The organism is Arthrobacter sp. 05T420, from assembly GCF_056396305.1.
In genome coordinates, this window is record NZ_JBFTLG010000004.1 from 1 (window position 1) to 56,958 (window position 56,958).

50 protein-coding genes and 2 pseudogenes are annotated in these 56,958 nt (G+C 64.3%); 25 read left to right on the plus strand and 27 right to left on the minus strand.

The features are described from left to right. Nucleotides 1–411: pseudogene (locus tag AC1DEM_RS05140) on the minus strand (hypothetical protein); the annotation flags it as partial. Nucleotides 412–777: 366 nt separating this feature from the next. Here AC1DEM_RS05140 and AC1DEM_RS05145 point away from each other — a divergent pair. Then, nucleotides 778–1,350, plus strand: a complete 573-nt coding sequence (locus AC1DEM_RS05145) for an acetate uptake transporter (protein WP_476883439.1) — start codon at nucleotides 778–780, stop codon at nucleotides 1,348–1,350. A 6-nt stretch (nucleotides 1,351–1,356) separates the two neighbouring features. After that, nucleotides 1,357–3,336 carry an acetate--CoA ligase gene (gene acs / locus AC1DEM_RS05150; RefSeq protein WP_476883440.1) on the plus strand — a complete coding sequence of 660 codons (1,980 nt, stop codon included), beginning with the start codon at nucleotides 1,357–1,359 and terminating at the stop codon, nucleotides 3,334–3,336. Nucleotides 3,337–3,644: 308 nt separating this feature from the next. Here the strand turns inward: acs and AC1DEM_RS05155 are convergent, their stop codons facing one another. The 5 genes from AC1DEM_RS05155 to AC1DEM_RS05175 all read right to left on the minus strand — a co-directional run bounded on the left by AC1DEM_RS05155 (nucleotide 3,645) and on the right by AC1DEM_RS05175 (nucleotide 7,895). After that, on the minus strand, nucleotides 3,645–4,508 hold the full coding sequence (locus AC1DEM_RS05155; protein WP_476883441.1) for an amino acid ABC transporter permease: 864 nt from the start codon (nucleotides 4,506–4,508) through the stop codon (nucleotides 3,645–3,647). Next, nucleotides 4,505–5,149, minus strand: coding sequence for an amino acid ABC transporter permease (locus AC1DEM_RS05160; protein ID WP_476883442.1), 645 nt, complete (start codon nucleotides 5,147–5,149; stop codon nucleotides 4,505–4,507). Before AC1DEM_RS05160 ends, AC1DEM_RS05155 begins: the two co-directional genes overlap by 4 nt. A 9-nt stretch (nucleotides 5,150–5,158) precedes the next feature. Then, nucleotides 5,159–6,022 (minus strand): glutamate ABC transporter substrate-binding protein, encoded by an 864-nt coding sequence (locus AC1DEM_RS05165; RefSeq protein WP_476883443.1) that lies wholly within the window; start codon nucleotides 6,020–6,022, stop codon nucleotides 5,159–5,161. 55 nt (nucleotides 6,023–6,077) lie between these two features. Continuing rightward, nucleotides 6,078–6,842, minus strand: a complete 765-nt coding sequence (locus AC1DEM_RS05170; protein WP_390205315.1) for an amino acid ABC transporter ATP-binding protein — start codon at nucleotides 6,840–6,842, stop codon at nucleotides 6,078–6,080. 78 nt (nucleotides 6,843–6,920) lie between these two features. Then, nucleotides 6,921–7,895, minus strand: a complete 975-nt coding sequence (locus AC1DEM_RS05175) for a Bug family tripartite tricarboxylate transporter substrate binding protein (protein ID WP_476883444.1) — start codon at nucleotides 7,893–7,895, stop codon at nucleotides 6,921–6,923. 151 nt (nucleotides 7,896–8,046) lie between these two features. On the opposite strand from AC1DEM_RS05175, the gene AC1DEM_RS05180 reads away from it, so the two are divergent. From AC1DEM_RS05180 to AC1DEM_RS05200, 5 genes are all read left to right on the plus strand, one after another. Then, nucleotides 8,047–9,612 carry a sensor histidine kinase gene (locus tag AC1DEM_RS05180; RefSeq protein WP_476883445.1) on the plus strand — a complete coding sequence of 522 codons (1,566 nt, stop codon included), beginning with the start codon at nucleotides 8,047–8,049 and terminating at the stop codon, nucleotides 9,610–9,612. Further along, a complete protein-coding gene (locus AC1DEM_RS05185; RefSeq protein WP_476883446.1) occupies nucleotides 9,605–10,279 on the plus strand; it encodes a response regulator in 675 nt (224 codons plus the stop codon). Before AC1DEM_RS05180 ends, AC1DEM_RS05185 begins: the two co-directional genes overlap by 8 nt. 589 nt (nucleotides 10,280–10,868) lie before the next feature. Beyond that, complete coding sequence (locus tag AC1DEM_RS05190) at nucleotides 10,869–11,267, plus strand: DUF1003 domain-containing protein (protein ID WP_476883447.1); 399 nt, start codon at nucleotides 10,869–10,871, stop codon at nucleotides 11,265–11,267. 341 nt (nucleotides 11,268–11,608) lie between these two features. After that, on the plus strand, nucleotides 11,609–12,577 hold the full coding sequence (locus AC1DEM_RS05195; RefSeq protein WP_476883448.1) for a diacylglycerol/lipid kinase family protein: 969 nt from the start codon (nucleotides 11,609–11,611) through the stop codon (nucleotides 12,575–12,577). A gap of 166 nt (nucleotides 12,578–12,743) precedes the next feature. Next, complete coding sequence (locus AC1DEM_RS05200; protein WP_476883449.1) at nucleotides 12,744–13,064, plus strand: hypothetical protein; 321 nt, start codon at nucleotides 12,744–12,746, stop codon at nucleotides 13,062–13,064. A 415-nt stretch (nucleotides 13,065–13,479) separates the two neighbouring features. Here the strand turns inward: AC1DEM_RS05200 and AC1DEM_RS05205 are convergent, their stop codons facing one another. Together AC1DEM_RS05205 and AC1DEM_RS05210 are read right to left on the minus strand one after the other, a co-directional pair. Next, on the minus strand, nucleotides 13,480–14,886 hold the full coding sequence (locus AC1DEM_RS05205) for an FAD-binding oxidoreductase (RefSeq protein WP_476883450.1): 1,407 nt from the start codon (nucleotides 14,884–14,886) through the stop codon (nucleotides 13,480–13,482). Nucleotides 14,887–14,961: 75 nt separating this feature from the next. Further along, nucleotides 14,962–18,228: an AfsR/SARP family transcriptional regulator gene (locus tag AC1DEM_RS05210; RefSeq protein ID WP_476883451.1), complete on the minus strand. Its 3,267-nt coding sequence runs from the start codon at nucleotides 18,226–18,228 to the stop codon at nucleotides 14,962–14,964. 490 nt (nucleotides 18,229–18,718) lie between these two features. Here AC1DEM_RS05210 and AC1DEM_RS05215 point away from each other — a divergent pair, with 490 nt between their 5' ends. After that, nucleotides 18,719–19,408 carry a nucleoside/nucleotide kinase family protein gene (locus tag AC1DEM_RS05215; RefSeq protein WP_476883452.1) on the plus strand — a complete coding sequence of 230 codons (690 nt, stop codon included), beginning with the start codon at nucleotides 18,719–18,721 and terminating at the stop codon, nucleotides 19,406–19,408. A 485-nt stretch (nucleotides 19,409–19,893) separates the two neighbouring features. Here AC1DEM_RS05215 and AC1DEM_RS05220 read toward each other — a convergent pair whose 3' ends face one another. The 3 genes from AC1DEM_RS05220 to AC1DEM_RS05230 all read right to left on the minus strand — a co-directional run bounded on the left by AC1DEM_RS05220 (nucleotide 19,894) and on the right by AC1DEM_RS05230 (nucleotide 22,552). Continuing rightward, a complete protein-coding gene (locus tag AC1DEM_RS05220; RefSeq protein ID WP_476883453.1) occupies nucleotides 19,894–21,180 on the minus strand; it encodes an ABC transporter permease in 1,287 nt (428 codons plus the stop codon). Further along, complete coding sequence (locus AC1DEM_RS05225; protein ID WP_476883454.1) at nucleotides 21,177–21,875, minus strand: ABC transporter ATP-binding protein; 699 nt, start codon at nucleotides 21,873–21,875, stop codon at nucleotides 21,177–21,179. The genes AC1DEM_RS05220 and AC1DEM_RS05225 overlap by 4 nt, the downstream gene beginning before the upstream one ends. An 86-nt stretch (nucleotides 21,876–21,961) precedes the next feature. After that, complete coding sequence (locus AC1DEM_RS05230; protein ID WP_476883455.1) at nucleotides 21,962–22,552, minus strand: TetR/AcrR family transcriptional regulator; 591 nt, start codon at nucleotides 22,550–22,552, stop codon at nucleotides 21,962–21,964. Nucleotides 22,553–22,680: 128 nt separating this feature from the next. On the opposite strand from AC1DEM_RS05230, the gene AC1DEM_RS05235 reads away from it, so the two are divergent. From AC1DEM_RS05235 to AC1DEM_RS05245, 3 genes are all read left to right on the plus strand, one after another. Then, entirely contained in the window at nucleotides 22,681–23,178 is a 498-nt protein-coding gene (locus tag AC1DEM_RS05235) for a hypothetical protein (protein ID WP_476883456.1), read from the plus strand. Nucleotides 23,179–23,414: 236 nt separating this feature from the next. Beyond that, on the plus strand, nucleotides 23,415–24,659 hold the full coding sequence (locus AC1DEM_RS05240; RefSeq protein ID WP_476883457.1) for a macrolide family glycosyltransferase: 1,245 nt from the start codon (nucleotides 23,415–23,417) through the stop codon (nucleotides 24,657–24,659). Nucleotides 24,660–24,917: 258 nt separating this feature from the next. After that, nucleotides 24,918–25,778: an SDR family oxidoreductase gene (locus AC1DEM_RS05245; RefSeq protein ID WP_476883458.1), complete on the plus strand. Its 861-nt coding sequence runs from the start codon at nucleotides 24,918–24,920 to the stop codon at nucleotides 25,776–25,778. A 609-nt stretch (nucleotides 25,779–26,387) separates the two neighbouring features. Here the strand turns inward: AC1DEM_RS05245 and AC1DEM_RS05250 are convergent. Further along, on the minus strand, nucleotides 26,388–26,651 hold the full coding sequence (locus AC1DEM_RS05250; RefSeq protein WP_476883459.1) for a hypothetical protein: 264 nt from the start codon (nucleotides 26,649–26,651) through the stop codon (nucleotides 26,388–26,390). An 89-nt stretch (nucleotides 26,652–26,740) separates the two neighbouring features. Between AC1DEM_RS05250 and AC1DEM_RS05255 the strand changes: the two genes are divergently transcribed. Beyond that, nucleotides 26,741–28,225, plus strand: a complete 1,485-nt coding sequence (locus AC1DEM_RS05255; RefSeq protein WP_476883460.1) for a HAMP domain-containing sensor histidine kinase — start codon at nucleotides 26,741–26,743, stop codon at nucleotides 28,223–28,225. A gap of 56 nt (nucleotides 28,226–28,281) precedes the next feature. Here the strand turns inward: AC1DEM_RS05255 and AC1DEM_RS05260 are convergent, their stop codons facing one another. Beyond that, nucleotides 28,282–28,680, minus strand: coding sequence for a hypothetical protein (locus AC1DEM_RS05260; RefSeq protein WP_476883461.1), 399 nt, complete (start codon nucleotides 28,678–28,680; stop codon nucleotides 28,282–28,284). Between the two features lie 288 nt (nucleotides 28,681–28,968). Continuing rightward, nucleotides 28,969–29,220 (minus strand): annotated as a pseudogene (locus AC1DEM_RS05265) (EAL domain-containing protein); the annotation flags it as partial. A 302-nt stretch (nucleotides 29,221–29,522) separates the two neighbouring features. Between AC1DEM_RS05265 and AC1DEM_RS05270 the strand changes: the two are divergent. Continuing rightward, the gene (locus tag AC1DEM_RS05270) at nucleotides 29,523–30,029 is read left to right on the plus strand and encodes an SRPBCC domain-containing protein (RefSeq protein WP_476883462.1); all 507 of its coding nucleotides are present in this window, start codon (nucleotides 29,523–29,525) and stop codon (nucleotides 30,027–30,029) included. A gap of 578 nt (nucleotides 30,030–30,607) precedes the next feature. Here the strand turns inward: AC1DEM_RS05270 and AC1DEM_RS05275 are convergent. Continuing rightward, complete coding sequence (locus AC1DEM_RS05275) at nucleotides 30,608–31,456, minus strand: oxygenase MpaB family protein (RefSeq protein WP_476883463.1); 849 nt, start codon at nucleotides 31,454–31,456, stop codon at nucleotides 30,608–30,610. 270 nt (nucleotides 31,457–31,726) lie between these two features. On the opposite strand from AC1DEM_RS05275, the gene AC1DEM_RS05280 reads away from it, so the two are divergent. Then, nucleotides 31,727–31,909, plus strand: coding sequence for a hypothetical protein (locus AC1DEM_RS05280; protein ID WP_476883464.1), 183 nt, complete (start codon nucleotides 31,727–31,729; stop codon nucleotides 31,907–31,909). Nucleotides 31,910–31,934: 25 nt separating this feature from the next. Here the strand turns inward: AC1DEM_RS05280 and AC1DEM_RS05285 are convergent, their stop codons facing one another. Beyond that, a complete protein-coding gene (locus AC1DEM_RS05285; protein ID WP_476883465.1) occupies nucleotides 31,935–32,627 on the minus strand; it encodes a DUF4386 family protein in 693 nt (230 codons plus the stop codon). Nucleotides 32,628–32,941: 314 nt separating this feature from the next. Here AC1DEM_RS05285 and AC1DEM_RS05290 point away from each other — a divergent pair, with 314 nt between their 5' ends. Beyond that, nucleotides 32,942–34,081 (plus strand): aminopeptidase P family protein, encoded by a 1,140-nt coding sequence (locus AC1DEM_RS05290; protein WP_476883466.1) that lies wholly within the window; start codon nucleotides 32,942–32,944, stop codon nucleotides 34,079–34,081. Between the two features lie 363 nt (nucleotides 34,082–34,444). Here the strand turns inward: AC1DEM_RS05290 and AC1DEM_RS05295 are convergent, their stop codons facing one another. Then, nucleotides 34,445–35,620 carry a glutamate--cysteine ligase gene (locus AC1DEM_RS05295; RefSeq protein WP_476883467.1) on the minus strand — a complete coding sequence of 392 codons (1,176 nt, stop codon included), beginning with the start codon at nucleotides 35,618–35,620 and terminating at the stop codon, nucleotides 34,445–34,447. Between the two features lie 233 nt (nucleotides 35,621–35,853). Here AC1DEM_RS05295 and AC1DEM_RS05300 point away from each other — a divergent pair, with 233 nt between their 5' ends. After that, nucleotides 35,854–36,348 (plus strand): DUF1801 domain-containing protein, encoded by a 495-nt coding sequence (locus AC1DEM_RS05300; RefSeq protein WP_476883468.1) that lies wholly within the window; start codon nucleotides 35,854–35,856, stop codon nucleotides 36,346–36,348. Nucleotides 36,349–36,586: 238 nt separating this feature from the next. Here the strand turns inward: AC1DEM_RS05300 and AC1DEM_RS05305 are convergent, their stop codons facing one another. From AC1DEM_RS05305 to AC1DEM_RS05325, 5 genes are all read right to left on the minus strand, one after another. Next, nucleotides 36,587–37,933: a M20/M25/M40 family metallo-hydrolase gene (locus tag AC1DEM_RS05305; protein ID WP_476883469.1), complete on the minus strand. Its 1,347-nt coding sequence runs from the start codon at nucleotides 37,931–37,933 to the stop codon at nucleotides 36,587–36,589. Nucleotides 37,934–37,936: 3 nt separating this feature from the next. Continuing rightward, the gene (locus tag AC1DEM_RS05310) at nucleotides 37,937–38,383 is read right to left on the minus strand and encodes a hypothetical protein (protein WP_476883470.1); all 447 of its coding nucleotides are present in this window, start codon (nucleotides 38,381–38,383) and stop codon (nucleotides 37,937–37,939) included. Continuing rightward, nucleotides 38,380–39,822, minus strand: coding sequence for a glutamate/gamma-aminobutyrate antiporter GadC (gene gadC, locus AC1DEM_RS05315; RefSeq protein WP_476883471.1), 1,443 nt, complete (start codon nucleotides 39,820–39,822; stop codon nucleotides 38,380–38,382). Before gadC ends, AC1DEM_RS05310 begins: the two co-directional genes overlap by 4 nt. A gap of 192 nt (nucleotides 39,823–40,014) precedes the next feature. Beyond that, the gene (locus AC1DEM_RS05320) at nucleotides 40,015–41,301 is read right to left on the minus strand and encodes an APC family permease (RefSeq protein ID WP_476883472.1); all 1,287 of its coding nucleotides are present in this window, start codon (nucleotides 41,299–41,301) and stop codon (nucleotides 40,015–40,017) included. A gap of 137 nt (nucleotides 41,302–41,438) precedes the next feature. Next, a complete protein-coding gene (locus AC1DEM_RS05325) occupies nucleotides 41,439–42,569 on the minus strand; it encodes an alkaline phosphatase family protein (RefSeq protein ID WP_476883473.1) in 1,131 nt (376 codons plus the stop codon). Between the two features lie 350 nt (nucleotides 42,570–42,919). On the opposite strand from AC1DEM_RS05325, the gene AC1DEM_RS05330 reads away from it, so the two are divergent. From AC1DEM_RS05330 to AC1DEM_RS05360, 7 genes are all read left to right on the plus strand, one after another. Beyond that, nucleotides 42,920–43,129 carry a hypothetical protein gene (locus tag AC1DEM_RS05330; RefSeq protein ID WP_476883474.1) on the plus strand — a complete coding sequence of 70 codons (210 nt, stop codon included), beginning with the start codon at nucleotides 42,920–42,922 and terminating at the stop codon, nucleotides 43,127–43,129. Nucleotides 43,130–43,428: 299 nt separating this feature from the next. Continuing rightward, nucleotides 43,429–44,115 carry a TM2 domain-containing protein gene (locus AC1DEM_RS05335; RefSeq protein ID WP_476883475.1) on the plus strand — a complete coding sequence of 229 codons (687 nt, stop codon included), beginning with the start codon at nucleotides 43,429–43,431 and terminating at the stop codon, nucleotides 44,113–44,115. An 859-nt stretch (nucleotides 44,116–44,974) separates the two neighbouring features. Further along, nucleotides 44,975–47,725, plus strand: a complete 2,751-nt coding sequence (locus tag AC1DEM_RS05340) for an MGH1-like glycoside hydrolase domain-containing protein (protein ID WP_476883476.1) — start codon at nucleotides 44,975–44,977, stop codon at nucleotides 47,723–47,725. A 4-nt stretch (nucleotides 47,726–47,729) separates the two neighbouring features. Continuing rightward, complete coding sequence (locus AC1DEM_RS05345) at nucleotides 47,730–49,322, plus strand: hypothetical protein (RefSeq protein WP_476883477.1); 1,593 nt, start codon at nucleotides 47,730–47,732, stop codon at nucleotides 49,320–49,322. 122 nt (nucleotides 49,323–49,444) lie between these two features. Continuing rightward, nucleotides 49,445–49,969 carry an MFS transporter gene (locus tag AC1DEM_RS05350; protein ID WP_476883478.1) on the plus strand — a complete coding sequence of 175 codons (525 nt, stop codon included), beginning with the start codon at nucleotides 49,445–49,447 and terminating at the stop codon, nucleotides 49,967–49,969. 285 nt (nucleotides 49,970–50,254) lie between these two features. Continuing rightward, nucleotides 50,255–51,925: an FAD-dependent oxidoreductase gene (locus tag AC1DEM_RS05355; RefSeq protein ID WP_476883479.1), complete on the plus strand. Its 1,671-nt coding sequence runs from the start codon at nucleotides 50,255–50,257 to the stop codon at nucleotides 51,923–51,925. Between the two features lie 220 nt (nucleotides 51,926–52,145). After that, the gene (locus AC1DEM_RS05360) at nucleotides 52,146–52,493 is read left to right on the plus strand and encodes a UBP-type zinc finger domain-containing protein (RefSeq protein ID WP_476883654.1); all 348 of its coding nucleotides are present in this window, start codon (nucleotides 52,146–52,148) and stop codon (nucleotides 52,491–52,493) included. Nucleotides 52,494–52,496: 3 nt separating this feature from the next. Here the strand turns inward: AC1DEM_RS05360 and AC1DEM_RS05365 are convergent, their stop codons facing one another. Then, complete coding sequence (locus AC1DEM_RS05365) at nucleotides 52,497–53,045, minus strand: putative immunity protein (RefSeq protein ID WP_476883480.1); 549 nt, start codon at nucleotides 53,043–53,045, stop codon at nucleotides 52,497–52,499. A gap of 190 nt (nucleotides 53,046–53,235) precedes the next feature. Continuing rightward, a complete protein-coding gene (locus tag AC1DEM_RS05370) occupies nucleotides 53,236–53,631 on the minus strand; it encodes a VOC family protein (RefSeq protein ID WP_476883655.1) in 396 nt (131 codons plus the stop codon). On the opposite strand from AC1DEM_RS05370, the gene AC1DEM_RS05375 reads away from it, so the two are divergent. Further along, entirely contained in the window at nucleotides 53,524–53,748 is a 225-nt protein-coding gene (locus tag AC1DEM_RS05375) for a hypothetical protein (RefSeq protein WP_476883662.1), read from the plus strand. The genes AC1DEM_RS05370 and AC1DEM_RS05375 overlap by 108 nt on opposite strands. A 78-nt stretch (nucleotides 53,749–53,826) precedes the next feature. Further along, entirely contained in the window at nucleotides 53,827–54,432 is a 606-nt protein-coding gene (locus AC1DEM_RS05380; protein WP_476883481.1) for a dihydrofolate reductase family protein, read from the plus strand. A 65-nt stretch (nucleotides 54,433–54,497) separates the two neighbouring features. Here AC1DEM_RS05380 and AC1DEM_RS05385 read toward each other — a convergent pair whose 3' ends face one another. From AC1DEM_RS05385 to AC1DEM_RS05395, 3 genes are all read right to left on the minus strand, one after another. Then, nucleotides 54,498–54,884, minus strand: a complete 387-nt coding sequence (locus AC1DEM_RS05385) for a VOC family protein (protein WP_476883482.1) — start codon at nucleotides 54,882–54,884, stop codon at nucleotides 54,498–54,500. A 101-nt stretch (nucleotides 54,885–54,985) separates the two neighbouring features. After that, nucleotides 54,986–55,798 carry an MBL fold metallo-hydrolase gene (locus tag AC1DEM_RS05390; RefSeq protein WP_476883483.1) on the minus strand — a complete coding sequence of 271 codons (813 nt, stop codon included), beginning with the start codon at nucleotides 55,796–55,798 and terminating at the stop codon, nucleotides 54,986–54,988. A 536-nt stretch (nucleotides 55,799–56,334) separates the two neighbouring features. Continuing rightward, nucleotides 56,335–56,487: a hypothetical protein gene (locus tag AC1DEM_RS05395; RefSeq protein ID WP_476883484.1), complete on the minus strand. Its 153-nt coding sequence runs from the start codon at nucleotides 56,485–56,487 to the stop codon at nucleotides 56,335–56,337. Between the last annotated feature and the right edge of the window lie 471 nt (nucleotides 56,488–56,958).

Genomic DNA, 56,958 nt, shown 5'->3' on the forward strand with positions numbered 1-56,958 from the left:
CCGCCGTGCGACCGGTCCGCCGCGGTCCAGTTCCCAGAAGACCAGGGCGAACGCGATGACGTTTGTTACCCAGATCTGCAGTGCTGCCAGAAGGAGCGTGCGCCCGTCGCCGCTGCCGGAGTCGGTCAGCAGAATGATGAGCTGCACCAAGGCGACGCCGTTGGCGGCGACGAGGAGGAGTGCCTGGCCCGTGGCTAATCGTTTGGACCAGCGCGTCTCTTTGCGCAAGCGGCGGGGGTTGAGGATCAGCAGGGGAATCAGCATCACGAGTCCGATTCCCACCACCGTGTAGCGGATGGCCGGCAGGAAGGCGCTGGGAAGAGCGGCATAGAGGCCCAGCGCGATGAGCAACCCGACTACGGCCGGCCAGCGGTGTTCGGCGCTATCCTTCAGGTTTGCGGTCTCAGACATCCACCGAGTCTAGGCAAAGCTGCCGTGCATCCCGGTCCGGGCGCGCACTGAGCCCAGAGCAGATATTCACAAGCCCGGGAAGTCCGTTCGAGGATACATCGCCAACGATGAAAAAACACCCCCGCGCCTGGCCTGGGGGAGGTCATCGGCGCGGGGGAGTTCCCGGTAAAACCGGATGCAGTCCCGATGCTGGCCTTGCACACTCAGGAGTAACCTGTTATTCGTCACCAGCAATGGTGCTGGTGCTGACCAAGGAGTCGTGCCATGAGTGTCGAATCAAGCTCCGCGGCGGGGACCGCCCCGGCGGGAAGTGGTCGCAGGGCTGAAAATCCCGTACCAGCCCAAGACGCTGTTGTGTCTCCACAGGTGAGCGCCAGCCCACCCTTTGCCGATCCGGCAGCTTTAGGTCTGGGCGCTTTCGCAATGACCACGTTTGTTCTCAGTGTCATCAATGCCGGCCTGATCCCCAAAGCGGTCGAACCCGTAGTCCTGGGACTTGCACTGTTCTACGGCGGCATGGCGCAGTTCGCCGCCGGAATCTGGGAATTTGCGAATCGCAACGTTTTCGGCGCGACGGCTTTCTGCTCTTACGGAGCCTTTTGGCTGTCCTTCTGGTTCTTGAGCCAGTTCAGCGCGGGCAGCCTTCCGGCGGCGGACGCCGGCAAAGCTGTCGGCCTGTACCTTCTGGGCTGGGCAATCTTTACCGCGTACATGACCATTTCTGCGTGGCGCGTCAGCATGGGCGTCTTTGCCGTTTTCGTCTTCTTGACCCTGACGTTCATTGCGCTGTTTCTTGGCGCTTTCTCCGGGGCAACCGGACTGACGGTGCTGGGCGGCTGGCTGGGCATCGTGACGGCGCTGATTGCCTGGTACTGTTCCCTCGCGGTGGTCGCGAACTCGACCTACAAACGGACTGTGCTTCCGGTGGGGCGACGGTGACAGGCCATGGCCGCAGACCCAACAGAATCGGATGAGGCCCTCGCAAACCTGTTGCACGAGCAGCGGCGCTTTCCTCCGGAAGCGGGCTTTTCCGCGCAGGCCAACGCCACGTCGTCGGACTATGACGAGGCCGCCGGCGACAGGCTGGCGTTTTGGGCGCGGCAGGCGGAGCGGCTGGACTGGTCCCAAAAATGGAGTGAGGTCTTGGACTGGTCAAATCCGCCATTCGCCAAATGGTTCGTTGGAGGCAGGCTCAATGCAGCCTACAACTGTCTTGACCGTCATGTAGCTGCCGGCCGCGGAGACAAGGTTGCCTATTACTTTGAAGGTGAAGCGGGGGACACTCGAGCGATTACCTATGCTCAGCTCACCCACATGGTCTGCCAGGCAGCGAACACGCTGAGCGAACTGGGCGTCATGCCCGGAGACCGGGTGGCCATTTATATGCCGATGATTCCGGAGACCGTCGTGGCGATGCTGGCCTGCGCCCGAATTGGGGCACCGCACACAGTCGTGTTCGGCGGGTTCTCTGCGGACGCGCTCCGGACGCGGATCCACGACTGCGACGCGCGGATCGTCGTCACCTCCGACGGCGCCTACCGCCGCGGCAACGCCAGCGGGTTGAAGTCCGCCGTCGACGAGGCCCTGCTGGACTGCCCGGACGTTCGCAACGTCCTGGTGGTCCGCCGTACAGGCCAGGAGGTCGATTGGACACCAGGCCGCGATATTTGGTGGCACGAATCGGTTGAGCTGGCTTCCGCCGATCATGAAGCCGAGACCTTCGACGCCGAACATCCCCTGTACGTGATGTACACGTCCGGCACCACGGGCAAGCCCAAGGGCATCCTGCACACCACTGGTGGCTACCTCACGGCATGCGCCTATACCCACTGGGCGGTGTTTGACCTAAAGCCTGAGACCGATATTTTCTGGACAGCCGCGGACATTGGCTGGGTTACCGGGCATAGCTACATCGTGTACGGTCCCTTGGCTAATGGTGCTACTTCCGTGTTGTACGAGGGCACGCCGGACACCCCGCACAGGGGCCGCTGGTGGGAAATCATCGACAAGTACAAAGTCTCGATCCTCTACTGTGCCCCGACCGCCATCCGTACGTTCATGAAATGGGGTGCCGAGATACCGGCAAAGTACAGGCTTAGGAGTTTGCGCTTGATCGGCACCGTAGGCGAACCGATCAACCCGGCCGCCTACATCTGGTACCGCGAGAACATCGGGCACAACCAAACGCCCGTTGTGGACACCTGGTGGCAGACCGAGACCGGGGCCATCATGATCAGTCCGCTCCCGGGCGTAACAGCAGGTAAACCGGGCGCGGCCATGAGGGCACTGCCAGGGGTCGTGGCCGACGTCGTAAATGACGCGGGCGCACCGGTTGCCAACGGCTCCGGCGGCTATCTGGTTCTGGGGGAACCTTGGCCATCCATGTTGCGCACCATCTGGGGAGACGCCGACCGGTACGTGGAGACGTATTGGTCACGGTTCCCGGGGCTCTACTTTGCAGGGGACGGCGCGAAGAAGGATGAGGATGGGGACATCTGGCTTCTGGGCCGGGTGGACGACGTGATGAATGTGGCGGGACACCGGCTTTCGACGACGGAGATCGAATCTGCGCTCGTCGCCCATCCGAAGGTGGCCGAAGCCGCCGTCGTGGGTGCCCTCGACGACACAACCGGGCAGGCCATCGTCGCCTTCGTCATCCTGCGCAGCGAGGCAGGTGACGGCGGACCGGAGGTTGTGCAGGAGCTGCGGGACCATGTGGCCAAGGAAATCGGCAAAATCGCCCGGCCCCGGCAGATCATGGTGGTAGCCGAGCTGCCTAAAACCCGGTCCGGCAAGATCATACGACGGCTCCTCAAAGACGTGGCGCAGGACAGGCCGATCGGGGATGTCACCACCTTGGCGGACGCGTCAGTCATGGAGTTAATCAAAGCGGGCATGCCGGGCGGCGCCGGGGGGCTGCACTAGTTGGGACGCACGTGTTGTTGAACGATGGACAGCGGGACGCGGCGGCGGAGTTGATCTGCAACCCTCCCTACGGCCCAGGGCCGCATGTCCTTCGTGGCCGGTCACGCGGCGGGAAGCACGTAGTCTGTATGCGGTCGCCGGTGTGGCGTTTTCTGACTGTGGCTTGGCCAAGGATGGACCGGAGTTCGTTGGTCCTTCGAGATCGTGGCTGCCGGATGTTCGGTTCGGGCTGGTGGAGGACCGTGTGCCCGGATGTGCCCGGGGACCGCAGAAAGGCGGTCCCCGGGCACATCTGACTTGCGGGTTGGCTACCGTGCTGCGAGTTCGGCTGGTGCCTCTTCGGCGCGAGGTGCGGCCGGGGCCGCGAGGTTTCGTCGCTGTTCGCGGCGTTCCATGGCTGTGGCCAGTAGTCCGAGTGCGATGTTGACGATCATGAAGCCCAGTGCCGCGACGATCTGTGCCTGAAGCAGGGAGCGGCTGTAGTACGTGCCGATCACGGTGGCGCTGCGCAGCAGTTCAAGGTAGCCGCCGAGCACGAAGGCCAGGGCGGTGCCCTTGAAGAGGATCACCATCTGGCTCACGAGGGCCGGGCTCATAGACCGCAGCGCTTGAGGCAGGAGCACCAGTTGCATGGTCCGGATCCCGGAGAACCCCAGGGCGTGAGCGGCCTCGGTCTGTCCGGAGGGAATGGCCTTTATTCCTGAGCGGAGGAGATCTCCCACGACGGCGCTACTGAAGAGCGTCAAGGCGATGACGAGGAACCAGAAGTCGGAGAGTTTCAGCCCGTAGGAAGGCAGCACCAGGGACGTGAAGTAGAGCAACAGAAGCAGCGGTACGCTGGCGAAGACGTCGGTAAATACGCGGCACGCGAGGCGGACGGCTTTGCGGCGCGAAAGCAGGCCGAAGGCGAGCAACGAACCAAAGAACAGGGACAAGGCCATGCCGACTGCTGCTGCGCGCAGGTTGTTGGCGAGTCCCTCTCCCAGGAGCGCCCACAGCCCCCATTGCGTGAACGGTTTCCAGGCCGCGGCGCTGAATTCCCCGTGTGCGTCGAGCACCTGATACACCTCGTACGCACCGAGGGCCAGAGCTGCAACGCAGATGATTTCGACGACGGTGTGGCGGCGTCGGGAGCGGGGGCCCGGCGTGTCGAAAAGTGTTTTGGTAGTCATCGGCTGAACGCCGCCTTTCGGTCAATAATGGCCACGAGCCGGCCGACGATGAGCCCGATCAGCAGGTAGCTGACTGCCGCTCCGCTGAAGATCAGAAACGGTTGGGCCTGGTCGACGGCGGCTTTGTTGGTGGCGAACGTCAGGTCCGCCACACCGACCAAGGCGGCGACCGAGGTGTTTTTGATCATGGTGATCAGCACGTTTCCCAGCGGCTGGACAACGGTCCCGAAGGCCTGGGGCAAGATGAGGTGCAGCATGGCGGGCCGCGGGCCGAACCCGAGGGCACGGAGGGCTTCCAGTTCACCTGAGGCGACGGTGTTGAGGCCGGACCGGAGTGTTTCGCTGACGAACGGCGCGGTGTAGAGGACCAGGACAATCGCGGCCGATACAAAAAGAGAGTACTGGATGCCCAGGAGCGGGAGGCCAAAGACGAACAGGACCATTTGAACCGGCAGCGGAATGTTGCGGAAGACCGTGACGTAGGCGGCGGCAGCAACGTTGAGCGTGCGGATCGGGCTGACCCGCATTGCCGTCAGCAGGGTTCCGAGTACCAACGCCCCGGTCCAGCCCAGCACAGTGAGTTCAAGGGTTATCAGGACTCCGCTGGTGAAGTCGGCGGCATAGCCGGAGAGGAAGGACATGATGACGGCCTACAGAGTGATGTGCGGAGCGGTGACCTCTGAGGGGCGCACGGCTCCGATGGTGCTGTCGTAGGCCTTCTTCCACTCGCCGTTGTCGGCGATCTTCTTGAGGAAGCCGTCGAGGTAGTCGTGCCACGCGGTGTCGTCCTTGGCGGATCCGATCGCGTATTCCTCTGTTGCGAGGTAGTCTCCGACGACCTTGAAGTCGCCCTTGTTCTGCTCGATCAGGCCCAGGAGGAGGGACTCGTTGGTGACCACGGCGTCAACCCGCTTTTGCTTCAGCGCCTGCGCGCATTCGCTGTAGGTGCCGAAGAGGGTGAGTTTTGCTTGGGGGGCCAGGGTGGGCAGGAGCTGGGCGGCCCGTGCGCCGGTGGTGGTGCACACGGGTTTGCCATTGAGGTCATCTTTGGTGGAGATGGATGATTCGTCGTTGCGGACCATCATGGATACGCCGCTTTCCAGATAGGGGCCCGCAAAGGCGACTACCTTTTTCCGTGCGTCGGTGACGGCGTAAGAGGCCAGGATCAGGTCGACTTTGTTCTGCTGGAGAAAGGCCTCACGGTTGGCCGTTACGGCTTCGACGTATTCAATGTTGTCCTCGCTGCCGGTCAGGTCTTTGGCGATGCGCTTTGCCAGTTCGATATCCAGGCCCTCCATCTCACCGCTGACCGGGTTTTTGACTCCGAACATGGGCTGATCGAATTTCACGCCGACGATGACTTTGCCGCGCTGCTGGATCTTGCTCATGGTCGTTCCGGCGGCGAAGCTCTGCGTCGGGGCGCTGGCGGGGGAGGGGGAGCTGCCGCAGGCGGTGGCGCCGAGGGCGAGGGTTGCGGCGATCGCGACGGAGGCGAGGATACGGAGGGTTTTCATGATTGTCCTTTTGGGTGGGCGTCGGCATCGGTGCCGAGGCTGGTTGGGTGGGGGATTAGTGCACGGAGGAGAGGAAGCTGCGGGCGCGGTCGCTCTCGGGGGCGGAGAAGAAGGTTTCGGGGTCTGCTGTTTCGACGATGGCGCCGTCGGCCATGAAGATGATGCGGTCTGCGCAGGACCGTGCGAAGGACATTTCATGGGTGACGACGAGCATGGTTGTGCCGCGTTCGGCGAGCTGTCGCATGGTGGCAAGGACGTCCTGGGTGGACTCCGGGTCCAGGGCTGAGGTGGGTTCGTCGAAAAGGATTACTTTGGGGTCCATGGCGAGGGCCCTGGCAATGGCGGCTCGTTGGGATTGTCCGCCGGAGAGCTGCGCGGGGAAAGCATTGGCTTTCGCCCCGATACCCACCATGTCAAGGAGTTCGCGGGCGCGCTGTTCGGCTGCGGCTTTGCTCTGGCCCAGGATCTTCCTTGGGGCAAGCGTGATGTTGTCCAGGATGGTCCGGTTCGAGAACAGATTGAATGATTGGAAGACCATGCCGACTTCGGTGCGGAATTTGAAGAGTTCCCGCCCTTCGGCCGGCTGCGGTGCGCCATCGACGAGGATCTGTCCGCTGTCAATGGTTTCCAGACGGTTGATGGTCCGGCACAGCGTGGATTTGCCGGAGCCGGAGGGGCCGAGGACGACGACGACTTCTCCACGCCTGACGCTGAGGTTGATGTTGCGCAGAGCGTGCAGGTTGCCGAAGTGTTTTTCCACGGCCCGGAATTCGACGACGACGTCGCTTTCCGCAGGCAGTATTGAGGCGGTTTCGGGCATGGGGTATTCCTGTCTTGGGTTGCGGTGACGAGGTCTTCTGAACGAAAACCTGTTGAAAAGGGAGGCCGTGCGGGCCGGTTAGGGGAGGCCGAGCTCCCGAAGGGTGGTTGCCACCCGTTTTTCCTGCTGCCTGAGGAAGGTACGGAAGGATTCGCCGGTGGTGAAGGCGTCCTCCCAGCCGTTGTCGGACAGCGCCTGTTTCCAGGCCGGGGAATCATGGAGCCGGGTTAGCGCCTCGATGAGTCTGTTCCGGTCCGCCTCGGACAAGCCCGGAGGAGCGAGGACTCCGCGCCAGTTCGTGAAGACTAAGTTGATCCCGGACTCGCGGAGGGTGGGTGCCTGGATCCGGGCCTGGCGGTTAGGGCCCGAGACAGCCAGCACCCGCAGCTGTCCGGAATCGATCTGCTCCGCATACTCTGCCAAACCCGAAGTTCCGAAGGTGACCTTCTTCTCCAGCAGCGCCGGCAAGAGCTCACCTCCGCCGGCATAGGGTCGGTATTTCACGTCTTTGATCCGGATGCCTGCGGTGCGTGCCAGCTCCATCGGGAAGAGGTGGTCCGGTCCGCCGACGGCCGAGCCGCCCCCCACCGTGATGGTTGCCGGTGAGGCTTTCCACGCGGCGACCAGGTCCCCGACCGTCCGGTACGGTGAGTCCGAACGGACCAGGATGCCTTCGGGCTCCTCAAGCATTTTGGCTACTGGCGTGGCGTCTGAGACGCTGATTTTGGAGCCGGTTGCGTAGCCGGAGCCGACAACACCCAGTCCCATCATCATCATGAGGCTGGGGTTTCCTGCCTCATTGGTCAGCCGGGCCATGGCAACGGTGCCGCCGTCGCCTGTGACGTTGAAAATTTCGATATGCCCCGCGATTCCGGAATCTTCCATGACGCGGGCCGCGATCCGGGCGGTGATGTCATACCCGCCCCCTGGGCTGTTCGGGACCATCATGCGGGTGTCGGATACCGACTCGGCTCCCGGGGCGGCCGATCCACAGGCACTCACAGTCAGGAGCAGTACGACGGCTGCGGCTCTCGCGTACTTGGACAGGGTCATCCTGCTCCTCACCTCCTTGTGGTGTCCGCCGGGCCTTGATGGCGTGGCTACTATCAAAGAGTGACTCACGTCATGTCAGATGTCACTGTTAGCGAATCAATGGAGGTTGTGGTCTTTGTGGTCACGTTCACTGCCGGGTAGGCGCCTCACCTTGTCGGGGCAGTTTCTGCTTCTGCAGCTTGGCGTGATTTCCGCCGTTCTGCTGGCGGTCACGATGGTCTCGGTGACTCAGTCACGGGCGGAGTTCGTCGAAGTCCGCGGGCAGAGGATGTTGGCGATCGCAGAAAATCTGGCGTCGACGCCGCTGGTCCGGGACGATATCACTGCGCCTCAGGCCTCCATCATGCTGGCGCCGGACGTGGACAAGTCCCGTGCCCTCTCTGGTGCGTCGGTGGTCGCCGTGACCGACGCGAAGGGGACCGTCATTGCGTCCTCGGATCCGCAAACAGTGGGGGACACTTTGGACCTGGCCGCGGACCGGTCACCTCTTGGACGGTCGTGGACCGGCGACCTGACGCTGGGCGGCCGGCAGACCATTGGGGCCCGGGTCCCGGTCCTTCAAGCAGACGGAACCGTCAACGGTGTCGCCCTGGTGGCCGACGAATACCCTCCCTACGGCAGCGCACTGGCCGCAGCCGTGCCGGATCTTATGCTCTTCCTCGGGATGGGAGCCGCGCTGGGCCTTGCCGGCTCCTGGCTCTTGTCACGTCTCATCCGCAGACGCACCAGAGGGCTGGAGCCGGACGAGATCGCCGAACTGGCAGACAACCGTGAAGCGCTCCTCTACAGCATCCGCGAAGGCGTGATCGGCGTCGGACTGGACGGCAAAATCACCCTGCTGAACCAGACTGCGACCGACTTGCTGGGACTCCCGCCCGACGCCGCCGGGACGCCCGTCAAGGAGTTGCCGCTGGACGGGCACCTCCAAGGCCTGCTGCTCGAGACCACGAACGGTGAGGAAACGATGGCTGTTAGCGGATCGCGACTCCTCGTGCTCAACCGACGCACGGTCGGAAGCCGCGGCCGCCCGATGGGAACTGTCACTACCCTGCGTGACCGGACCGAACTGGCCGAATTGGAAAGCCGGCTCGCAGCGAACCAGAGCATCACTGAAACGCTCCGCGCCCAGACGCACGAGTTCCTAAACCAGCTCCATACCGTGTCGGGTCTGGTCCAGCTGGGCGAATTTGCGGAAGTAAGGACCTTTATCGGGACTCTGACCCGGCGCCGCGCGGAGATAAACGACGAAATAGCCCAGCGCATCAAGGACCCCTCCGTCGCCGCACTGCTCGTGGCCAAAACAAGCCTCGCCGCCGAATCCGGCATCGAACTTCGACTTTCCGGCGAATCATGTCTCGGTCCGCTGGAGCCCTCTCTGGCAGCCGACGCCATCACCGTCCTAGGGAACTTCATCGACAACGCGGTCGATGCCATCGCCGGCCTTACCGACGTCACGGTCCTCGTCGACGTCAGCGACAATGATTCAATGATCACCATCCGAGTTAGTGACCCGGGACCTGGGGTGCCCGAGGATCTCGAGCAGCGCATCTTCACCCGCGGGTTCAGCACCAAACCGGCACCGGCGTCCGGGCGTGGCGTGGGCCTGGCCCTGGTCCGCCTCGTATGTTCCAAACGGCACGGCTCCGTTGCGGTCCACAACGACGCCGGGGCCGTCTTCGAAGCCACGCTTCCCTACGCCACCGTGGTCCATGATTGACGTTCTCGTCGTCGAGGACGACTTCATGGTGGCCCGGATACACACCCGATTCGTTGAGCAGACTCCTGGCTTCCGTGTTGTTGGAACCGCATCCACCGGCAAGGACGCACGGGAAGCTGTCCAGGAGCTTCGCCCGGACCTGGTGCTCCTCGACGTGCACCTGCCCGACATCAGCGGCCTTGACCTGCTCCGCGAGCTCCGCGCGGCACGGGTGCCCGTCGGCGTCATCATCATCACCGCTGCCACGGAAGCTCACAGTGTCCGCGATGCCCTCGAAGGCGGCGCAGCCCACTACATCGTCAAACCCTTCGAATATGAAGACCTGGCCGCCCAGCTTCGACGATTCCAGGAACGCCACGATGCGTTAAACCGGGCCAAAGCGACGGGTCAGGAAGACATCAACAAGATCTTCGGATATTCAGCCCGGCCATTGGCCGAGGTCATCCACCGCCTGCCTAAGGGTTTGAGCACCGAAACGGCCACGCTCGTCGCGGCGTCGCTCGAGGGTGGTGGCGAAATTTCCGCCTCCGACTGCGCGGACACTACCGGGCTCTCTCGCGTAAGCGTAAGACGCTATCTCGAATATTTTGTCGAAACGGGTCAGGCTGCCGTCCGTCTGGAGTACGGCCGCGCAGGACGCCCGGAGAGAAAATACCGGCGTCACTGAGCGGTGATTGGAGCAGAACATATCGGCCGCTATCGATGCGGGTATGCACCTACAGCGAGACGTCCCGCCGGCCGATCCGATGCCCAGTCAGTGATCTTCGTCGTCGAAGGCCTGCCCTGCCCGTGATGGGAAACGGTGGCGGCCCAAGACGGGAACGGGCGGTCAAGTGACTATCCGTTAAGTTGAGGCGCAGAACTGCCTCGGCTGGGCTGAGAACGATGAACGAATTCTACCGCCGGTGCAATGAATGTGTAAGCGTCGATGTGCTGGCCGAAATCATGATTGTCGTCGACGACGAAAGCCGCCACACGGCCGTCGGCGCCCCCGTTTGAGGGCTCCCAGTCGAAGCAACAACCCAGCGTTTAGGACGTCTCGGGACCTTAGCCCCTATTGTTCGTGTTCGGACGGTCAAGACTTGAGGTGAGAGACCGCGTCCCTCCAAGGTGCTCTAGCAGCTGTTGGAGGTGGCTGGGCGTCCTCGGCCGCCTCCAGGCGGCGGAGCATCCCGGGACCCGGCCGTCGACGCCGTAGTGCAGTGACTGACCCCGATTGTAGCGTGGCTCGTCCGCCGCAACTTCCGAGGAGAGCAATGCCCCGACTCCACCCGCCGCCACTGCGCGAACACCCCGTCGTGACGAGGTTCCGGGAGAAGCGTGCCGAGCACCCGCAACTAAGGATCGCCGATGCAATCACCGGCTTTGCCGGATCGATGCCTTTCGTTTACGTCCATGTGGTCGTCTTCGCCGGGTGGATGCTGTTCGTCGAGAAGAGCCCGTGGCCGACGCTGACCCTCGTCGTTTCGCTGGAGTCGATCTTCTTGTCGACCTTCATCATGATTGGGCAGAACAGGGCATCCGCCTTCCAGCAGGAAAAGGCTGATCACGACTTCCTCGAGCAGGAAACCGAACTTAAGAACAACACGGAGCTCACCCGCGAGACCCACAAGCTCATGACGGAGCTGCATAGACGTGTGATCGGTCAGGGATGACCGCCGTCTATGGCCCGGAGAGCGCCGCCCCGACTACCCAGAGTCCCCTGGCAGCTCGCGGCGTGCGTTGGCTGCGGATGGGGCGACACGGCGGCATGCCACACGCGGCTTCGCCGTCGTCAACCCGGCCGTCAGCGCCGTTGCGCAGACCGTGCCCACCAAGCCGGCAGAACGCCGCGGGGCCTCGTTCGTGCAGATCCGACACCGGTTGGATCGGGATTTTCATAGCCGGGACGGTGCTCGCCTGGGCGGGCATCGCGGCCATCCGCTGGATCCGCGTCCTGCGACGGTCGGAACCTCCGGGCCGCGCCGTTTCGCCGGCGGGCCATCCAGCCTTGATCGTGAACCCCCGCAGCGGCGGCGGCAAGGCCGATCGCCTCGGCTTGGTCAACGAATGCCGGGCCCGCGGCATTGAAGTGCTCATTTTGGAACCGGGGCAGGACCTGACCGGACTGGCCGAGGCCGCAGTGGCCCGCGGCGCCGACGTGCTCGGCATGGCAGGCGGGGACGGCTCGCTTGGGTTGGTCGCGGACGTGGCCGCCCGGCACGCTGTGCCCATGGTCGTGGTGCCCGCCGGCACCTTCAACCACCTAGCCATGGATCTCGGTCTCGACCGCGGCGATGTTATCGGGGCGCTCGAGGCCTTCGGAGTGGCGGTGGAACGTCGCATCGACCTCGGGCAGGTCAACGGCCGGGTGTTCGTCAACAACGTCTCGCTCGGGCTGTACGCGCAGATCGTCCGCTCTCCCGAATACCGAAATGAAAAGGCGGACACCACCCTGAGCATGCTGCCGACCATGCTGGGGCCTGGGAGCCGACCCTTCGACCTGCGCTTCACCGGTCCGGCGGGGGAGCGGTACACCGGCGCGCACGTCGTCCAGGTCTCGAACAACCCGTATGGCCGCACGCCCGCTACCCTCGCCAATCGGCCGCGACTCGACGGCGGCCACCTCGGGGTGATCGCCCTCAAGCTCCCGGACGATCCAGCAGAAGCACGGCGCCAGTTGGCCGCGGCCAGCAGGCACCCGGAGACGTTTCCCGGCTCCGTCGCCTGGGAGCCCTCGACGTTTGAGGTGGATTCAGGTGGGCCGATCGACGTCGGAATGGACGGGGAGGCACTCCGTATCGCCGCCCCACTGCGGTTCACCATTCGGCCGGGCGCGCTGCGGATCCGCCTTCCCCGAGAGACCCGGCTCTCACCGGCGGCCCGCCCGCTCCCGGCCCGCTCGACTCTTCGGGACTTACTGCGCAGCTGGCTCGGCCGTTGGTTGGAGCTACGGCCGCCGCGGCCGCGTACCACCCCGCATTAACGTGGGTGCCAGCGTCGACTGTCGTGACTGCGCCAAGGCCCTGGTGGAGCACATAAGGTGTCGCGTCTATGGCTCACAGCAAGGCCCGCGGGAGACCGAGGCTGTCAACGGGCCGTGCAAGCACGGTCAAAAGGACTTTCGGCCCTGAACGGATGCGCAGGCAAAGTTGCAGCAGGACGTAAAGGGCGCGGGGGACTCTTTGCAGAAGGGCACGGATCAGCTGCGCGAGGCCGCCGAGGCGAACCAGGGAAAGGTCGCCGCGTGGTGGAACGACGTGCAGACCAGCTGGGACGACCAGATCGCGTCGGTCCGGCGCGACATTGAGTCCTCGAGAGCAGAGCACGACCTCAAGGCCGCGCAGCGATATGCAGACGACGCCGAGGAAGACGCCAAGTTCGCGATCGCGTACGCCTGTTGGGCGGTAGAGGAGGCCGAGTACAGGGTGCTCGACGCCGTGTTGGCTCGAAAGGACGCCGACAGTATGTGAGGGGACGGCAGTCGGGCTGGACCGTGGTCCTGTTCGTTCTGGCTAGGGTGGGTGGGCCAATGAGGAAAGGACGAGGCTCAGGGGTTTTCCTGTCCCCGGCGGTGTGCATTTTCACCTGGTTACTTTCGCCCAGTCGTCTTTAGCGCCGACAGGTGCGACGTAGCGTGCTTGTCGGCTCTCGAGTTCCATGTTCCGGGGATTTTTTGAAGATCTCTTTTCCGGAATCTTTGTTTACCGGTGGCTTGGGGGAGGGCTGGTTCTCGTTTGTCCGGCCAATCGGGGTGCTGTACGGTGTCCACACCGGAGTGAGTTACTGCCGTTGCTGCTTTGTGGCTCGCTCCTTGCCTGCTTCCCACGCAGGCAGATCCCCGGAAACCCGGGGATCTTCCTGCCTCAACTCACGCAGGCAGTGCTGTCACACCGTGGGCGCGATGTTCTGGTTCAACCGGAAGAGATTGGTGGGGTCGTATTCGTTCTTCAGTTCCACGAGCCGCCGGTATGTATCCGCCGGGTACGACGCCCGGACGAGCGTCGTATTCGCTTCCCCTGTGAAATTCACGTAGGCCGCCACGTCCGGACCGAGCGCGGACGTCACGCCTCGGGCCCATTCGACGACATCCGCGAAGCCTTCCGCCGTCGGCGTGCGCGCAATAACATTGACGATGAATTCTTGGTCGCGGAGTGCGAAGGCCGTTGCTTCGGCAGGAACCCGGCCGACCGCGCCGCCTAGGTGGTGCACGTGAATTTCCGTCATGGCGTTGGGCGATGCTGCAAACGAGTCCAGCAGCACGCGCACGGACGCGTCGTCGGCGGCGCGCAGAAATGCCGAGCGGAAATAGTTGTGCATGCCCCGCGGGTACAGCGGATCGAGCGCCTGCTGCCACCCCGCGTACGGGTTGGCCGCGAACACATCGGCGATGACCGTGCCCAATGACCGGAAGGGCGCGGTGGCGGCCTCGCCGGCATCGAGATCGCCGGACCAGCACCCTCCCACAGCGATGACGGGCTTGCCGTGCACTGATTCTGGCAGGAACGGGACCGGCGGCGCCGTGGTCATGTTGACCAGCGTGGTCAGCTCATCGGGGGCCGCCGCGCATGCCGCCCGATAGCCGCGCAACACCTGCTCTGCCTCTTCTGCGGGGTAGAAAACCAGGCCGGAAAGGACGATGGGCCCCACTTCGTGCAATTGATAGTCGAAGGACGTCACCACACCGAAATTGCCGCCGCCGCCGCGCAGTCCCCAAAACAAATCGGGGTGCTCGTCGGCACTGGCGTGAATAAACTGCCCGTCAGCGGTGACGACGTCGGCCCCGACCAGGTTGTCGCTTGCCAGCCCGTGCTTGCGCACGAGCCAGCCGATGCCGCCGCCGGTGGTGAAGCCGGCGATGCCGGTCGAGGACACCAGACCGCCGGTCACCGCAAGCCCGAATTGCTGGGTCTCTGCGTCCACGTCCCTCCAGGTACACCCTGCCTGTGCCGCCACCCGGCGGCGGGCAGGATCCACCTGGACCCCCTTCATCAGCGAAAGGTCCAGCACGATACCGTCGTCTACCGTGGAAAACCCGGGGATCGAATGGCCACCACCGCGAACCGACAACGGCAATCCCTCGCTGCGCGCGAAATCGACCGTGCGGATCACATCTGCCACACCTGCACAGCGTGCGATGAGCGTTGGACGGCGGTCGTGGGCCCCGTTCCAGATGCTGCGTTCGTGGTCGTAGTCGGCGTCCCCTGGCCGGACGACCGTGCCGCGCAGGCCGGCGGCGAACTCGGCTATGGTGGCCTCGCCGAGGCGGGTCGGCCTAGTCTGCGTCGTTGTCACGATGCGTTCCTCCTGATTGCTGTTTGTTTGTCAGATCCATTTGTCAGATCCAGGAATAACGCTAGGGAACCGTCCTCAACGAGCACTCAACGTCGTCTCAACATCGTCATCGGAGTCCCGCCTACGCAGTGCGGCCAGTCGCTGACCGGCGATGAGGCATCTCGTTCGGTCGAAAATCGCCCCAGCCCTGTCAATTTCGCGGGCCGCCCGATGCGGGTCGCCGAGCTCGTTGGATAGCTCTGCCACCATCAACCGTTGCCAGCCAGCGTGTCGCCGCCATGGGGCGACCTTTTCCGCTGCCTGCCTGTACATTTCTCTCGCTGCCCGGACCTCCCCGGAGATCAGTTCGGCGGCACCGAGAATGGTCAGCGTGGCGCCCATCCCCACCTGATCTCCCGCGGACTCGAACCCTGAAAGACAACGCCGAGCGTCTGTCAGGCCGCGGTCGATTTCACCGCCCATGGCGCGGAGCAGGGCGATATTAATCTCCGTCAGCAGCTCGCCGCGTCGGTCGCCCAGCCCGAGCCGAAGCTCCCGCGCCAAGGACAGGGCCTCATCGGCCGCGCTGTGGTCGCCACAGTCGCGCAGAATGCAGCCAAGTTGGTGAAGTGTTTGCGCCCTAGCCAGGTCATCTCCTAACTCGGCGAAATGTTCGGCTGCGTCCGTGATGACGGATAGCGCAGACTCCGTGTCTCTCGAAAGCCTGGCCGCGTAGCCGATCGCGGACAGCACGTAGCCTTTGGCCTGGATGACGCCAACCCGCCGGCCCAACAGCAGGGTCTCCTCGACGCAGGGGACCAACCGTCCGGCGATCGGGACCAGTTGCAGGCTGGGCGTGATCACCGGCAGGAAAGGTGGAGTGCTGGTCTCAGACTGTGCGAGTTCGCTCAGGCAGGTGTTTAGGTGACGGGCGGCGAGTGGTCCGTCCTCCCGGGACAACGCGCACTGGCCGAGCAGCCAACTGCTGGCAGCGCAATGTTCGGGTCTGCCACCCTCGACTGCCTCTGTGTGAACGTCGGCTGCCAGCTGTTCGGCCTCGTCCAAGTCGAAAGTGCTCCAGGCGAGCGAGGTCTCAATGAGCCGGGCCATCGCCACCTCGTCGGGGTTGCCGATCTCCCGCATAATTGCCAGGGCCTCCGCGCCGAACGCCCGATGCCGATCGCCCCGGCCCTGCCGGCTGTCCAGCCCGGTCAGGCCGATCAGAGCGGCCGCGCGTGGCCGGGTCGAGTCGGGAGCCACCGCCAAGGCACGCTCGACCCAACGTGCTCCCTCGACCGCGTGACCGCGGACGAACCAGAACCGCCACAGGCTGGCGGCGAGCCGGAGCGCGGTCTCGGGCTCGCGGGCGCACGACCAGCGGAGCGCAGCGCGCAGGTTGTCGTGCTCGCGGTCGAGTAACTTCGGCTGTTCGATGACCACCCCTGTGGCCCGTTCGGGATTGTGGGATTCGGCGACGGCAAGGAAATAGGCGCAATGCGCAGCCGCCAGTTGAGCCGCCTCACCTGCATGATCGAGATTCTCTTGGCCAAACTGGCGGACTGTCTCCAATTGCCGGTATCGGGTCCCGGCGCCCCTCCTTTCGGTAATCACCAAAGACTTGTCCACCAGCTTGGCCAACAGGTCGAGCAGTTCGATCTGCTGGAGGGGCGCGTCAGCGCAGACTGCTACCACAGCGTCGAGGGTGAAACCACCCGCGAACACGGACAGCCGGCGCAGCAGAACCTGCTCCTGTTTGGTGAGCAGTTCGTGGCTCCATTCCAAGGTGCCACGCAGGGTCTGGTGCCGCGTGACGCCGCTGGTTCCCCCGCCGAGCATGGACAAAGCATCGCCCAATCTCTGGACGATCTCGGCGGGTTCGAGTACGGCCGTTCTGGCCGCGGCCAATTCCAGGGCCAGCGGCATCCCGTCGAGCCGTCGGCACAACTCTGTCACCCCCCGCGCGTTGTCGGCGTCGAGTGCGAAACCCGGCCGGACCTGCGCTGCCCGCTCAACGAATAGACGGACAGAGGGCAGACGGCCCAGCACGGCCAGGTCGAGAGCGTCGGTCCGCAGGGGCGGGGGAAGGGGCAATGACGGCACCCGGTAGGTGTACTCCCCGTCGACATGGAGTGGCTCCCGGCTGGTAGCCAGCACCTTAACCCCAGGGGATCCGTCAAGAAGCGTGACGACGAGTTGCGCACAGGCCGCGAGCAGGTGTTCGCAGTTGTCCAGCACGAGGAGCAGCGAGCGTCGCCGCAGTTGGTCGACCAGCGCTTGCACGCGGCTTGGTGCCGCGCCGGAATCCAACCCGAGGACCTCGGCTACGGCATCGGCCACCAGCAGCGACTCCCCAACGGACGCGAGGTCGACGAACCAGACTCCGTCCACGTACTCGGGACGAACTGTCTTCGCAGCCTCCAATGCCAGTCTTGTCTTGCCGCTGCCGCCAGCCCCGGTGAGGGTGAGCAGGCGAGAATGGCCCATCAGCCGCTCGACGTCAGCGAGCTCACGCTCGCGCCCGATGAAGCTTGTCAACGGGGATGGCAGATAACCGATGGCATCGTCTTTGCCGGTCACGCCGGCGGGCTGGTGGAGGCGCTCCTCGGGCGGCGAGCCGGTCAACAACTCGCGAAACAGCCCCATCGTCCGGGTGTCCGGGTCGGTCCCGAACGCGTCGAGGAGTTCGTCGACCAGCCGCTCATATCGTGCCAATGCTTCCGACCGCCGGCCCATTCCAGCCAGCACCTCCATCTGCGCGCGCACGGCTCCCTCGTGGACGGGATCGGATTCGAGCGCATGGGTGAGGATGACCAACGCTTCCTCCGGTGCGCGCTGCGCCACCGTGGAGGCCAGTTTCACCAGTACCTCGCGATGGATTTCCCGGAGCTCATCGCGGCGTGTCGTCAGCCAATCCGCATCCGGCAGCTCCGGCAGAAGATCACCACTGTACAAGTCGGCCGCATCGCGCAGGCTTGCCTCGGCACCTGCAGCCAACGCTGCCACGGCTGAACGCTCAAACTGCAGAACATCGACGTCGACCGGGCCCATGTCATCCAGCACGACCACTTCACCGCGGATGGCGAGCAACCCGTCGCTGCCGGCTCCAGCGCCAGCGAGCGCACGGCGAGCGACGTACAGGGTCTGATGCAGATTCCGTGTGGCGGTCACCGGCTCCATGTCAGGCCACAGGCGGTCCAGTACCTGTTCGCGACGGCCACGCTGACCACGCGCCAACGCCAGCATCGCCACCACGGCCTTTGCCTTCTGCAGCCGCCAGCGGCTGTTCTCGACGGCGTTCCCGTTGACGTACACGGTGAACGAGCCGAGAAGCTGGATGCGCAACCCGCTGTGGGTAGGCTTCATGGTTCTTCAGTATCCGCTCGCCAACCGGCGTTGTCGAACAACGAAATTTCACACACGCTCGCTGCCTTGGCGCACTCTGTGAGCGGCCATCACTAGCAAGCAAACCACTTCCATGACGACACGGCCACGTGGTGACCTTCCGTGAACGCCCCGGCGCCACGAGCTTCCTGAGAACCCGCTCCTGAGGGGATGTCAGCTATCGGGGCGGCCGTGCAGCTGCAGCGAGATTGGGCGGGCGGTCCGGCCTGCCGATCTGAGACTCAGTCCGCAAGGAGTTTGTCGCCGTGAACCTCGAAGTGGTCCCCGGGCTTGCTGATAGCGCACGTCGCGCGCAGGCGTCTTCCCGCATCTCGTTCTTGGCCGGGGAGAGGTGGGCGGGCGTTTGTCCGGCAAAGGTTGGGTGGACATTGTCCACACCGATGTAACGTGATGCCGTAGAACATCGGTGGCCCTCCGGCACTGGTCCAGGCAGAGTCGGAAAGATGAGGCGATGAACAACCCTCCGTACCTGCGCTGGGACGAAGCGGGCCAGCAGCAGCTCCTCGCCCGGGCTGAAGCGCTGCTCCTGCGGGGCGGACGGTGCCTGCTCGGAATAGCAGGGGCGCCCGGTGCCGGAAAATCAACGATCGCCGAATGGCTGCTGGAGCACCTGCTCACCGGCCATCCCCGGCAGGTCGCCCTGGTCCCCATGGACGGGTATCACCTGGCGCAGTCGCTGCTCGAGTCCCGCGGGCTGGAACACCGCAAGGGCGCTCCGGACACCTTCGACGGTGCCGGGTACGTCGCGTTGCTCCGCCGGCTGCGCTCAGAAACGTCGCGGGAGATCTTCGCACCGGTCTTCCGCCGCGACGTCAACGACGCGACCGCCGGGGCCATCGCCGTCCCGCCGGAAACACGCCTGATTATCACCGAGGGAAACTATCTGCTTCTTGAAGAGGCCCCGTGGAACGAGGTCGCATCCCTCCTGGATGAAACCTGGTTCGTGGAACTCGAACAGGGCGAACGCCTGCGCCGGCTCACCGCCCGGCACCTGAAGTTCGACAACGACGCCGCCATCGCCGAATGGCGTGCAACCGGCAATGACGAACGCAATGCCCGCCTGGTAGCAGCAGGAAGCCAGCGGAGCACACTGGTGATCGAGCACACACCGGAGACCGTCTCGGCGCCCGGCCGCGAGTAAGCGGCTGGAAACCGAGCCGCCAGCTTCATAGTGCTTGGTCGGGACGGCGCCTACTTCGCCCGGGGGCGGTTAGATGAGCTTCGACGGGCTGGCCGGGACGTAATCGGTCGCCCCGGTTTCGGTCAAGGCCAAAGCGTTGCTCGAGGAGCTGGTGTGCCGTGCCGGTCCCTGAGCGCCCTGAACAATCGTGTGGGTTTGCGGTGCGTGCCTCGGTGATCAGGTAGCAGCTGGTCTAGAGGCGCTAGAGCCCTCTAGACGGTCTTGCGCCGGGCGCCCGCCAACCGGCCGGCGCCTCTTCCGGTCGATTCGGCCGCCCCTGACCTGTCAGGAGGCGGGGCAACGGAGCGGGCCTACACTCAAATGCATTCATGATTAGTGAAAGAGTGTAGGCCCGGTGCGTATGCGGCAAAAGGATGCACGCTACCTGCCAGGGCGGCCAGGAACTGCCGTTGATCCCGGTCGCGAACGTCGGTCAGCGGCGCGGGCTATTCGTAGCGTAGGGAGTCGATCGGGTTTTGCCGCGCGGCCCGCCAAGCCGGGAGAGTTCCGGCGATGAACGCGATGGCCATCACCAGGAGGATGACTCCCGCGACGGGGCCGGGGGCGAAAGCGAGGATGTGGAGTCCGGCCAGATCGCGGAGGGGTCCCCGGGCGAGGGCGCCGCTGACCGCGGTGCCAAGTCCGATGGCGGCGGCCGAACCGATGGCACTTCCCAGGAATCCGATGAACGCGGCCTCGGTGCTGAACAGCGCGAAGACGGATCCGCTGCCCATGCCCATGGCTTTCATGAGCCCGATTTCCCGGGTGCGTTCCTGCACGGACATCAGCAGGGTATTCACGATCCCGAAGCCCGCGGCGACCAAGGCGATGATGGCGAACGCATCCAGGACGCCGATGATCCCATTGATGACGGTCTTTACGGTGCCGATCCGGTCATCGAGGGTCTGGGCGGTGTAACCGGCGGCAGCGAGCCTGGCCTTCATGTCGCTGACCTGTGCAGCCGAGGAGGGGGCGAAGGTGGCCGTCACGTTCGCCCATGCAGTTTTTGTGGCCGCGGGGGCGCCGGTGCTCTGAGCGTCTGCGAGCGTGGTTGTGAGGGATTTGTTGATGAAGGCACCGCCGCCGCCAAGCAGGGCGCTCTGTTCAACACCGGTGATGCGGGCAGTGACCGGGTGCATGGTTCCGTTCGCGTCGGTGATGCCGATTGTGGCGTCCTGGCCGAGGGCCTGGTTGTTGTCCGCGAAGCCCAGCGGTGCTACGTAGCTGGCAGGGAGGATGAGTTGCGGTTCGGTGCCCGAGTCGTCAAGGGCTGTGCCTGCGGCGAGTTGGGGCTGTGCCCCGGCGAGGGGGCTGACGGAAAGCTGGTACTTGTCGTGGCCGTTCCATTGGATGTAGTCCGGGTTCAGCCGGGTGACCGGGCTGACGCCGGTGATGCCCGGGATGGCGCCGATCGTGGTCAGGTCGGACTGGCCCAGGGCCACCTGGGTGGAGCCGGGCCGGCCCCCCGCCGCGAGGGTCCGGACGCTGGCATCGTATTTTTTCGGCCCGGTGCCGGGATTGCCGCTGGTGTCGGCCTTGCTGACAGTGAAGGAGTTACTGGAGCCGACGGCGGCGATCTGACTGTCTATGTAGTTCGAGATGCCGGTGCCCAGGCCGTTGGTGATGGTCAGCGTGAAGGCGCCGACGAAGATGGCAAGGATGGTCAGCGACGTGCGCAGTTTGCTCCGGAAGCTGTTCGTCATGGCGGTCTTCAGGATTTCGAGCGGTTTCATGCCGCGTGCTCCTCGTCGGTAGTGATCAGCAGGCCGTCGCGAATGTAGAGGCGGCGGTTGAAGCGGGCGGCCAGGTCGTGGTCGTGGGTGACCGTGATCAGGGTGATGCCGTGGTTGGTGTTGAGGTCGAACAGGATGTCCTCGACGATGCGCCCGGTGGCGGTGTCCAGGTTTCCGGTGGGTTCGTCGGCAAAGAGGACCTGAGGGTTGTTGACCAGGGCCCGGGCGATCACGACGCGTTGTTTCTGGCCGCCAGAGAGGTTGCCGGCCTTGTTGCGGGCCTTGTCGGCCAGTTCGAGCTGTTCCAGGACGGCCATTCCGCGGGCCCGCCGTTCGCGGGCGCCGACACCGGCGATCTTCAGCGGCAGCACCACGTTCTCCAGCACGCTGGCGGCGGAGTTGAGGAAGAACTGTTGGAACACGAAGCCGAACATCGAATTCCGCAGTGCATTAAGCTTGCGCCCGTTCAGGGTTTTCGCGTCGGTCCCGTCGACGTGGATCTCGCCGCCGCCGGGAGTATCCAGTAGCGCGAGAAGGTGCATCAAGGTCGATTTACCCGAGCCGCTCTTGCCTACGATCGCCACGGTATCGCCGCGGGCGATCTCCATGGTGACGCCTTTGAGGGCATCGAAGCGGTCAGGGCCTCGACCGTAGGTCTTGGTCAGGTCATGGGCGGACAGGATTGGCACAGACATGGGGTTCCAATCAGGAGTCGGAATATTAAGAGGTCACGGATGCGGGCAGGGCGAAGTCGGGTTGGCGAGTGCCCCGGAGGGTGTTGTCAGAATCCGGGCGGCAGCAGCCCGGTGGAGATCCGCGCAGCGGCGTCGAGGATGTCCTCCTCGCCGGCATCGAGATCTCGGGCCGCCATGCCCGTCATGTTAATGATGAGCAACGAGAAACGTACCCGGAGCTGGTCTTCGACGCTGGCGTCCGGCGGGGTCAGAATGGAGAACAGTTCACTGACGACGGCGGCCATCCCGCCAGGCTGTCCGGGTTCTCCCCGGATGTCGCGGACCAGGCGGTAGTTGGCGCCAAGGAAGCGGAACATCCGCAGTCCCTGGTTGTGCATGATGGCGGTCCAGCGGGCGAGCACCTCACGGCGCAGATCCGGGCCAGCATCCTGGGCCCGCGCCCATTCCACCAAGGTGGTGACCTCGGCCAGCATGGTCTCGATCAGCGCCCGGACAATAGCTTCCTTGCTGGTGAAGTGGTAATACAGGGCCGCCTTGGTGATCCCCAGCTGCTCAGAGATCTGCCGCATCGACGTCGACTCATACCCTTGGTCGGCGAACAGACGCAGCGCCACGGACTGGATCTTCTCCCGTGTCCCGCCCGCACCTTCCGGCGCACCCACTGCTGGTTCACTCATCTGTCCGACCACTGCCTTACGTCTAGGAATACTGCCATCCGGACCGGGTTGATAACTGACCGGCCGGTAAGTGCCATACTAACCGTGCGGTAAGTACGCCGCAAAACAACCCCCGGAGGACATGCGGCATGGACGTTGAGACCCAGCTCGGGCGGGCCCGACTTTCGCCCCGACAGATCGTCACCGCCATGAGCGGGCTGATCATCGCGATGCTGAACAGCGTCCACATCAAGGACATCGGGGCCGCCTCGGGCACCAGCACATTTGCCCGGAACATGGGCGGATCGCTGGGGATCTCGGTGCTCGGCTCGATCTATGCCAGCCGCCTGGCCGACACGATGGGTAGCCCTGGCGCCGGTGGACTGCACCAGCGCGGCCAGATCACCCCCGCCGCGCTGCACTCGTTGCCGGCCGAGATCCAGGACCTCTTCAAATATGCCGTCACCGACGGCATCCGGAACGTGTACCTCTGGGCGTCGATCATCGCCGCGGCCGGCTTCGTCCTGGCCTGGTTCATCAAACAGGTCCCGCTACGCGGATACGGCCCCACACCCGCCCAGAATGCCGAAGCAGTCGCCGAAGAACTCGCCGTCAAACCTCATGCCCGGCAGGCGACGCCGTGGTGAAAAGGAAGGCACCGCCCCCTTCCGCGGCTATGGTTGGGTACACCCGGCGGGCACGGGCGCCGCGATCTTTGGGACGGTGCTCCTGCCCTGCACTTTCCGTCGAGCCTGTACCTCGGCCTTCTCCGCCAGGGCTTCATGGCCATCCGGGAGGCACGTACGTACGATGATCGAAGACCCGGAATCCGGCGCGGATGACCTCGCCGGTGGACGTGGTTGGCCGCGGAGGAGCATCGTCCATGCATATTGCTTTTATTTGCCTGCCGGCCGCAGGCCACGTGAATCCGACGCTGCCGGTCGTGGCCGAGCTTGTCCGGCGGGGCCACCGTGTCACATATGCAACCTCGGCGACGTACGCGGAGGCTGTCGAGTCCGCCGGCGCCAACTTCTTTAAGTGCGGGGAGGACCTGGCCGCGCAGTTTCCGCGGATCGGTCCGTCAGCTGAGGACGGCCACGCGGCACGTCCAGGGAAGGGAATGCGGGCCGGATCAGGCTCCGGGATGATGTCAGTCCTGCTGGCGCGGCTGCTCGAGGGGGCGAGGGAGGAATTCCCGGCCCTGCTGGCCCGGCTGGCCATGGACCTCCCGGACGTGGTGTGTTACGACGCCATGACCCTGGCAGGGAAGATGGCCGCGGTGAAGCTTGCCCTGCCCGACGTTGCGCTGCTGCCGAGCTATGCCTCCAACGAACATTTCTCGATGCGGGAGCTGATGCCCGCCGGTGCGCCGGCGGAAATGCTCGCGGCGTGGAAACAGGTCCTCCGGCAGATCGATGACTTCGCCGCCGAGCAGGGCTTGGCCCAATTCAACTTCTTGGAAGGGCCGCCCGCTTCGTTGAACATCTGCTTCATCCCACGGGAATTTCAGCCCGCAGGGGAGACCTTTGACGCCAGATTCGAGTTTGTGGGACCTAGCCTGGGTCAAAGAGCCCTCGAGGAGGTCTGGGAGCCTCGCACGAAGGACAGGCCACTGGTATTCATTTCGCTGGGCACCACACCGTTGAATGACCGCCCGGATTTTTTCCGGATGTGTCTGGAGGCATTTGCCGCCACGCAGTGGCAGGTGGCCATGGCCGTTGGCGACTGGATCAATGTCTCCGAGCTGGGGGAAATACCGGACAACGTCGAAGTCCGAGCGTTCTTTCCGCAGCTGGATGTCAGCCATGCCGACGTGTTCCTCTCGCACACGGGGATGAATTCCACCATGGAGGCACTGTACTTCGGGGTGCCTTTGGTGGCCTTTCCCCTGCAGCCGGAACAGGAAGCCAATGCACGCCGCGTTGAGGACCTGGGACTGGGACGCCGACTCGTCGCGGAATCGCTCTCACCGGGCCTGATCCGCACGGTCGTTGCTGAAGTCAGTGACGACCAACATATACGGCGCAACCTGGAAACCATGAGCGAACGCGTCCGCGGGGCCGGGGGATCGACTGCAGCCGCAGACGCCATCGAAGCCTATCTGTCGGCCGTGGAACACGTGACATAGGTATATGAAGAATCTGCCGGGCGGCAGAACGGAGTCGTTAAGGCTTCGGGCGGCGTGGGGGCAGGTGTTTCCGAGCAGTGCCGCCACGGTCCGCTGACATCTTCTTTGCCGGTGAGGTCGCGGAATTTTTGATCACCCGCACCAACTAATCCCTGGGCCCTCGGAGGTGCAGGTAAGTTCACAAAAGAGACCTACACACTTACATTTAGGTAATTAGTTCAAGTAACAGACTGAGCCTGTTTGTTATGAGAGGCATTCATGTCCATTGCAATAACAGGCGCCACAGGGCGCTACGGCCGTAATGCGATCGACGCACTACTCCGCCGGGGAGTTCCCGCCGACCAGATCGTCGCCATTGGACGCAACAGCGAAAAGCTCGCCGGGCTCTCCGCCTTGGGGGTCGTGGCCCGCAGGGCTGATTATGGAGATCCGATGGCTCTTGACGCAGCCTTGGTGGGCGTCGACAAGGTTCTTCTCGTCTCCGGCAACGAGGTTGGTGCCCGGCTGCAGCAGCACCGGAACGTTGTTGATGCTGCGGTCCGGGCGGGAGTCCATCTGATTGCGTACACGAGTGCGCCGAAAGCCGACACCAGCCCCCTGTTGGTGGCGCCGGACCACAAGGCTACCGAAGCCTATATCCGGGACTCCGGGCTGCCCTTCGTGTTCCTGCGTAATTCCTGGTACCTCGCGAACTACACCGACATGGCTGCCTCTTACGTGGACAGTGCTGTCGTCCCTGGCACGGCCGGTGACGGCCGGGTCAGCGCCGCAACGCATGCAGACTACGCCGACGCCGCCGCGTCAGTACTTACAGGGGCCGGGCACGCAAATGCCGTGTACGAACTCGGCGGTGATGAGGCCTTCACCATGACGGAGTTCGCGCGGGCCCTGTCTGAGGCAAGCGGAAAGGACGTCGAGTATCAAGACATGCCCAAGGATGAATACGTTCGCTTGCTGCAGACATTTGGATTTCCGCGGGAGGTTGCGGAGGTCTTTGCGGACGGTGATCTGGGCGTAGCCAGGGGCGACCTTTATGTCGAAACCGGCGACTTGGGGCGGCTGATAGGGCGTCCGACGACCACCATGCAGGCTGCCGTCGCCGCGGCCCTTGGCGGCTGAGTACCAGTCAATGTCAATTCCGGGGTCGGATAGTAGCAACCGCGCCAATCCAAGCGGGAACCCGTGGGAAAGGCTCGTCATGTCCTTGATGATGCTCTCGAGCATCGGGTAGGGCTGGGCGAACGGCTCCGGTTTGGTGACAACCGGTGCCCTGCCGGCTCGGACAGCCGCCACGGCTCCTCTCAGTCCTCGCCCTTCCTGTTCCTTCCGGTCACGCCGTGGTCACTGTCGCGATTGTCCAACCTTGGCGAGGCAGTTTTGCGGGCCGGGTATGCGCGATTCCAGGATTCCCGTATCTGTATCGGATTTTCTCGCAGAGCCGGTGCGGGCGAATGGTGTCGCGGTGGGGGACCGGTCTACGGGATTAAAGACTCTCAGCCTGTTCTCAGCCCGAGGAGGGACATTAGAAACCAGGCGCGAAGAGCCGACGCGAGTCGGCCACGGACCCGCAGGCTCCGGCCGCACGCTTCCCTCAACCGGCGTGCGGCCGGCATCATGTGTAGCTATGCAACCCGGCCGGTACCCACCTCCAGGGTCCGACCTTGAATCAGAGCGACAGCTTCGTGATTTTGACCGAGGGCAGGCTCTGGACCACTCGCGTTTCGGGGCCTAGACAATACGGGCCGGTAACGCATCCGCGGTGCGTTGTTGCCGGCCCATGACGCATGGAACGACCGGGGGACCGGTCGGAATGCTTCCTTGCCCGTAGACGGGACCGCCGCCACCGATGAAAGAGTGGGTGATGTCGCGGTGGCCAACATAGGCAACCCATACGACTATCCCAGGGTCCTCGCGCAGGATCTCCAGCTGGACGTTGTCACTGGCCGCGGCGAGCCCGGCCAACGCCCAGGTGTGCAGTGGGCTGACGGCCATCGGTCGTGGCTGTACTGGATTCTGTACGGGAGCTGAGAGCGGGACGCGGTCGCGTTGGCGGTGATCAACTGTTGGACCATCCTTGAACCATGAACGCCGAGCCCAATGCGGGTCCTAAAACCTACCGGCGAAGACAGTGGGGGGTCCGCAAGCGCGCAACGGCGTCGGCCGTCGGTGTCGTTGCCCTGGCGCTGCTGATCGGCGGCGTCGCGCTGATAGCCTCGCTCCAAGGGTCGCTGATCGGCTCAACTGAGTCAGCCGCCCGGCAGGAGGCCCAGGAAGTCATCGTCCACCTGCGGGACCAGGATGTCGGGGATGCAGGCGGGTACGTTACCGGCACGGTGCACGCGGGACAGATCGTTCAAATCCTGAACCCGGTCGGGGCGGTCGTGGCCGCGCAGGTGCCCGGTGCGGGTGAGAAGCCGCTGACGACCCTGCGACCGGCCCCAGACCAGATTCTGACGGAGGATGTCACCGGAGTAGAGGGCCTCCGCGACCCCGGCGAGTTTCTGATCGTAGCGACGGCTGTCCGGCTGAACGACGGGCCTTACACCGTGGTCGTTGCGTCCCGGGTACAGGTCCTGGCGGAGACGGTGGCTACCGTTTCCTGGTACCTGCTCGGCGCCGCGCCGCTGCTTCTGCTGGTGGTCGGTGTCTTGGTTTGGCAGCTGGTGGGCCGGTCCCTGCAGCAGGTCGAAAGGATTCGTGGGCAGGTCGCCAGCATCGACGGGGAACGGCTGAACGAAAGAGTCGACGTTCCGCAGACCAAGGACGAGATTCAGTCCCTGGCGCTGACGATGAACACCATGCTGGAACGGTTGCAGTCCTCGGACAGTGCTCAGCGCCGGTTCATTTCGGACGCCAGCCACGAACTCCGCGGCCCCGTGGCAACCCTGCGTGCCGGGGTGGAGGTCGCAGCCGCGGACCCGTCGGGGAAGTCCTGGCACGAAAGGAGGAACATCTTGTTCGAAGAAACCTCTCGTTTGCACTTGCTCGTTGAAGATCTTCTGACCCTCGCCAAGGCCCATGACGGAGGTTTCCGGCTCAACGAGGAGGACGTTGACCTCGACGACGTCGTGGACCGCGAAACCCGCAGGCTCCGTAAGACAAGTGCTCACGTCATCACGGCGGACCTGACGCCCGTCCGGATCAGGGGAGACGCGCGCCGGGTGGGACAGGTTCTTCGGAACGTGCTGGACAACGCGGACCGGCACGCCGTCTCTCGGATCCACATCAGCCTGAACCCAGGTGAAGGCGGCGCCGGCGCAGTCATTACCGTGGACAACGACGGCGGCCCGGTGCCCGAGGCGGACCGGCAACGGGTCTTTGAGCGGTTTGTCCGGCTCGATGCCAGCGGGTCGCGGGAAGGTGGCGGAAGCGGGCTGGGGTTGGCCATTGCTGCCGGAATCATGTCAGCCCACCACGGCTCCATCCATGCCACCGAGAGCCCGCTGGGCCACTGCCGCTTCGCGATGGTGTTTCCCGGACCCAAAGAGGTGGGGCCCGGCGCTCCAACGTCCCGGCGGCCCCGGGGAGAGCCGTCCGGCGGCTCCGGGTCGACACTGAGCATGTAGCCCGTCCCCCGGACCGTGGTCAGCGTCTGGAGGCCGATGGCAACGTCAATCTTGCGTCAGAGGGCCGATGTAGACATCCACCACGTGTCCCCGCCCTCGAGAGCGGGGTCCCACCTGTTGTCGAGTATTTCCGGCGTCGTTGCGATTTTCCTGGAGCGCAGATTCTGGAAGTCCGGTCCTGAGGCCTGCGGGGCCGGGCCTAGTCCCGATCTGGATCTGGTCACGAATCTGCGGTCGTTCCTGGATTCGCCGGAGACGTATCGGAATCCTTCGTTTCTGAGAGCGACAGCGGCGACGACCGACAGTCCTTGGTGTGTGTTCTTCAGCGTCAGCGCGTCGTGGTCCGATGCGCGCGTCTGCTGCGTGGTGAGGTTCTCGCTGCGGACGCATTGTCCGGTGCCGCGTGCCCGCCCGGCTCCGCCCGCGGCAGAACCAGTACCGGAATGATCGCTCATCTGTGCATCGTCCCACGGCACATCCGCCAGCAAAAAAGGGCCATATTTCTGCCCTGCTGGACACCCATACACCGCGAGGCCCGGGGCCGCCCAGTTGCTGTCACGTCGTATTCATCAGTGTCAGGAGGCGCGAGTCGTGATCGGGGCTCCAGCAGCCCAGCGCCCTGGACGTGCGCACCCGATCCCGGCCAGCCGGCCGCAGCAGATTCGAAGTTCCAGGCGGCGACGGTGCGGGGGGATGCTCGCGGCCGGCACCGGACGGCTGATGAGGTACCCCTGCGCTGTTCGTCAGCCCTGCCTGTGCTGGATCTCCAGCCGGCCGGGACGTTCAACACCTTCGGCCGTGCTCACCAGACCGAGGCTGTTCAGGGCCGTGACGAGGGTGCCGACAATGCTTTCGGCGAACGGGTCGGTATCGATGTCCCGGATGAAAAACTTGTCGATCTTGACAGCCGTGAGGGGCAAATGCCGCAGCAGGGCAACGGACGAGTTCGCCATCCCGTAGTCGTCCAGTGCCACGCCGTGCCCGGCGTCGATGAGTCCCCGAAGTTGATCCCCGGCCGGAGGCCGGGAAGCATGAACCGGTCATATGGACTCTGGTTACGCACAGGAAGCCGGGCTAATATCCGGCTATCACTCCGTTTTGAAAAGGAGAATCCCTTGTCCGCAGAATCGATAAGGAACGTCGTTCCGGTGAGGCACGACCTGCCGACCGCTGCGGGCTGCGGCGTCCAGAACCCTCCGCTGCCGCTTGCCGGGGCCATCGGTCATGGGGCCGGGCGTCGCCTGAATGGTCGCGACGGTGGTTCAATCCTGCGGCCAATGCCTTGGGTTGCGGTCTGATGTCTACAGATCAAGTGCCCACAACACGGCGCCCTTCTGGCCCGGGACAGGGTAAGTCCACGTACTCCGTCGAGGCCGAGACACTGATCAACGCCCGAAGCTCCACTGTCTGGGACATCATCACTGATGCACGGAATTACACCGTCTGGGAATCCGGCATCACCCACATCCGGGGCGAGTTGCGCAACGGGGGCACCATCAGAATCCGCACCCACACCGGAGGGAACCGCACTTTCCGGCTGCGCGTCCAGCAGATGCCCAGCGAGGTGATGACCTGGACCCGCGGACTGCCCCTGGGCTTGCTTACCGGGGTGCGTACCTTCACGCTTGAACCCCTGGGCGGCATGACGCGCCTGCGCGTAAAGGAAGAGTTCACTGGCCCGCTTTGCGGGCTGCTGCTCTGGGAGTTCGTGTCCGACACACAGCAGGCTTTCATCGATTACGTTGACGCCGTCAGGAAACGTGCCGAAATCCTCGGCCGACACCTTCAAACCACGGGGTCATAAGCACCACCGAAGCGGCGGCACCGTCCAAGAGAGCCTTACGCCGCCTGAATGTACTCCGAGCCATGCTCTGCGACGGCACCTCTAATGGCGGTCTGACGTTTCGACACCGGTTGTCGGCGGGATTGGTCGTTGCCATGCTCGTTTCAGCCGCCGCGCTGACGTTGCCGTCTTAGGAGGGGCGCTGGCGGAGCATCTTACGACGCCGACAGTTGCGGCAATTGTGACCACTTTGATTGTGAAGGCGTTGTGCTCGCTGTCCTATTCGGACTCCCTGCTCACTGCTTCGCGAAGCAAATCAAGGATCGAGAATCTTTCCTCGCTGCTCAGATTCTCGCGTTCTGGTTCGCGTTTGAGAGTCTCTCTCTTCGCGTCGTCGATCTGCTTTTTCCCGGTTGGCGATCACCAGTTTCGGTTCCTCAGGGCCCGCGGACGACGGCGTGGGTGTAGTTTCCGTCCTGGGAGGTCCGCTGGGCGATGGATCCGTCCGGCAGAGTGACGGTGGTCAGAACTCCCCTGGAGGGGACGTTCTTCGGGGCCGGCGTCAGGGTGACGTCCGGTTCGGCGTGGGCCGCCTTGTGTCAGGGCATGGAGCGCGGGCCCAGGTCCTCCAGCTTGTAGCCATCAGGGTACACCGAACTGCCGGATGTCCCCGAGGTGAAGGAAGGCCTGGTGGAAATCGGGCGGGCGCGAGTGATGATGGCGCGGATTTTCAGGAGCGCACGGAACACGCGGCGGAGCCAGGCCGGTGCGGGTTTCAGGCCGAGTGCCGGAACGATTTCCGGTTTGTCCATGAGCAGGGCAATGACCGCCGTGACTCTACTCTTCAGCGGTCCTGGCAGGCGGACCGCCAGGGCCGCGGCAGTAGCGTTGAGCAGTTCGGCGCCTTCCGGGCTGGCCGCAAGATTTCGGGACTCGTAGTCATCCATGAAAGCCGCCGCTTCGGCGAACGTCGCGGGTACCGGCTCCAGTCCCATCCGGGCGCCCAGCTCCGTGTAAAACTCCAGGGCGGCGTCCCGCTCCGTGTCCGTCAGTTCCCGCCAGCCGTGGGCGTCGATCCAGCGCAGTGGGATAACCAGCAAAGTCATTAGGGGGTACAGGAAGTCGTCCCCGCTTCCGGGTACGTTTTGATGGACCCGGCGGAGCAGATCCAGCATCTTTTGGCCGCGGTCGCTGTCGAAGCCGTTCACGATGAGTTCGTGAATGACGATGCCGGTGTCGTAGGAGCGCTTCATCGGCCGTGCTGCAGTCTCACCGCGGGAGGCCAGGGTCCTGGCGATGGAGGGGATTGCGAAGTTCCGGTAGTAGGCGATGAAGAAGCCAGCCCGAATTTCGGTCGCAAAGGTGTAGAGCACCATGTCCCGATAGAGCTGTGCGCTGTCAGTGGCCGGCGCGGCAGCGCCTTCTCGGCGTGAGCGATGGGTGAGCATGGAAAGTCTTTCTGCCGAGAACCTCAAGATGTCCGTTCCAGGTCAAGTTTATGTTCCACGGCGAGCAGGTAGGCGCGCTCATCGGGGGTGAGTGCGGAGGCCGCGCCCATGGCCAGGTCAAAGTCCCAGATCTCCACTGAGCCATCACGTGGCGAAAAAGTGATCGCGTCGCTGGACAACCAGACAGCAACGATGGGCCTTGGTCAATTTAGCGTGGAGTCGAAATTCATCAAGGTCTATTTGACGTGATTTGGCCCGGGGGAAGGACTCATGAACGTCGATGGCGTAGGCAAGTTCCCGCTGCCCTGCAATCAAAGCGACATTGTTCCTTCGGAAAACCAATTCGAGGTCAGTCATCTGAAGTCCTATTCGGTAGCCATCGACTCGGCTGTGGGACAGCGCTGGGCAGCAACGCTGGCCGAACCAAAGGCACAGCGATGGGATCAGCCGTAGTCCGGCCTCCACGAACCGTAAGCCGTCAGCGCGTGCCGGCCGCATAGACAGCCGCGGGTGGCTGGGCCTGCCGTGACTGGTTCCACGCCATCCAGCCGCCCGATGCAGCCGTGAGCAGGGCGCCGGCCGGCTGCGTCGGAAGGCTGCTGCCCGTGGTCGCCTGCCCCAGCACGACGCCGAGGAGGTAAAACAGTACGGCGCCGGCAATCCAGAGGGCCCCGGCCCAGCGGGGGAGCGTCCGGGACTGCCAGACCGCGACTCCGAGCAAGACGTTGCCAAGGAACGCGAGCAGGAGCCCGAGCAGGAACGAGACCGTCATGGCGGATGGAAACTCCAGAAGCATGACGTCCCGGCTTCCTTCCAGATAGGTCTTCCCGATCGCGGGAGTGGCGAAAGTGGAGAGGGCAGCGGGGACTATTAACAAGGCAGTTCCCGCGACGGTGATGACGGTTGCTGCCAGTGCCAGGCGGCCGGCGCGGCTGGTGGCCAGGCAGCAGCCCAGCGCGAACACCCCGAAGATCGCGAGGATGGTGCCTCCGGTGCTGCCTAGCAAGTGGCTGGTTTGATACGAGCCCGAGCTGACGAACCGTGCCCAGGCGTCTGGATCCTTTTGCTGGTCCGGCTGGGGCTCAAGCGTGGCCCAGACGGTGATTAGGCCGTAAAGGGGTAACGTCCACAACCCCGCCCGGATCCAGTGGGTAATGTTCTGTGCGTTCATGGACCGCCGCCTTCCCCGACCACGTGCCCGCCGCCTGCCCGGAAGCGGGACGACGCCTGCCCCAGCGTAGTTCCGGGACGCGTCCCGGGCTAGGGTGCGCGTTGACTCAGGAGAGGTCCGCGGAACCGGATACGATGCCTCATCGGATACAGTCCGGGATGGAGTGGGCACGGAGATCCTTCGAGACGGGACTCACGAATATGCGGTCCTTCCTGGAATCGGCGGAGCGCTACCTTCGGCACCTCTAACCTCATAGGTTGCTTGCTCAACGCGGTGGGTTGACCAGTGATGCCCCGCGCACGAGAATGCGAAACATGAGTGATCATCGCAGCCTTTCCGAGCCGGCTCCGTTCACCGCCGATGACTTCGCCGAGCGGTTGCGGCGAGCAGCCCACTCCGCCCAGGACGCCGGGCTCGACGGCATCTTGGTCACTCCCGGACCGGACCTCCTGTACCTCACGGGGTATGCACCCGTGGCCGTCACTGAACGCATCACCATGCTCGTGATCCCCGTCGACGCGGAGCCCGCCATGATCGTTCCGAGGCTCGAGAGACCCGACGCGGAAGCGGCCGCCGGCGCCTCGCTTCTGAGGATCACCGACTGGACCGACGGGAGCGACCCCTACACGGAATCTGCGACTCTGATGGCTGGCACCGGACGTTATGCCGTCTCTGACTCGGCCTGGGCCATGCACCTCCTGGGCCTGCAGGATCGACTGCCCAAGTCTTCCTACGTCTCGATGACGAACGCCCTGCCGATGCTTAGGGCGATCAAGGATGACGACGAGATCGAGCGGCTGGCGGCGGCCGGCGCGGCCGCAGACCAGGCGTACGAGGAGATCGTCACGGTGCGGTTCGCTGGGCGCAGCGAGACCGACGTCGGCTCTGATCTCGCCGACCTACTTCGCCAATTCGGTCATTCGCAAGTGGACTTCACCGTCGTCGGTTCGGGTCCGAACGGCGCCAACCCTCACCACGAGATCGGCCCGCGGATCATCGAGGACGGCGACATGGTGGTGCTCGACTTCGGCGGCCTCAAACACGGCTACGGATCAGACACGACGCGGACGGTGCACGTCGGCGAACCCACCGCCGAAGAGCAGGAGGTTCACGACGTCGTCAGACACGCACAGCAGGCCGGGTTCGAGGCCGTGCGGCCAGGCGTCGAGTGCCAGGAGATCGATCGCGCATCCCGGGCGGTGATCACTGAAGCCGGTTACGGCGACTACTTCATTCACCGCGTCGGGCATGGAATCGGACTGACGACTCACGAGCCGCCGTACATGGTCGGGGGCGAAACCCAGATCCTCCACCCCGGTATGTGCTTCTCGATCGAACCCGGAATCTACCTGCCGGGCAGGTTCGGCGTGCGGATCGAGGACATTGTGACGGTCGTTCCCGGCGGCGGACGGCGACTCAATCAGACCTCGCACGAGATGAGAATCGTCCACTAGTTAGCCGACGTAGTTCACGATCTGACGTGGACCCGGAACGAGATGGCTCCTGAGAGCCCTCAGGAGCGAGCGATCTCGCATTGGCCTGGCTGAGCACACAAGCCAAATCCATTATTACTGTGCACATCCTGCTTCGGATTCGGTTGTACTAGCGCCGATGACCTGCTGGAACTCAGCCAGCTTGTCCGGGCAGTAGATCTTAAAAATCGCGAAGTGGCCCTTGTCGACGCGGTCGTTCGCGGTCACCGGACTGTTTCCGGGGCAGGGTGCACCGTTCGTCAGCTGGCTGTGGACGGTGGCCCGGCTCGCGTGAGCGTCCACCGAACGCCGTCGTGGCTGTCCTTTCGTGTCCTGCCGGGTCAGTTAGCTAGTTTGCAGGCGCCGGGACCGGCGATGCGGGGCCGGGGCGGTCCCGTGGGTGTGTACGACGGCGTCGAGCACCACCGCGGGCAGGCTCTGGGTGCTCAGCATGATCTCGCGCTGCCGGCGTGATCCTGTGCCGGAGGTCAATATCCGGGCCGCTTCCGCGGTCACTTGCTCCTCGTCTCCACTGTCGGCCAGGGCTGGCCGGATATGGGAGAGGAGGACCTGGACCACTTCTGCCGCCGGGCATGGAATGTTCAGCAGGGGGTGCAGGAGGGTGTCGTCGACTCCTGATTGACTTGCTTTCCACGCCGCCAGGCGCAGTTGCCCGGCGGACAGCCGGGGCGCAGAAATCCCGGCGCGCCATTCTTGGGCGGCCCGTTCAACGAGCGCCCGCACTATCGCGGCTATCGCGGCCGCGTGTGAGGCCTCCATGCAGACGTCGGCAATGCGGACCTCCACCGTCGGGTGGTTCCGGGAGAGACGCGCGTCGAAGTACACCATGCCTTCGTCGAGGAGTACGCCAGTTGTCAGCAGGGATTGAACGTACCGGTGGTATGCCCGTTCTGATCCGAACCTTTCGCAGGACCCGGCGGTCGGCCAGCGGCTCCAAGCCTGGTACCGGAAGCTTGCGTATCCGGTGTCGGCCCCCTGCCAGAAAGGGGAGTTCGCGCTCAGCGCCAGCAGCACGGGCAACCAGACCCGGATTCGGTCCAGGACTGCTACCCCTTCCTCACCGTTGGTGATGCCGACATGAATATGGAAGCCGCAGGTGAGTTGCTCCCGGAGCGTCAACCCGAACCGCGTTGCCATGTTCAGGAATCGGGGCTGCGGTACGAGGGTAGGGGTGGCCGGGACGGGACTGGTGGCCACGGCGGCCGCTCGTGCACCCACCGAGCGGGCCGCCTCGTCGGCAAGCCGCCGGCCCTCTCGGACGCCCGCAATCACTTCCTGCAGCGTGGTGCAGACAGGGCCAACGGCCTCAAGCTGCTCTTGCTGGACCTCCAAAGCCAAGGATGAGCCGCCACTGGTTTCAGGGCGCTGTGGGGCCCTGGCCAAGCACGCTTCCGCGGCGGGTACGGGCTGCCCCGTCGTGGCATCGACGAGCAGGAATTCCTCCTCGACGCCGAACGTCCTTTGAACCCCGCCGCCAGAACGGTTGGGTGGTCTCGTCATTGAAGAATTCAAGGCAGCTCCTAACAGGAAGGCCTCCACTCGTGAGACGGCAGAGCGGCTGCCAATGAAGCTATTCAGCCCTCCTCGACGAGCCATGATGACCGGCTCGCTGGCGTTGCTGATTTCCCCAGAATATCCCCGACAACCGCCTGCCGGAAGGAAAAGCCTGTATGACGCTCATCCAGACGCAAGTGCCCCATCGGCCAAACCTTGCGTGAGGGATAATCGTCTCCATGACCAGCAGGGAGATCGGTACGGGGGAAGCCGAAAAGCCGGCCACGCGCACAGCGGAACATGTCGATGGCGCCACTACTCTGCCGGAAGCCATGACCGGCAGGGCCAGCCCCGCGAAAGCGGCGGTCGGCGACAAACCGGTCTTAGCATATATTGCCAGCCTGCCACAGCCGCAGCGCGGCATCGCCGAAACGGTCGATGCGCTGGCGGCAAAGACGCTGCCCGACCTCCGGCGCTCCGTGAAGTGGGGCATGTCGTACTACGGTGTCGGCGATGGGTGGTGCTTCAGCTGCGGCGGTTTTGCTGGCCATGTCAAGCTCATGTTTGTGAATGGCACGGCACTCGAGCCTGTACCACCGGTGACACCGGTCGGGATGGGCAAGTCGACGCGGGGTGTGGAGCTCGAATCCTTGGACGACATCGACGAGCGCCAGATCGCGGCGTGGATGAAGCAAGTCGCGTCCGTGCCGGGTGTTGGGGGCAAGAAGCGTTGAACTCGAGGCTTGCTGCCGAGGCAAAGGGTGGCCGCCAAGCGCATGACACGTGAGGATGTCAGCCAGAACGGGGTGTCCCGCATCGAGCACGGTGACATCGATCGTGCCCAGGTCGATGCTTTGCGGAATTACGGCGCGGTGGCAGATCGCCTGACGAGGGCGTCGACTGCCCGAACGGTCAGGTCTAAAAGGTGACAAAAAGGGTGTGTTTGCGGGGGAGTGAATGCAGTTCGAGTCCCTAACCGCGCAGGGTGGCGTACCGCTGGAGGAAGAGGGCCAGGGACTCGGCCAGGGCCCTAATCTCGCCCGGGTCGACACTCTCGTTCGGTGCGTGGATGAGTGCCAGCGGTTCCTCGACTCCGAGCAGGATGATCTCGGCATCGGGATAGGTGTCGGCGAACACGTTGCACAGCGGGATCGATCCCCCTTGTCCCAGGGTCGTCATCGGCTGCCCGTAGGCCTCGAGCATTGCAGCACTCAGGGCGTCAAAAGCCGGCCCGCCGACTGCCGCCTGAAAGGGGGACCCGATGGCCTCGAGGTCCACAGCGATATGGACTCCCCAGGGTGCGGCGGCCCGGAGATGGTCCGCCAACGCGGTGTGGGCGTCTTCGGCGGCCATGCCTGGCGGGACGCGCAGGTTCAGCCGCGCGGCGGCGCGGGGAACGATCGCCGCCGTCGAACCCGTCACCGGCGGGCAATCGATGCCCAGCACGGTGACGGCCGGCCGCGCCCAGAGCATGTCGGATACGCTGCCGTCGCCCAACAGTGTGACGCCGTCGAGAACGCCGGAGTCGGAGCGGAACTGTTCCGGCGGATAAGGCGCGCCGGTCCAGGTCTGGGTGTTGTCCAATCCAGTGACAGTGGTGCTGCCTTGTGCGTCCCGGAGGGATGCCAGCATCGAGATCAGCGCGGCAAGCGCGTCGGGGGCTGCCCCGCCGAACATCCCGGAATGGAGTTCGGATGTCAACGCCTCTACCGTCACCACGACGTTGACCATTCCGCGCAGGGTCACGGTCGCCGCGGGACGTCCCACGGCGGCGTTGCCCGTGTCACAGACCAGGATCGTGTCGGCACGGAACAAGTCAGGGTTGCTCACCACGAACGCCTCGAGCCCCCCAGTGCCCTGTTCCTCCGAACCCTCGACCACCAGCTTCAGGTTCACCGGCACGTCGTCGCCGAGCGCTCGCAGTGCGAGTAACTGGGCGAGAATGTTGCCCTTGCAGTCGGCGGCGCCGCGTCCGTACCAGCGGCCGTCTACTTCAGTGAGGTCGAAGGGAGGGGTACGCCATGCGGCATCATCGAGGGGTGGCTGCACGTCATAGTGCGCGTAGAGGAGCACAGTGGGCGAATCCGGGTTGGATCCGGGTCTCGATCCGACCACGGCGTCGGAGCCGTCCGGCGTCCGCTCGAGGTGGGCATCCGCAAATCCAAGTTCGGCGAATTTGTCGAGCACCCAGTGCGCCGCCCTTTCGCACTCCTCGGGGGGAAACTGCCGCGGGTCCGCCACCGAGCGGATGTCCACAAATTCGGCGAGCTCCCCCTGCGCCGGACCCATCAGATCTGCAATGCGGGAGCGTAGGTCCACGGCTCACCCACCGCCTGAGTTGTAGGTATTGAGGCCGTCGATGAACTGCTGGAAGTCAGCCAACTTGTCCGCGCAGTAGATCTTGATGATCGCGAGCTCGCCGTTGGCGACGCGGTCGTTGGCGATCACCGGCCTGTTTCCGGGCCCGGTTGCGCCGTTCGTCAGCTGGCTGTGGAAGATGGCCCGGCTCAGCGCGTCGTTCGGGTTCGCGCAGACCGCGCCGCCGTCGTCGCCAAGCACCCGGGCTATCTGTTCGCGCGTGGGGGCCGTCCCCCCGGCCGCATTGATCTCCGCGATCAGCTGGTCGGCCTTCGAAAGGGACTGCTGGGTCTCCCTCGCATGCCGGAACATCACCAGGGCAGTCACGGCGAACAGCACGAGCAAGATCATGGAGACGATGTAAATGACCGATCGGCCCCGCTTGGTTGAGGACTCCAGATGGGTGCTCATGACTCCGGCACCTCCGTCTGCGCCTCGTGTTCAGGCAGCTTCCAGGAGGGCTTGCGCAACTTATAGAAGAGGAACGGAACGAGCAGGCCGAGGCCTAGTGCGCCGCCGGCGACGATCAGGAAATAGACGAGCGGATCGCCGCTGCCGAATTGCGACGGCGGGACGAACCCGACGAGAAGGGCGGCCAGGGAGGCCGCGAATCCGACGCCGCACAGCCCGACCAGCATCGGCGCCCGGTAGCCGCGCGGGTGGTCGGGGTCATTGCGGCGCAGCCGGACGGCGGCGATGAACATCAGCAGGTACATGATCAGATAGACCTGCGTGGTGATCACCGAGAAGATCCAGTACGTGCTCGAAACATCCGGGATCAGCGCGTATCCGAGGGCGATCACGGTGGTGACGAGCCCCTGGACGACCAGGAGGTTCTGCTGGACGCCGTTCTTGTTCAGCTTCTGCAGGAACGGCGGGAGGTAGCCTTCCTGACGCGAGATCAGCAGCAGACCCTTCGACGGACCGGCCAGCCAGGTCAGCATGCCGCCGAGGGAGGCAGCGACCAGCATGATGCCGAAGAGGGGCGTGAGGGCTTGCAAGTTGAACGACGCCAACACCGCGTCGAAGGCCTGCATGACACCGGCCGTGAGGGAGAGCTCGTCGGCCGGGACGATCCAGCTGATCGCCAGCGCCGGCAGGATGAAGATCAGCAATACGAGTCCCATGGCCAGAAACATCGACTTCGGGTACTCCTTGGACGGGTCCTTGAGCGAGGACACGTGCACCGCGTTCATCTCCATGCCGCTGTAGGACAGGAAGTTGTTCACGATCAGCACCAGGCTGGCCAGCCCGGCCCACTCGGGAAAGAAGTTCGCCGCGGTCATCGGAGCGGCCGACGGATTGCCCTGGCCGAGGAAGACCGCGCCCAGAATGACGAGCACGGCGCCCGGAATCAGGGTGCCGATGATCAGGCCACCGCCGGCCAGGCCTGCCACACCCTTCGTACCGCGGGAAGAGACGTACACGCCGGCCCAATAGAACACCACGATCACTAAGGCCGTCCACACGCCGCTGCTGGCCAGTGCCGGGTTGAAGACGTAGGCGAGCGTGCTCGCGACGAATCCCAGAAGGGTCGGATAGTAGAAGATCGTCATCGCGAACTGGCACCACACCGCCAGGAAGCCCATCGGTTTGGAGATCCCGGACGACACCCAGTTGTAGATGCCGCCCTTCCATCCGGACGCCAGTTCAGCGGACACGAGGGAAGTGGGTAGGAGGAAGACAATCGCGGGTACCACGTAGAGGAAGACTGAGGCGAGGCCGTAGACGGCCATAGTCGGGGCGGCTCGCAGACTGGCCACAGAACTGGTGGTCATCAGTGCCAGCGCCACCCAGGAGATCCACACGGCCGGGGGTGCCTTCGGCCGGGAGACTGCCTGTTCGCTCACCGGAGCCACATCCCGTGATGCCCCATGGTTGGTGCTCCGGGCCAGGCGGAGCTACACCGCCTGAGGCGAGTAGTTGACGGTTGGAACATGCCACTGCCCCCTATCACACAAAGTGCTCGGTGCCTACAGCATGGACCTCGGAATTCTCCGCGAATAGTCCCCATCTCCTCTTTACGTCAAGTCGGAGGGGTGCTACTTTGTCCGGCCTTGAGCGCGCTTCCAGAGCAGATCGGCGAGCAGGGCAAGGGCAAGGATGACCACCAGGGCAACCGCTGTGACGGGTTCGTTGACGAGCGTAGTTGTGCAGAACACGACGAACGTTCCCAGGGTCGCGACCAGGGCGATGATGAGCATGAAAAGCAGGGCGCCGGTCTCCCGGTAGACCTTGAAGTGGGCCAGGGTGACCGCCGAGAAAATGAGCAGGGCAACCGCGCTTCCGAGCGACGCGATGCTGTTCAGGTTGAAGCCCAGCACCATCACAGCTGCGAGTCCGGCCATCACCAGCAGCCCGACTGGCACCTGCCGGCGGCCCAGAGAGCGACCGAACACCGGTGGAAACTGCCCCACCGAGGCCAGGTGCCGGGTCATCCCCACGGACGGGTAGAGGCTGGCGTTCACGGCCCCGGCAGTGGAGAACAGGGCTGTGATCACCATAAGCACGAATCCGAACTGGCCAAGGGTGGGCTTGGCCGCCTCGGCCAGAGCGGTGGTGCCGTATGCGACGACCTGGTCTGCGGTCAGGGTCCCGAAGACACCCAGGGACACCGCGACGTAGACCGTCGTGGCGATCGCCAGTGCCAGGTACATGGCCCGCGGCAGCTGACGGGACGGGTCGGGCAGATCCTTTGCGGTGAAGGTGATGACCCCGAATCCAAGGAACGCGAAGAACGTCAGGGCAACGCTAGCGATGATCTCGCGAACGCTCGGGTAGCCGGCTGGGTCCAGGAGCGCGGGGTTCCAATTCACGATCGTGACGATCGCGAACACAGACAGGATGGCCAGGACCACCTTTACGATCAGGGACTGCACTCTTGCGACCGCAGTGGAGCCGACAGCGTTCAGGAAGGCCATGACCACAATGAGCGAGACTGCGAATATTTTGGCCCAGGTCGGGTCGCGGCCGGCCAAGACTGCGCTGGCATACCCGCCGAAGGACGACGCCACCATGGCCCCGACGATCGCACCGGTCATATAGAACAGCCACGAAACGATCCCGGTGACGTGCCCCTCCCCGAAGCCGCGGGCCAGATACGCGAGCATGCCGCCGCCGGAAGGATACGTGGCGCCCAGCTTCGCAAACGAGTAGCCCTGAAGACCGGCGATGACGCCCGCAACCAGAAAGGACACCCACACTGCGGATCCGGCGACGGCGCCGGCTGCTCCCAGCAGCGCGAAAATTCCCGCGCCCACCATCGACCCCACCCCGATGAAGGCCGCTTGAACGACGGTCATCTGCTTCTTCGGAACCGTTGTCGACACCGGCGCACCTCCCCGTCGTCGGGCCTTGTGAGCGGCCTCGCATGGAGGCTACCACCGCGCCTCCGGTCTGCGGAACAGGTCAAATGGCTGGATGTGGCACCCGACGCACAACCCGGGCCCCTCCGGTTAGCGGGCGGTCACCGGGCGTTAAAGACGTCCGGGCCGAAACTGTTCAGGCCCGGCGCCCCCGCGTATCCAAGTCGGGGTACGGAAAAGATGTCCTCGATGCTGGCGAGCAGGCTGTAGTGGTTGTACATCGTGTCCGACGTCGTCCCGCCTTTGGTGAACGGGGAGATCACCAGAGCGCCGACGCGCCCGCCCGCCGTGCCTCCGGGGACCCCCTCCGACGGAGCTGAGGTCTTGTTTTCGGATTCGTCGAAGGTGATGACCAGCACCCCGTCGTGTTTGTAGGCCGGGGAGTCCAGGATGGCGGGGACCTGCTGCTGCAGCCAGCTGTCGGCGCTTTCGAGGCCGCCCGGGCTGCCGTCGACGCAGGGGCTGTCGTGCCCGTCGTTGCACAGGTTGGGGGTGATGTAGGCAAGGTTCGGTGTCGTGTCCGTGGACTTCAGGTCTTCAGCGAAGTGGGTGTAGTCCACCACGTTGTTCTGGCAGTCCGGGGACGACGTGATCTCCTCAAAGTATACGAACGGGTTGTGGCGCGTCGCGTATTGGTCGCCCTCCTTCGCCTTATGATGATCGTCCTTCGAGCCGGGCTCGGGATGCTGGCAGGGAGCACCCATGTCCTCCATGTAGCCTTTCCAGGTCTTACCGGCGGCAGTGAGCTGGCCTGCAAGGGTGGGAACCGAGGCCGGGTAAACGCAGCCGAAACCCTGCACCTGGCCCGGCTCGGATGTTCCGGTTTGTCTGAACCGGGCGTATACCGGGCAATCGGCGCGCGTCATGATGTTCGAGCCCTGCCCCGAAATCTGGGCCAGGTAGTCGGGGAGGGAGTTGTGGTCTATCCCGTAGTACTGGGAGAGCAGCACGCCCTGCGCGCGCAGGGTCTTCGATAAATAGGGGGCCGCCGACTCGGCGCCCCAGACCTCGTCGTAGTCGTGGTTCTCCAGATTGATCACGAAGACGTGACCGGGCCTACCCGAGGCCTGCGGGGATTGGGCCGTTGTCTGGCTCTGACCCGGAGATGGTCCGCCCGCCGGCGGCGAGGGCTCACACCCCGTTGCCGCGACGGCGAGGATCGCCGTAAGGAGCAGCGCCGCGGGTCGTGCCGCGCGGTTCAGTCCCGGGAATTTTCCGGCATTCCGGCTCATCCGTCCGCCTTTCTTTCTGCCCTCCTGCTTGCCCCGAGAATCGTCGGACAAAACGAGAGAGTGAGAACCGCTCGACTGCGCTGAAACCACGAGGCTGATTGGTCTGGTCGCGGTGGTGATCGTGGCACCAAACATGTCTTTCCCATGAGGACGTTCAGGATACTCCGCGAGGCCCAGAATTCGCGTCCCGCCAACCTCTCCGATCAGGTTCGCGGCACAGCCTTAGCCTCAGGCCCAAAGCAGTTTCCAAAAGATGGCAAGGGCCGCGGACCCCTCGGTGTACCAATTTCAAGCAGACGCTTAAGCCCGGTGTCACGGTGGGTCAGCTCGATTCTGCACGGGATCAGGTCGTGAAGACCTATGACGATCTGATTAAGGCGAGCCAGGACGTCGCCAAGGACGAGGTGGACGCGGTTAAAGCGGCCGAAGACAAGTTCGTCCGAGCCGTCAAGGCTGTTCCTGACGACGCCACCCTGACCCAGGCGGTCAACTCCCTGCGCGATGACGCAGCCAACGTCCAGGCCGCGGTCAGCGACCTCCAAACGGCGGCCAGGTGCTAAGACCGGGAATCTTCCGGGCGGAACGCACTTAGCCTTACGCCCCGCATCAGGCCGCCCTAGCCGTTCCACTTGAAAACAGGGAAGGCAAAATGAGTTCCGGGAAAACTTCGGGACATTTTCTGATGGATTTTCTGCGTGTATGCGTGGCCTTCCTCCGGGCGTTGAGCGGCGAGGCGCCTTGGGCACAAATAGGGACGCATGGCGCCCGCCCGAACCCAGCGCCGGGGCGCCCTCCTGTCCTGCGCCGCCCGGGCCGAAAGACCGTGGACATCCAGTTCGGGCGGTTCGAGAATCGAAATGTGCCCCTGACCGAGCAATACGGGCTCTTCTTTGAAAGCGACCTCCCGCCGCGGCGGTCCCTACGCACCGCATGGCTGCTGGCGTTGTTCCTGGGCTTCTCCGGCGCGGACCGGTTCTACCTCCGCAAGCCCGTCACCGGCGCCCTGAAGCTACTGACACTCGGCGGGGCCGGCATCTGGTGGCTCATTGACCTCTTCCGGATCACCAAAGAATTTGCCGCCGACGGAGCATCCATGCCGTTGGTGGGGACCAACTCCCAGCGCCGCGGCCTGCGGCTGGCCTCGGTCCTCGTGGTAGCCGCCCTTGTTAGTGCGGCGGCCTACGTCACCGCGGCCCCCGTTGCGGGGACTATCACCGCCACCATCACCGCCATGAACGCACTGTTGAACCCGTCCCCGCCGCCACCGATGAAAGAGTGGGTCACCGTCGCGGAGGCCTCCGGCACGAAACCCCCGGGGCCGGTGGTGACCGTGACGGGCAAGCTCCACATCGAATACGCTTTTACCGGGCCGGCCGTCGCCTACCTCCAACCGGCCAAAGGGCCGGCCCTCACCATTCTTTCCCTGGTCAAGGCCCGCGCCGGGGCGATCGGCGTCCCCGTGCCGCCGGGGACTTACACACTCATCGTCAGCACTACCGGCACCATCTGGCACCTTACGGCCGAGGAATACCGACTCCCCGGGTAACGACACGGTGCCTGCAGGGGACGCCATCCGCGGGTTAGGTCCCCTTGACGGTTGTCGCGGGCGGGGCCTGGCTGCCACGTGGCCTGTGAAGTCGCGTGGGTGGCGGGGTCAGAGGCTTGGGTGGCGGGGCCCCCCGCGCTACGCACAGGCCGGCGCCGTCTCGGGTTTCAGCCCCCTTGTTAGGCGCATGCCTCCGGATCGAATGATGGGACCGGTTGACTGCCTGCGGTGTTTGATATGGCTGGCGGGGCGCACGAACGTCGAACACCGCGGCTGAGAGCAGTGCGGCGTTCGTCAACCATGAAAGCGCAAGTGGGGAGGAATAGGGATGCGACGCGAAGATGACGGCAACGGCCGCTAATGAGGCCATCCCGAGCGGTGCGTCGACGATAAGTGCGTCGGCGACTGCCGTCAGGACAATGCCGACCACCAGCGGCACTTGTACCCACGTGCAGGCCACGATGGCGACGGCTACCGGGTTGCCTGATCGGGCGATGTAGTCGCCCGCGGACTGGCTGCGAGTCCGCCGAGGATCCAAAATACGGCCGCAAGGCTGAGCCAGATCAGCACCCGGCTGGGGATCCATGCGCTATAGATCCAGACCCACCAAACGACCAGGAGCTAGCGTTTCAAGCATCCGTCGGTCCTCATCCTGTCGGACCAGATTCGAAGACGTGAACGGCAGGTGAATTGTTGCTCCGGGGCGACCGAGGCGATGCGCCGATTGATAATATCGGGCTAATTGGGCATACCTGGCGCGGTGCATGGCGTCGTTGAAGTTCGACGACGACCAAGGTAGTGGTTACGAATCGGGCCTGTCTTGAGAGTTTCGGCTGTCAGCGCTTCGTAGGAGGACGTCATGACCGACGACACGGTTCCGCCCGCGGCGCCTCGGGGTGTGACCGCTGAACATGCCCGGCTGGCCGACGCCACGGGAGCGGCGGAGGATGTCCTGTTCGAGGCGAATCCCTGGTACGAGTGGGGGCCGTACCTGTCGGAGCGGGCCTGGGGTACCGTGCGGGAGGACTACAGCGACAATGGCGACGCGTGGGATTATTTTCCGCATGATCACGCCCGGTCCCGTGCGTTCCGGTGGAACGAGGACGGCATGGCGGGGCTGTCCGATATTCACCACGACCTGTGCCTGGGGTTGGCGCTGTGGAACGGGGCCGATCCGATCCTGAAGGAGCGGATGTTTGGGCTGACTGGTCCGCAGGGCAACCACGGGGAGGACGTCAAGGAATACTGGTGGTACCTGGACGCGCTGCCCAGCCATGCATGGCTGCGGTGGCGGTATCACTACCCGCAGGCCACGTTTCCCTATCAGCAGCTGATCGATGAGAACGCCCGTCGTTCACGGGACGAACCAGAGTTCGAGTTGATGGATACCGGTGTCTTCGACGGCGGCCGGTACTGGTCAGTGGATGTCGCGTACGCTAAGGCCTCACCGACCGAGGTGCTTGCCCGGATCACCATCGAGAACCATGCGCCCGGAGAAGCAGTGCTTTCGGTGTTGCCTACGCTGTGGTTCCGCAACACGTGGCGGGTCAAGGGCAGGGAGGCGCCGTCGTCGTTGTTCCTGGACGGGGATGGTGTCGGGGTCGAACACCCACGACTGTCCGGTTACCGGCTCGATGCCGCTCCCACCAAGGAGGGAGTGCGGCCGCGGGCGTTGTTCTGCGACAACGAGACGAACACGGCCAGACTGTTCGGTGCGGCTCCGGTCACTGCCTATCTGAAGGACGGCATCAACGACCACGTGGTCTCCGGTGCGGACACGGTGAATCCGCAACATCAGGGGACCAAGGCAGCCTGGTGGTATCAGCTGGCCGTGCCAGGCGGAGGCCGGGTCGAGCTGCGGCTGCGGTTGCACCGGCCCGTCCCGGACCAAGCCGAAGCCCCGGACCGCTGGTTCGCCTCTTATTTCGATGACGTCATGACAGACCGTGAGCGGGAAGCGGACGAGTTCTATGCGGCGATTGCCCCCGCTGAAATCGGTGCCGAGCCGATGCGGGTGATGCGCCAGTCCTGCGCGGGGCTGATCTGGAGCAAGCAAATGTACCCGTACCGGGTCAGCCGGTGGTTGGATGGCGACTCCGGGGAACCGGCGCCGCCGCCCGGGCACCGCAACGGCCGGAACACAGGCTGGCGGCACCTGGACTCGTTCGACGTCCTTGCCATGCCCGACCCGTGGGAGTACCCATGGTTCGCGGCTTGGGACTTGGCCTTTCACGCCATCACCTGGGCGCACCTGGATCCAGCCTTCGCCAAATACCAGCTGTTGGTGCTCCTTCGGGAGTGGTTCCAGCATCCGAACGGAGCGATCCCGGCTTATGAGTGGAGCTTCGACGACGTCAATCCGCCGGTGCATGCGCTGGCCGCCATCAGAGTATTCGTCATCGACGGCGGCACCGACCTGGAGTTCCTGGAACGGGTGTTCCACAAGCTGCTGCTGAATTTCACCTGGTGGCTGAACCGGCAGGACCCCGACGGGAACAACCTGTTCGGTGGTGGCTTTTTGGGTTTGGACAACATCAGCCCCGTCGACCGCTCGCACCTCCCGCCCGGTTTCAGGCTGGACCAGGCCGACGGCACCGCGTGGATGGCGTACTACTCCGTGGCCATGCTTACGCTGGCCACCAAACTCGCCGAACACGACGACGCCTATGAGGACATGGTCGTGAAATTCCTGGAACAGACCGTGCTGATCATGGACGCGCTGGAGGATTCAGGCTGCTATGACACCGAGGACGGTTTTTTCTACGACCGGCTCACCGACCCCTCCGGGACTGGCGTCCCGATCAAGGTGCAGACCCTCGTCGGGCTGATTCCGGCGCTGCCCGCGGTCGCGGTCCCCACCCAGAACACAGAGCGGATCAGCCGGTTGCGGAAGCGGTTCGCCCGCCGGTTGGAACGGACCGATCGGCACGAGATCCTCGATTGGCGGGTCCGTGGCACCGGGGACTCCCGGCGGACGTTGCTGTCGGTCGTCACGATGGACAAACTCGCCCGGCTGTTCGGTACCCTGTTCGACGAGGAGGCGTTCTTGTCTCCCTACGGGCTGCGATCGATCTCCAAGCGGCACAACACCCCCTACACGGTTCCGGGGCTGCCCACCGCCGCGATCCAGTACGAACCGGCCGAATCGCGGACCGCGATGTACGGCGGCAATTCCAACTGGCGGGGGCCGGTGTGGTTGCCGGTCAACTACCTCATCATCCGGGCCCTGCTGCAGTACGACCAGTTCTTCGGCCCCGACTTCACCGTCGAATACCCCACCCGGTCTGGTCACCACCTGACCCTGCGGGAGATTGCCGGCGACCTCGCCGATCGGCTGGTGGGCATTTGGCTCCCCGGACCGGACGGACGCAGAGCGGTCTATGGGGGCGTCGACCTGCTCCAGAATGATCCCGCGTGGAAGGACAACCTGCTGTTCTTCGAGTACTTCCACGGCGACAATGGGGCCGGACTCGGCGCCATGCACCAGACCGGATGGACCGCCTTGGTCGCGGACCTCCTCCTCGACCCACCCCGCCAGAGCCATCGGTTGGTGTTCGGGGAGAATCCGGAGGCGACCACCACCACAGGACCGCCGGAAACGGAGCCGTGAACCAATGTCAGACAACACCGAGGGACAAGGCCGTTTCCGGAGAGCCATGGGGGGCGACGGTGCCGTGACGGACGAGTTGGTGGCGGCGACCCGAGCACCCGGCCTGTCGCCGCCGGTGGCTCACCCTTATATCTACGAGATCAACACCTGGGCATGGATTGAATCAATCAGCACCGAGGAAGGCCGGCGAATCGAGTTGGGCTCCGTCCCGGGACGACACTGGGACGAGATCGCCGGTCTGGGTTTCGATTCGGTTTGGTTGATGGGGGTCTGGCGGCGCAGCCCCGCCGGCATCGGAATCGCATTGGCAAATCCCGCCTTGCGGGCTGATTTCCAGGCCGCTCTTCCCGATTGGCGTGCCGAGGATGTTGTCGGGTCGCCTTACTGCGTCAGGGACTATGTGGTCGATGACCGCCTGGGTGGCACTGCCGGGCTTGCCGCCGCCCGGGAAGCGCTGGCAGTGCGAGGTCTCAGGTTGATCCTGGATTTCATTCCCAACCATGTCGCGCCGGATCATCCGTGGACCACGGGGGATCCCGAGCTGTTCGTACAGGGGACCGCCGCGGACCGGGACCTGGATCCGGCGTCCTTCGTCGAGGTCGGCGGCCGGGTGCTCGCCAACGGGCGGGACCCCTACTTCCCGGCGTGGCCCGACGTCGTTCAGCTCAACGCGTTCGACCCGGCCTTGCGATCGGCGGCGGTGGATACGGTGAGGTCGATCGCCGATCAGTGCGACGGGGCGCGGTGCGATATGGCGATGTTGGTCATGAACGACGTTTTCGCCCGCACCTGGGGTTCCCGGGTCGGTCCTGCACCGAGCACGGAGTACTGGCCGACTGTGATCACCGCCGTTCGTGAAACCCACCCCGGTTTCGTATTCATCGCCGAAGCCTATTGGGATCTTGAGTGGTCCCTCATGCAGCAGGGCTTCGACTACTGCTACGACAAACGTCTGTATGACCGCCTTCTCGGCGGTAGTGCCGACGAGGTGCGGCTACACCTGATGGCAGAGCCCGAGTATCAGAACGCCCTTGTTCGGTTCGTGGAGAATCACGACGAGCCTCGGGCCGCGACGGCGTTCACCGCCGGCCGTCGAGAGGCGGCGGCGGTGACGGCACTGACCCAGACCGGTGCCCGGCTCATTCACCACGGCCAGTTGCAGGGGTGGCGGGTACGCCTTCCGGTGTTCCTCGGTCGTTTCCCCGCCGAGGCGATCGATGACCAGTTGGCGGCCTTTTACCGCCGGCTCTTGGCGGCTGTCGCCGAGCCGACCTTTCGGGACGGGCGCTGGCAATTGTGTGAACGGTCGGGGTGGCCGGGGGACAACAGCTTCGAACATCTCGTCGCCTGGAGCTGGGACGGTGCCACTCGGTGGCTGATCGTCGTGAATCTGAGCGATGCACCGGCAAAAGGTCATGTGAGAGCGCCGTGGCCGGACCTGCGCGGTCACCGGTGGCAGCTGACCGACCCGACCCGGGATATGAGTTTCGACCGTGCGGGTGACGATCTGGTCGAGGGGCTGTTCGTCGGACTAGACGCATGGCAATGGCATTTGCTCCGCCTCGACCGGTCCCCGGAAAGCCCTGACCACGCCTGACGGTGCCCCGGGGCGACCGCCGTCGTGCCGTCCGGTGAGAGTCGACGATCGCCAGCCTCGCACTCCAGCGCTCCGACTGCCCGCTGTCGGAGGCATCGCGGAGACCAGGAAAGGATCTCGGAATGGCCGGAAACGTCGTCACAGCCCGGACGAAGCGGGAGCTGCGCAGGGTGCTGGTGCCGCTCGCACTGGCGCAGTTCATCTGCAGCTTCGCGGGTTCGAACATGAACGTGATGATCAACGACATGAGCGAGGATCTCAACACCTCCGTCAGGGGAATCCAAACAGCCATCACGATTTTCTTGCTGGTCATGGCGGCGCTGATGATTCCGGGCGGCAAACTGACCGACATCTGGGGCCGCAAAAGACTCTTCATCGTAGGACTCTCGCTGTACGGGGTCGGGGCGGTGACGAGTGCGGTGGCGCCGAACCTGTTCGTGCTGATCCTCGGCAACTCGATTCTGGAACCGGAATGGTTGCCGCAAGAAAAAATCCGGCCTGATCCGCAATGGGTTACCCAGGGGAGTAGGGGAGTTGAGCCAGCCTGGGGCGCGGTGCTGGGGCTGTATTCCATCTGCGCCCGCCGTGGGCTAGGGGTGCCAGGTGAAGCCGCCGTCCGACACACAGCTAGGCACGCGGGAGACTGAGGCTGGCCTCGGGCGTGCACGCACGTTCAATAGGACTTTCGGCCCTGAATGTCTGCGAGCTCGAGGTTGAGTGTAGAAGGGACGGTGGGATCACCTCGTCCGAATGGGCGACGCCGGTTCGGAGATAGCGATCTCCGATCACGTCACAACAAAGTCAATGTGAGGGGACGGCGGTTTAGGCCCGGTGTGCGGACCGGGGACCCTGCCCTCGGAACCCCACAATTTGTCCCGCTCCAGGACGAAGGTCAAGGACAAAAAGTCCCGGCCGGTGAGAATGGTTTTCCGATGCCCAAAGAAACCCCGGTCGACGCGACCGCAGGGGTCGCCTTCCCGGTCCTTTCAGCCGAGCAGATCAGACGCCTCCGGAGTTACGCCGTCGTGCAGGACGTTGCCGTCGGCGACACCGTGTTCCGGGCAGGCGACGAGACCTACGATCTCATCGTCATTGAACGGGGAGCGGTGGATCTGGTCCGTGCCGCCACCCACGATGCACCGGAGGAGGTTGTGGTCAGCCATGGGCCGGGCCGTTTCATCGGTGAGTTGAGCTTGCTCACCGGTCAGGCCGTGTACCTGACTGGGCTGGTGGTGCAAGCGGGCCGAATTCATAGGATTCCACCGGCCCAGTTTCGTCGGCTGATGGCTGAGGACGCCGAGCTTTCCGATATCCTGTTGCGCGCTTTTCTCGCTCGGAGAGAACTCCTTCGGAGTAACTCAGCTGCCCGAGTCGTCGAGATAGTGGGGAGCCGTCTGTCCGCAGCTTCACTGGAACTCCGGACATTCGCGTCGCGGTTACGGCTTGCCCATCTCTATTTTGAGGCCGATTCCATTGCCGGGCAGGCGCTGATGCGGGCCGTGCAGGTCGAGACCGGAGACCTCCCGGTCGTCATCACGCCCGACAAGGTGATGCGCCGCGCGACCGCAGAGATCATGGCCCGCGAACTCGGCCTCTCATACCGTCGAACCGCCAACCAAAAGGTGGATCTGGCGGTGATTGGCGCAGGCCCGGCGGGACTTGCCGCTGCTGTCTACGGCGCATCTGAGGGCCTAGTAACTGTCTTGTTCGACATGGTCGGTCCTGGCGGACAAGCTGCGGCAAGTTCACGAATCGAGAACTATCTCGGTTTCCCCACCGGCATAAGCGGGACGGACCTGACCGGGAGGGCGATCGTGCAGGCGCTGAAGTTCGGCGCTCAGCTCTCGGCGCCGTGCGGGGTCACAGCCCTCGACGTTGACACCGGGGTCATCCGTCTCGCGCTGACTGACGGCACCAGCCTCGAAAGCCGCGCGGTGATCATCTGCACGGGTGCCCGGTACAGGTCTCTTCCCCTGGCTCACTGGGAGAAGTTCCAAGGCGCCGGAATCTACTACGCTGCAACTGAACTCGAAGCCAAGTGGTGTGCCGGTAAGCCGGTCACAGTTGTCGGCGGCGCGAATTCGGCCGGTCAGGCTTCGCTGTATCTCGCGTCGCGCGGAAGCGCCGTCCATCTCGTGGTCCGCGGTGCAGATCTCGCGGCTGACATGTCCCGCTATCTCGTAGACCGGCTGGCCGCAGAACCGCTGGTCTCTATCCACACCGCGACTGAGGTGTCGGCCCTCCGGGGCCAGACCCATCTCGCTGCTGTTGAGATTACGGAACGGGAGTCGGGGATCCGCACGCTTATCGAATGCGCAGGCCTCTTCTGCTTCATCGGCGCAGTTCCCGCGACCACCTGGCTGAATGGAGTCGCGCTCGACGACGAAGGTTTTATCCTTACCGACTCGAACCTGGTTCCGTCCGAACTCGGTGGAAGCTGGTCGTCTCTCGGGCGGCGGCCGCTGCCTCTCGAAACCAGCATCCCGGGGGTGTTCGCGGCGGGCGACGTCCGCCGGGGCTCAATGAAGCGCGTCGCCGCGGCAGTCGGAGAGGGAGCGAGCGCCGTCCAATCAGTCCATGCCTCAATAGGATTCCACGTTTAGCCATGAACCAAATCGAGAATCGGTAAAGGACCCGTGGTACGTCAATCCCACCAGACTTCCGTTGTCGCGAGCGACCGCTGGACCGCGCTGCGCGCGAGACGAATCCCGACAGGTTGCGGCTTATGCCCGGCCCGTCATCCAAGGATTTACCTCTCCCTTGGGCGCGCCGTCCGGCGTAAAGTTGGGCGTGATCCACGCATACCCGGATGAGGAGGCGGCCATGGGCGATGCCCCCGGCCTCGATGTTTCGGTCCCGCCCAGCGGGACGGGCTGCGTTGAATGCGAAGCCGGCGGCGGCTGGTGGCTGCACCTGCGGCGGTGTGCCCAGTGCGGCCACATCGGCTGCTGCGATAATTCGCCGGCCCAACACGCCACCGCCCACGCCCGCTCAACGGGGCACCCGATCATCCGCAGCTTTGAACCGGGCGAGGACTGGTTCTGGGACTACCGCAGCTCAACCTATTTCGTCGGGCCGGAACTGGCGCCACCGGCACAACATCCGGCGGACCAGACAGTCCCTGGACCGGCCTCGCGGGTGCCCAGCGACTGGGAGGACCAGTTGCATTGACACCTAGGCAGGCTGGTCGGGGCGAGCCAAGTCGGCCTGGATGGCGCGGATGACTGAGGCGAGGATTCCGGACGCGAGCAGCCCTGGCCCCAGCGGACCGGCGGAATTCTCCCCCAGCGGTGGCAAGCGCCGGAGCGCGGACCGGGTTTCTGCGGTCATGTGCTCGAGTTGCCAGTGGACCTCGTCGTCGACCGTCTGAGGCCCATCGGGCGCCGCCAGTCCGGCCGCCTTCGCGGCATATGCGGCTGCCCCCAAGGCGTGCGCTCCCATGTGGGCGACGGCTGCGGCTTGCGTGGCAGACCGGGCGGCAGCCACCGCCGCGGGGCCATTTACCTCGCGCGCCGCACGGCCAGCAACAAACCGCCGCCGAATCTCTTCCGCGGCACTGAGCTCACCGCGAGCGAAGGCCCGGGCCCGGGCGATGGCGTCGCGGGGGCGACCGTCTGCCGGCGCCTCTGCCTCAAATAAGGCCACGACTCGCTCAGCGCAGTCTGCGGCCCAAACCGCGAGGAGGCGGCGCTCGGTTTCGCTTAGCGTCTGCGGAGAAGCCATATCAATACCGTACACAGGGCTCGCGGACCGGTCTCGCACGCGACGCCAGGCGTGACACGCAGCGCCGGGGAACGCCGCCATGGAGCGATGAGCTGGCCCTTGCCTGGAAGACCGTCCATGGCTGAGTCGAAAAGTAGTGGCCTTACGGCCTGAGGCCTAGCACCACAGGCTAATTGGGCTGATCCGGGTGTCAGTCGTTCTTCAGTTCTTCGGCGAGCATCACGAGGATGCCGCTGGGACCACGAACGTACGTGAGTTTGTAGACGTCCTCGTAGGTCGCCACGCCGCGTAGCGGCCGGCAGCCGTGCCTCGCGGCGATCTCAAGGGCTTCGTCAATGTCATCGACTGAGAAGGCGACGCGGTGCATGCCAATCTCGTTGGGACGAGTGGGGCTCGACTCAATTGCTTCGGGGTGGATGTACTCGAAGAGCTCAAGGCGGCCGTGACCGTCTGGTGTCTGGAGCATCGCAATTTTGGCATGGTTGCCATCAAGGCCCACGGCAGTGTCGGTCCACTCACCACTGACCGTGTCTCGGCCGACGACAGTGAGACCGAGGTCGGTGAAAAAGGCGATCGTTGCTTCGATGTCGCGAACGGCGATGCCGACGTTCTCAAGTTTAGCGATGCACTCTTTCGAATGACCTCTGAGGTCGCGTCCGCCCTGTCCACCATGCTTGCTCGAGGCGTGGTCATTCCCCTTTAGGGGTCGGCTATCACGTGCTACGATCCCCAGAATCCCCACACGACCGCATGCAAGTCGCAATCACTAAGGAGGTTCGCCGTGTCGGACACCACGTGCCACATGTCGATCTCGCTGGACGGTTTCGTCGCGGGGCCGGACCAGAGCCGTGAGAACCCCCTAGGTAAACGGGGGCGGGAGCTGCACGGCTGGCACATCGGCGACCCGCGAGCCAACGATGCCGACAAGGTCGCGAACGAGTGGCTCATGCGCCCGCGGGGCGCGTACGTGATGGGTCGGAACATGTTCGGCCCGATCCGCGGGGACTGGGATGAGGAATGGACCGGGTGGTGGGGAGCCGAACCGCCGTACCACGCGCCGGTGTTCGTACTGACCCATCACGCACATGACCCGATCCAGATGGACGGCGGGACGACCTTCCACTTCGTCACCGAGGGCTTCGACGCGGCGTACTCCGCAGCTTGCCAAGCGGCCGGGGACAAAGGCGTGGACATCGCCGGTGGGGCCTCGACCGTCCGACAGGCACTGATCGCCGGCGTGATCGACGAGCTCACCCTCGACATCGCACCGGTCCTGCTCGGCTCGGGCGAGCGCATCTTCGATGGGGTTGAATCCTTCGGCTTCGAACCCGCCGATGTGCTTCACTCACCGCTGGCCACCCACATCCGCTATCGCCGCGTGAGCTAACTCCGCAGGTCACAGAAGTTAGGGCGAGCTGGCAAAGGCGGTCGTCGGCGTCGTCCCCTAGGACTTCACGCAGCGCCCGATCCGTACGGACGCGTGATCGCCTCGAGGAAATGCCCGTCAGGATCCGCGAAGTAGACGCCACGTCCGCCGTCGTTGTGGTTGATCTGCTGCGGGCGAGACCGTCCGGGGTCCGCCCAGTAGGGGATGCCCTGGGCCTGGATCCTTGCGAAGATTCCGTCGAAGTCCTCCTCGCTGACCAGGAAGGCGTAGTGCTGCGGGGAAATGGGCCGGTCCGTCGTGGCGAAATCGAGGGCCACCCCGTGGTCGAGGGGCACGGTCATGAAAGACCACATTGCTTGGGGTTGTGGCAGTCCGAGCACGTTGGCCAGGAACTCCGCCGAACGGCGCTTGTCCGTTGCGTAGACGATGGTGTGGTTGAAAGTGATCGTCATGGTGACCTCCTCGGGTGTTTGTCTGCGACCCACTACGTCCAGCGCCCTTCAGGTTGAACCTCTGTTCGATTCCAAACTGACGCTAAAGCGGCATGGACGGTTCAGGTCATATGGTCGAAGTCTCCGCGTGCCCAACCAGCGTGCCGTTGGGCGGAATCGTGGAGGATGGCCTGGGCTCCGGACGCGATGACGTTGTTGAAGTTGCCGTAGATCCGGTCGAATGTGAGCTCTCCCAGCTGGGCGGCGATTCGTAGCGCCACCGTGCCGGATAGCGGCAAATGATTCGGGTAGCTGCGCATGAACGAGATGGAGCCGCGGTCTGGATTCGGATACACGCTGTCACCGGTAAGGAGTACTCCTTTGCCGTCCGCTCCTGCAGCCCAGTGCACCACGGCGCTCCCCGGGAAGTGCCCCCCGGTCTGGTGGAGTGTCAACCCTTCGGCGATCGTTCGACGGCGGGACCAGTATTCGATGACAGTATCGTTGCGCCCCAGCCATGCCCGGTCTGCGTCCGCCACAAGTACAGGGACGCCACCGAGCTGATGCGACCATTCGACCTGCACACCAAACATGTGTGGATGGCTAGCGGCGATCGCGAGAACCGGGCCCCGCTCAAGCACTGCCTGCACAGCGCTGTCATCGACATATCCGACCGGATCCCACAGTAGCGAACCCTCGGGTGTCACCACGAGCTGAGCGGTCTGGCCGATCCCGACCGTTGGTGCTGTCTGGAGCCCGAAAAGGCCCGGCTCGTTCTCCTTCGACACTATCTGCTGGCCCTCCTGCGCCAGCCCGTCCAGAGAGAGCCACTTTTGTCCGTCCCCGGGCACATACTGCCGCTCGTCGGCGCAGATCGGACAGACCTCCGGGGTAGGTTCGTCGCGTTCGACGGCGCAAGCCGCGCAGATCAGCATGGTCTGCCCCTTCCAAGCGTCATGTGCACTGCTTTCCGCCGTCTTCACCCTCGGCCGCAGGCTGACGTGCCCAGACTATGGCACGCGAAAGTCTCCTAGGAAGAGAGATCCTTGCGGTGTCTATTCGGTTGGCGGGCCGGGTTCTCGTTGGCCGGGCGACGGGCGTGAAGCCGGCGCCCCGGGTTTCGGCGTTTCGGTGAGGTCGGCCGTCGGGATTCGTGCAAACCAGAGGCAAGTGCATTGTCTGGCATGCGTGCATCAAACGCGTGCCCGGATTCATGACTTTGCCTTGTGGAAGAGAAAACAGGGCCTCATTCCGTCTCATCCAGGTTGTGGGAAGGGAGGTGTTTACAACGTGAACACTTTGGCCTCGGATTGGGCCGTTTGTGGGTCGGATCGGGCCGGGCCGGGCTCCGCATGTTTCCGCGCGCGTCCCGTGTTTGCGGGGAGCGAATGCAGTTGAGTCCCACCTCGGGGCACATTTCTTCCCTGTTCAGGGTCCTCGCTGGATGTTTGATCCAGCGAGGACCCGGTCCCTAGGTTCCCGTGAGGCGAGAGATGACCGGGGCGGCATAGACAACCCAAACGACCATCCCAGCGGCGATCAGTACCAGGAGAATGCCGATGCCCAAGAGCATCAAGGGAACATTTTGACGGTTCCAGACGGGCCGTTCGCGTTTTGTTGACATCGTTGGCACCTCACTGCTCGGGGATACTTGGCTGGCGTTTCATCCCTGAATGACACCCTTGGTACCGGCGCCATTCCTCTTGCGTAGAGAGGTCATACCGCCCGCCACCGACGCTCCAATATGTCGCACCGGCCGTCGAGTCCGGGAAGACCCGGGTTTGAATAACATTGGGCTCGACGGCTGTGTTCACTAGTACGGATCGTCTGTGAGACTGCTGTGAAAGAGGTTGCTGAGTATGCCAAGTTGATTCAGGACCGGAGTGAGGCCCCATCCAATACCACCTGCTCCGTTGCGGGAGCCCTGACCGGGAGTGATGCTGGCCGTCTGGTCAACGCGACGCAAACGAGGTCTCCATACCGGTCCACAGTGATTGCGCCCTTATCGAGCTGATTCTGGCAGCCGGTAATCAGCCACGTCTGTGCTGCCATTATCGAGCGGAACATCTGCCGGGCAGTTGGCCGGCACCAGCTT

Coding starts and splice junctions, on each gene's coding strand:
- AC1DEM_RS05295 (WP_476883467.1), bottom strand. CDS start 35,620: ATGACGAGACCACCCAACCGTTCTGGCGGCGGGGTTCAAAGGACGTTC.
- AC1DEM_RS05250 (WP_476883459.1), bottom strand. CDS start 26,651: ATGGCCGTCAGCCCACTGCACACCTGGGCGTTGGCCGGGCTCGCCGCG.
- AC1DEM_RS05345 (WP_476883477.1), top strand. CDS start 47,730: ATGTCAGACAACACCGAGGGACAAGGCCGTTTCCGGAGAGCCATGGGG.
- AC1DEM_RS05375 (WP_476883662.1), top strand. CDS start 53,524: ATGGTTGCCATCAAGGCCCACGGCAGTGTCGGTCCACTCACCACTGAC.
- AC1DEM_RS05245 (WP_476883458.1), top strand. CDS start 24,918: ATGTCCATTGCAATAACAGGCGCCACAGGGCGCTACGGCCGTAATGCG.
- AC1DEM_RS05160 (WP_476883442.1), bottom strand. CDS start 5,149: ATGTCCTTCCTCTCCGGCTATGCCGCCGACTTCACCAGCGGAGTCCTG.
- AC1DEM_RS05260 (WP_476883461.1), bottom strand. CDS start 28,680: ATGAGCGATCATTCCGGTACTGGTTCTGCCGCGGGCGGAGCCGGGCGG.
- AC1DEM_RS05270 (WP_476883462.1), top strand. CDS start 29,523: ATGTCTACAGATCAAGTGCCCACAACACGGCGCCCTTCTGGCCCGGGA.
- acs (WP_476883440.1), top strand. CDS start 1,357: ATGGCCGCAGACCCAACAGAATCGGATGAGGCCCTCGCAAACCTGTTG.
- AC1DEM_RS05210 (WP_476883451.1), bottom strand. CDS start 18,228: ATGAAGCCTACCCACAGCGGGTTGCGCATCCAGCTTCTCGGCTCGTTC.
- AC1DEM_RS05225 (WP_476883454.1), bottom strand. CDS start 21,875: ATGTCTGTGCCAATCCTGTCCGCCCATGACCTGACCAAGACCTACGGT.
- AC1DEM_RS05190 (WP_476883447.1), top strand. CDS start 10,869: ATGCCCCGACTCCACCCGCCGCCACTGCGCGAACACCCCGTCGTGACG.
- AC1DEM_RS05230 (WP_476883455.1), bottom strand. CDS start 22,552: ATGAGTGAACCAGCAGTGGGTGCGCCGGAAGGTGCGGGCGGGACACGG.
- AC1DEM_RS05240 (WP_476883457.1), top strand. CDS start 23,415: ATGCATATTGCTTTTATTTGCCTGCCGGCCGCAGGCCACGTGAATCCG.
- AC1DEM_RS05185 (WP_476883446.1), top strand. CDS start 9,605: ATGATTGACGTTCTCGTCGTCGAGGACGACTTCATGGTGGCCCGGATA.
- AC1DEM_RS05280 (WP_476883464.1), top strand. CDS start 31,727: ATGAACGTCGATGGCGTAGGCAAGTTCCCGCTGCCCTGCAATCAAAGC.
- AC1DEM_RS05385 (WP_476883482.1), bottom strand. CDS start 54,884: ATGACGATCACTTTCAACCACACCATCGTCTACGCAACGGACAAGCGC.
- AC1DEM_RS05360 (WP_476883654.1), top strand. CDS start 52,146: ATGGGCGATGCCCCCGGCCTCGATGTTTCGGTCCCGCCCAGCGGGACG.
- AC1DEM_RS05310 (WP_476883470.1), bottom strand. CDS start 38,383: ATGAGCACCCATCTGGAGTCCTCAACCAAGCGGGGCCGATCGGTCATT.
- AC1DEM_RS05340 (WP_476883476.1), top strand. CDS start 44,975: ATGACCGACGACACGGTTCCGCCCGCGGCGCCTCGGGGTGTGACCGCT.
- AC1DEM_RS05285 (WP_476883465.1), bottom strand. CDS start 32,627: ATGAACGCACAGAACATTACCCACTGGATCCGGGCGGGGTTGTGGACG.
- AC1DEM_RS05290 (WP_476883466.1), top strand. CDS start 32,942: ATGAGTGATCATCGCAGCCTTTCCGAGCCGGCTCCGTTCACCGCCGAT.
- AC1DEM_RS05165 (WP_476883443.1), bottom strand. CDS start 6,022: ATGAAAACCCTCCGTATCCTCGCCTCCGTCGCGATCGCCGCAACCCTC.
- AC1DEM_RS05175 (WP_476883444.1), bottom strand. CDS start 7,895: ATGACCCTGTCCAAGTACGCGAGAGCCGCAGCCGTCGTACTGCTCCTG.
- AC1DEM_RS05215 (WP_476883452.1), top strand. CDS start 18,719: ATGAACAACCCTCCGTACCTGCGCTGGGACGAAGCGGGCCAGCAGCAG.
- AC1DEM_RS05235 (WP_476883456.1), top strand. CDS start 22,681: ATGGACGTTGAGACCCAGCTCGGGCGGGCCCGACTTTCGCCCCGACAG.
- AC1DEM_RS05300 (WP_476883468.1), top strand. CDS start 35,854: ATGACCAGCAGGGAGATCGGTACGGGGGAAGCCGAAAAGCCGGCCACG.
- AC1DEM_RS05350 (WP_476883478.1), top strand. CDS start 49,445: ATGGCCGGAAACGTCGTCACAGCCCGGACGAAGCGGGAGCTGCGCAGG.
- AC1DEM_RS05255 (WP_476883460.1), top strand. CDS start 26,741: ATGAACGCCGAGCCCAATGCGGGTCCTAAAACCTACCGGCGAAGACAG.
- AC1DEM_RS05275 (WP_476883463.1), bottom strand. CDS start 31,456: ATGCTCACCCATCGCTCACGCCGAGAAGGCGCTGCCGCGCCGGCCACT.
- AC1DEM_RS05325 (WP_476883473.1), bottom strand. CDS start 42,569: ATGAGCCGGAATGCCGGAAAATTCCCGGGACTGAACCGCGCGGCACGA.
- AC1DEM_RS05220 (WP_476883453.1), bottom strand. CDS start 21,180: ATGAAACCGCTCGAAATCCTGAAGACCGCCATGACGAACAGCTTCCGG.
- AC1DEM_RS05155 (WP_476883441.1), bottom strand. CDS start 4,508: ATGACTACCAAAACACTTTTCGACACGCCGGGCCCCCGCTCCCGACGC.
- AC1DEM_RS05170 (WP_390205315.1), bottom strand. CDS start 6,842: ATGCCCGAAACCGCCTCAATACTGCCTGCGGAAAGCGACGTCGTCGTC.
- AC1DEM_RS05365 (WP_476883480.1), bottom strand. CDS start 53,045: ATGGCTTCTCCGCAGACGCTAAGCGAAACCGAGCGCCGCCTCCTCGCG.
- AC1DEM_RS05355 (WP_476883479.1), top strand. CDS start 50,255: ATGCCCAAAGAAACCCCGGTCGACGCGACCGCAGGGGTCGCCTTCCCG.
- AC1DEM_RS05395 (WP_476883484.1), bottom strand. CDS start 56,487: ATGTCAACAAAACGCGAACGGCCCGTCTGGAACCGTCAAAATGTTCCC.
- AC1DEM_RS05390 (WP_476883483.1), bottom strand. CDS start 55,798: ATGCTGATCTGCGCGGCTTGCGCCGTCGAACGCGACGAACCTACCCCG.